The following is a 54,328-nucleotide window of genomic DNA, read 5'->3' as shown; positions in this document are numbered from 1 at the left end:
CCGACCGGCGGCGACGGCCGGACCCTCGTCGACCGGCACGCCTACACGGACGGCGGGATCACCCGGGACCGGACCGTGTCCGGGGTGCGCGCGCCCGACATCGACTACCTCGTCCAGATCGCCAAGGCGGCCGAACAGCTGGGCTTCGAGGCCGTGCTGACCCCGACCGGCACGTGGTGCGAGGACGCCTGGCTGACGACGGTCGCACTGTCCCAGCACACCGAGCGGCTGAAGTTCCTGGTGGCGTTCCGGCCGGGGGTGATCTCGCCGGTGCTCGCGGCGCAGATGGCGTCCACGTACCAGCGGATCACCCGGGGCCGGCTGCTGCTCAACGTCGTGACCGGCGGCGACTCGGCCGAGCAGCGCCGCTTCGGCGACCACCTCGACCACGACCGGCGGTACGCGCGGACGGCCGAGTTCCTGTCGGTGGTGCGGGGCGTGTGGGGCGGGCGGCCGTACGACTTCGACGGCGAGCACTTCCGGATCGAGGGCGGGCTCACGGCGCTGCCGCCGGACCCGCTGCCCGAGATCTTCTTCGGCGGCTCGTCGGCGGCGGCCGGCCCGGTCGCGGCCGAGCACGCGGACGTGTACCTGACGTGGGGCGAGCCGCCGTGGCAGGTGAAGGAGAAGATCGACTGGATCCGGCGGCTCGCGGAGGAGCGCGGCCGGACGGTCCGGTTCGGGATCAGGCTGCACACGATCTCGCGCGACTCGGCGCGGGAGGCCTGGGCGACGGCCGACCGGCTGCTCGCGGATCTCGACGCGGAGACCGTCGCCGCGGCGCAGGAGCTGCTCGGCCGGAGCGAGTCGGTGGGCCAGCAGCGGATGCTGGCGCTGCACGGCGGCGGCTCGCTGGACCGCGACCGCCTGGAGATCTCGCCGAACCTGTGGGCGGGCGTCGGTCTGGTACGGGGCGGAGCGGGGACCGCGCTCGTCGGCAGCCACGCGGATGTGGCGGACCGGATCGAGGAGTACCACGCCCTGGGCGTGGAGCACTTCGTCCTGTCCGGCTACCCGCACCTGGAGGAGGCGTACTGGTTCGGCGAGGGCGTGACGCCCGAGCTGGCGGCGCGCGGCCTGCTGCCGTCGGCCCCCGCCTCCCCGCTGCTCGGCGTCCCGGCGGCGAACGGCCGCCCGGCCTCCGCTCCGGGCGGTGCGCCGCTGCTCGTGCCCGGCGGGCGGTAGACGCCACCACGGGGCGGGGCCGGCGCGGGAAGAACCGCACCCCCGCCCCGGTTGGTGGAAGCGTGAACGATTTCGGGTTCGAAGAGGTCAGGGCGGTGGACGTCGTCGTCATCGGCGCCGGGCAGGCGGGGCTCTCGGCCGCCTTCCACCTGCGGCGCACCGGACTGGAGCCGGACCGGGACTTCGTCGTCCTGGACCACGCCCCCGAGCCGGGCGGCGCCTGGCAGTTCCGGTGGCCCTCGCTCACGTACGGCAAGGTCCACGGCATGCACGCGCTGCCCGGCATGGAGCTGACCGGGGCCGATCCCGCCCGTCCCTCCTCGGAGGTGATCGGCGCGTACTTCGACACGTACGAGCGGACCTTCGGCCTGCGGGTCCACCGGCCCGTCGACGTCACCGCCGTGCGGGAGGGCGAGGGCGGGCTGCTGCGGGTCGAGACCTCGGAGGGCGTCTACGCCACGCGGGCCCTGATCAACGCGACCGGCACCTGGGACCGGCCGTTCTGGCCGCGTTACCCGGGGCAGGAGACCTTCCGGGGCCGTCAGCTGCACACCGCCCAGTACCCGGGCCCCGAGGCGTTCGCCGGGAAGCGGGTGCTCGTCGTGGGCGGCGGGGCCTCCGGCACCCAGCACCTCATGGAGATCGCCGAGGTCGCCGCGGGGACGACCTGGGTGACCCGGCGCGAGCCCGTCTACCGCGAGGGCCCCTTCGGCGAGGTGGAGGGCCGCGCGGCCGTCGCCCTGGTCGAGGACCGGGTGCGGCGCGGGCTGCCGCCGCAGAGCGTCGTCTCGGTCACCGGGCTCCCCCTCAACGACGCGATCCGCGCGGCACGCGCGCGCGGGATCCTGGACCGGCTGCCGATGTTCGACCGGATCACCCCGACCGGGGTGGCCTGGGACGACGGCCGGACCGTCGACGTGGACGTCATCCTGTGGGCGACCGGTTTCCGTGCGGCGATCGACCATCTGGCACCGCTGCGGCTGCGGGAGCCGGGCGGCGGCATCCAGGTCGAGGGGACGCGAGCGGTACGGGACGAGCGCGTCCACCTCGTCGGCTACGGGCCCTCGGCCTCGACGATCGGCGCCAACCGGGCCGGGCGCGCGGCGGTCTCCGACATCCGCCGCCTGCTCGACGGCGACCGGGACCGCGAACGAGACGGCGACCGAGGCCACGGAAGCGAACACGACCAGGTCGCCGCACCCACTTCCTGACCTGCGCGTTCACTGCCGCGCGGCGCTCCGATTGGCGTTGAAGTCGGCCACGTTCGCCTGGTGGGTGGCGTAGTCGGCGGTGAAGCGGGTGTCCCCCGGGGCCACCGTGACGAAGTAGAGCCAGTCGCCGTCCGCGGGGTGGATCACCGCGTCCAGGGCCTGGTCCCCCGGGTTGCCGATGGGCGTCGGCGGGAGGCCCTTGCGGGCGTAGGTGTTGTACGGACTGCGGGACTTCGTGTCCTCTTCGCTGGTGTCGACGGTGCCGCGGCCGAGGGCGTAGTGGAGCGTCGAGTCCATCTGCAGCGCCATGCCCCGCGCGAGCCGGTTGTGGACGACGCGGGCCACCTTCGCCATGTCCTCCGGGTTGTCGGCCTCGGCCTGCACGATGCTGGCCGCGATCACCGCCTCGTAGACGCTGAGTCCGTGCGCCCGCGCGCCCTCGGCGATCCGCCGGGTGCCGTAGTGCTTGACCGCGGTGTCCACCATGAAGCGCAGCAGCGCCTCCGGGGTGGTGGCCGGGAGCACGGGATACGTCGCGGGGAACAGGTAGCCCTCGGGGTTGCCGCCGGCAGCGGCGGGCAGCGGGAGGACGCCGGGCGCGGTGGCGGCCTTCCGGGCGGTCCCTCCGGGGAGGTGGAGGGCCCGGTCGACGGCCGTGTAGACCTGGGCGGCCCGCCGACCCTCCGTGACGAGGAGGGTGCGGGGCGGTTCGACGGCCGGTTCGTCTCGGGCGAGCAGCAGCGGGACGGTGACGGCGGCCGCGAGGGCGAGGACGGCTCCGAGGAGCAGCGCGAGCCTGCCGCGCCGGGTGAGGCGGGCGCGGCCGTCCCGGCGGTCCCGGCGGTCTCGGCGGACTCGGCGGTCTCGGCGGTCTCGGCGGGGAGGCCGGGGCAGGGAAGGGCGGCGAGGACGGCGCGGGGGTGCGTACGGTGACGGCGTCCGGTACGTCATGGCCGCACGCTAACCCGGCCCGTACGCGAATCCGGGGACCCGCACACGCGGCGGCGCCGCCGGCCCCCTGGGACGGGGGGCCGACGGCGCCGGGCACTGCGATCGTCAGACGAGCCAGCCCAGGAAGTGGAGGACGCCGGCGAGCAGGTTGGTGATGACGTTCATGGTGGTGCTTCTCCTCGTACAGGTACATCAATGGGACGTGTGCGGTCGCGGTCTGCAGCCCGTCGCTCGCACTCCGTAATCTTCCGATGCCGCACGGGAGCCGGGCAACGAATCCAGGAACGATCACACGTTCTGGGGAACAACCGCTCCCACGTTCGCCTGTTCGGTCGGAGTGGGGTCCTCCTCGGTGCCGTTCACGGCCGTACGGGCGTCCCGGCGGACCAGCGCCGCGTACCGCCCGTCCCGGGCGAGCAGCTCCTCGTGCGTCCCGCGCTCCGCTATCCGGCCCGCCTCCAGGACGACGATCTGGTCGGCGTCGCGGACGGTGGAGAGCCGGTGGGCGATGGTGATCGTGGTGCGGCCGGCCGACAGGGCGTCGATGGCGCGCTGCACCGCATGCTCGGTGCGGGTGTCGAGGGCGCTGGTCGCCTCGTCGAGGATCAGCACGGGCGGATCGCGCAGGATGGTGCGCGCGATGGCGAGACGCTGCTTCTCGCCGCCGGAGAAGCGGTAGCCGCGCTCGCCGACGAGGGTGTCGTACCCCTCGGGGAGCGAGGCGATGTGCTCGTGGATCTGGGCGGCGCGGGCGGCGGCCTCTATCTCCTCGTCGGTGGCGTCCGGCTTCGCGAAGCGGAGGTTGTCGGCGACGGAGGCGTGGAAGAGGTACGTCTCCTGGGAGACGACGCCGACGGCGCGGGCGAGGGTGTCGAAGTCCAGGTCGCGCACGTCGACCCCGTCGAGGGTGACGCGGCCGCCGGTGACGTCGTACAGCCGGGGCACCAGGTAGCTGAGGGTGGACTTGCCGGAGCCGGTGGGGCCGACGACGGCCAGGCTGCCGCCGGCGGGGACGGTCAGGTCGATGCCGTCCAGGGTCGGGCGGCTCTGCCCGTCGCGGTCGTAATGGAACTCGACCTTGTCGAAGGCGACCTCGCCGCGGATCTCCGGCAGCCGGACCGGCTCCTCGGGCTCGGTGATCTCGACGGGCAGGTCGAGGTACTCGAAGATGCGCTGGAAGAGCGCGAGGGAGGTCTGCACCTGCACGCCGGTGGAGAGCAGGCTGACGGCGGGCCTGAAGAGACCCTGCTGGAGCGAGACGAAGGCGACGAGCGTGCCGAGCGAGATCTCCGAGACGCCCCGCCCGAGGGCGATGCCGGCGGCCCAGTAGATCAGGGCGGGCATGGCCGCCATGACGATGCCGATGGTGGACATCCGCCACCGTCCGGCCATGGAGGAGCGCACTTCGAGGTCGACGAGGCGCTCGGACTCCTCGGCGAAGGACTTGGTCAGGGAGTCGGCGCGGCCCATGGTGCGGCCGAGCAGGATGCCGCTGACCGAGAGGGACTCGGTGACGGTCGCGGCCATCGCGGCCATCTGCTTCTGGCGCTGGGTGGTGATCTTCTTGCGCTCGCGGCCGACGCGGCGGCTGATCCAGACGAAGACCGGCAGCAGGAGCAGCGAGACGAGGGTGAGGCGCCAGTCGAGGGCGAGCATGGCGACGACGGTCGCGACGACGGCGGTCAGGTTGGAGACCAGGGAGGTGGCCGTGGAGGTCACGGTCGCCTGCATGCCGCCGATGTCGTTGGCGATGCGGGACTGGACCTCGCCCGTACGCGTGCGCGTGAAGAAGGCGAGCGGCATCCGCTGGAGCTGCTCGTAGACCCCGGTGCGCAGGTCGTGCATGACGCGCTGGCCGACGGTGGTCGAGATGAGGGTCTGGAGCACGCCGAAGACGCTGGTCAGGACGGCGGTGGCGATCATGCCGAGGGCGAGCAGGCTGAGGAGCCCGGTGCGGCCCTGGGGGATCGCGACGTCCAGGATCTCGCGGAGGAGGAACGGCGAGGCGACCGACACGAGCGAGGCGGCGCCGACCAGGAGGCCGACGAGCGCGAGGCGCGCGCGGTAGGGGCGGAAGAGCCGCAGGATCCGCCGCACCTGCGCGGGCTCCTTGGGCTGGCCGGAGTCGCGGGGCGGGGGCGTCCAGTCGGACTGGTCGTGGGGGCGCATGGGCTCCTTCGGGAGATTCGACGGTCGATGAGACCATAGCTCATTGTTACCTACACTCACAATGAACATGGTCCTGATATTGTTCCCGTATGAACACCTCCGACCGTCCGGGCGGGACCGACACCGACGGGCTCCTCGCCGAGCAGCTGCTGCGGCTCACCCGGCGTCTGCACCGCATCCAGAAGCGCCATCTGGAGCCGGTCGGCATCACCCCCGCGCAGTCCCGGCTGCTGCGCACGGTCGCGCACTTCGGCGAGCCGCCCCGGATGGCGGACCTCGCGGCCCGCCTGGAGGTCGTCCCGAGGGCCGTGACCAGTCTCGTCGACGGCCTGGAGGCGGGCGACCGGGTGCGCCGGGTGCCCGACCCGAGCAACCGCCGGGTGGTGCGGATCGAGCTCACCGACGCGGGCCGCGCCACGCTGCGCGAGCTGCGCAGCGCGCGCCGGGCCGCCGCAGAGGACATCCTTGCTCCATTGACCGTCGAACAGCGCGAGGTGCTCGAAGGTCTGCTGTCCGCCCTGGTCGACCCCGGCCCGGAGCGCGGCTGCTGACCCGACGGGTGCGGGGACGCGCCGAAGGGGAGCCAGGACATGCCGCTGCTCGAACCGAACCCGCAGGCCCTGCGTCCCGGTACGAAGCGGACGCCCGCCCCGGACCGGGTGCCGGAGCTCCAGGCGCGCGGCACGCCGCGGCAGCTGCGCCAGGAGCTCACCGAGCTCCTCGGTCCCGGCAAGGTCCTGTCGAGCATCTCCGACCTGGTGCGCTACGCCTCGGACGCCAGCCCGTACCGCTTCGTCCCGCAGGTCGTCGTGGTCGCCGAGGACATCGACGACATCTCCACCGTCCTGTCGTACGCCCACGGCAAGGGCCGCGAGGTGGTCTTCCGGGCCGCCGGGACCAGCCTCAACGGCCAGGCGCAGGGGGAGGACATCCTCGTCGACGTGCGCCGTCACTGGGCGGGCGTCGAGGTCCTCGACGGCGGGGCCCGGGCCCGGATCCGGCCCGGCACCACCGTGGTGCGGGCCAATGCCGCGCTCGCCCCGCACGGGCGGGTCCTGGGGCCCGATCCGGCCAGCGCGATCGCCTGCACGATCGGCGGGGTCGTCGCCAACAACGCCTCGGGGATGACGGCCGGCACGACCCGGAACTCGTACCGGACGGTGTCCTCCCTGACCGTGGTGCTGCCGAGCGGCACCGTGGTCGACACGGCGGCCCCGGACGCCGACGAGGAGCTCGCGCGCGCCGAGCCGAGGCTGTGCGCGGAGCTGATGGCGCTGAAGGCGGAGATCGAGGCGGACGCCGTGCTGACCGCGCGGATCCGCGCCAAGTACGCCATCAAGAACACCAACGGCTACCGGCTCGACGCCTTCCTCGACGGCGACACCCCGGTGCGGGTCCTGCGCGGACTGATGGTCGGTTCCGAGGGCACCTTCGGCTTCATCTCCGAGGTCGTCTTCGACACCCTGCCGCTGGACCGGGAGGTGTCCACGGCCCTGCTGTTCTTCCCCTCGCTGCCGGCCGCCGCCGCGGCCGTGCCCCTCTTCAACGAGGCCGGGGCGCTCGCCGTCGAGCTGATGGACGGCAACACGCTGCGGGCCTCGGTGAGCGTGGCGGGCGTGCCCGCCGACTGGGCGGAGCTGCCGAAGGAGACGGCGGCGCTCCTGGTCGAGTTCCGGGCCCCGGACACGCAGGCCCTGGAGGCGTACGAGCGGGCGGCGGAGACCGTGCTCGGCGGCCTCGGCCTGATCGCCCCGGTGGCCTCCGTGGAGAACACCTTCACCCGGGACCCGAAGCGGATCTCCGGCTACTGGAAGGCCCGCAAGGCCTTCGTGACGGCCGTCGGCGGCTCCCGCCCCTCCGGTACGACCCTGATCACCGAGGACTTCGCGGTGCCGCCGGACCGGCTCGCGGAGGCCTGCGAGTCGCTGCTCGGCCTCCAGGCCCGGCACGGCTTCGACGCGGCCGTCGCCGGCCACGCGGCCCACGGCAACCTCCACTTCCTGCTCGCCTTCGACGCGGCCGACCCCGCCGACGTCCAGCGGTACGCGGCCTTCATGGACGAGTTCTGCAAGCTGACCGTGGAGCGCTTCGACGGCTCGCTGAAGGCGGAGCACGCCACCGGCCGCAACATCGCGCCGTTCCTGGAGCTGGAGTGGGGGACGCGGGCGACCGATCTGATGTGGCGGGTCAAGGAGGCCATCGACCCGGCCGGTGTGCTCGCCCCGCGGATCGTCCTGGACCGCGACCCGCAGGCCCATCTGCGCGGCCTGAAGACGATCCCCACCGTGGAGCGGATCGCCGACCCCTGCATCGAGTGCGGATTCTGCGAACCGACCTGCCCCAGCCACGACCTGACGACCACTCCGCGCCAGCGGATCGTGCTGCGCCGGGAGATGATGCGCCAGTCCGACGGCTCGCCGGTCGAGGCCCGGCTCCTGGAGGCGTACGGCTACGACGCCGTCGACACCTGCGCCGGCGACTCCACGTGCAGGCTGGCCTGCCCGGTCGGGATCGACACCGGGGCGCTGATGAAGGAGTTCCGGCACCAGCGGCACTCGCCTCGCGAGGAGCGGGTCGCGGCTCTGGCCGCGCAGAACTTCCGCGCGGTGGAGGCCTCCGCGCGGCTCGCGGTCGCCGCCGCGGACCGGATCGGCGACCGGGTCATGGAATCGGTGACGGGCCTCGCCCGCAGGGCCGTCCGCCCCGACCTCGTCCCGGAGTGGCTGCCGGAGATCCCGGGCGCGGCGGCCTGGCGGCTCCCCCGCACCCACCGTCCGGCGGCGGTCGCCGTCTACTACCCGGCCTGTGTGAACCGGATCTTCGGCAATCCGGAGGGCGTCCGCGGGCCCTCGCTGCCGGAGGCCGTCGTCGCGGTGTCCGCGCGGGCCGGGCGGCCGGTGTGGATCCCTGACGACGTGGCCGGCACGTGCTGCGCGACGATCTGGCACTCCAAGGGGTACGAGCGGGGCGACGAGGTGATGGCGAACCGGATCGTCGAGGCCGCCTGGGGGTGGACGGCCGGCGGGAGGCTGCCGCTCGTGGTGGACGCCTCCTCGTGCACCCTCGGCATCGCGCACGAGGTGGTGCCGTACCTGACGGAGGAGAACCGTGAGCTGCACGCCGAACTGACCGTGGTGGACTCGCTCGTGTGGGCGGCGGACGAGCTGCTCCCCCGGCTCGACGTGCGCCGCCGGGTCGCCTCGGCCGTGGTCCATCCGACCTGCTCGATGCGGCACCTGGGCGACGAGGAGAAGCTCACCGCGCTCGCCGGGGCCTGCGCGGAGGAGGTCGTCGTCCCCGCCGACGCGGGCTGCTGCGCCTTCGCCGGCGACCGGGGCATGCTGCACCCGGAGCTGACGGCATCGGCGACGGCCCGCGAGGCCGCCGAGGTCACGGCCCGGCCGTTCGACGCGCACGTCTCGGCGAACCGGATGTGCGAGATCGGGATGAACCGCGCGACAGGCCGGAGTTACGAATCGGTGCTGCTCGCGCTGGAACGCGCCACCCGCCCCTGATTATCCGTCAATCCTCCACGCACCAGGGCGGACAGGGCCCCTCACCCCGTACGGTGAGGGGCCCTTCGTATGTTCGGGTGATCATCCGCGGCCGGTGCGGCTCGGCGGAGGAACCTGAACAGTACAGTCCAACCACCCGTCAGCAGGGAGGTTCCATGGACGACCAGACACCGCGCCCCCCGAGCCGTCGCACGGTTCTGCGGACCACGGCCGGAGCGGGACTCGCCATCACCGCCGCGAGCGGGCAGACCGCGCAGGCCGCCACCGTTTCCGCTCCCGCCGTCGCGCCGCGGACCCCCTCCGTGCCGAAGCGCCGGGGCGCCACCATGGCCGGCGTCCCGTTCCAGGGCCGGTCCACCGTCCGGATCGGCATCATCGGGCTCGGCAACCGCGGCGGCGGCATGATCGGCAACTTCCTCGCCCTCCCCTGGGTCCAGGTCGTCGCCCTCTGCGACCCGGTGCGCGAGAAGGCCGAGAAGGCCGCCAAGGCCGTCACCGCCTCCGGCCGGCCCGCCCCCACCCTCTACACCCACGGCGAGGAGGACTACGCGAACCTCTGCGCCCGCACCGACCTCGACTTCGTGTACGCGGCGACCCCCTGGGACACCCACTTCGCGATCGCCAGGACGGCGATGCAGAACGGCAAGCACGTCGGCGTGGAGTGCCCGATCGCGCTCGAGCTCGACCAGCTGTGGGAGCTCGTCGACCTGTCGGAGCAGACCCGCCGCCACTGCATGCAGCTGGAGAACTGCTGCTACGGGCGCAACGAGATGCGGGTGCTGCGGATGGCGCACGCCGGGAGGTTCGGGGAGCTGCTGCACGGCGCGGGGGCGTACAACCACGACCTGCGCGGGCTGCTGTTCTCGCCGACGTACTACGAGGGGCCCTGGCGCCGGCTGTGGCACACCCGGCTGCGCGGGGACCTCTACCCGAACCACGGCTTCGGGCCGGTCGCCAACTACATGGACGTCAACCGGGGCGACCGGGCGGTGAGCATCAGCAGCTTCGGCACCCCGTCCCTCGGGCTCGCCGAGTACCGCGCGGCGCACATGCCGGCCGGCGACCCGAGCTGGAAGGAGACGTACATCGAGAGCGACCGGACGATCAGCATGGTGCAGACGGCCAAGGGCCGGCTGATCCGCCTGGAGCACGACGTGTCCACCCCGCACCCGTACAGCAGGATCAACAGCCTGGGCGGTACGCGGGGGGTCTTCGAGGACTACCCGGCCCGGATCTATCTGGAGCCGGACCACAAGGACGACGTCTGGGGGGACTTCTCGGCGTACGCGGCCGAGTTCGACCACTGGCTGTGGAAGGACCACGCCAACCCGCCGGGGGCCCACGGCGGCATGGACTACATCATGGTCTACCGCCTGATGCAGTGCCTCCAGAAGGGCCTGCCGCCGGACTTCGACGTGTACGACGCCGCCACCTGGACGGCTCCCGTGCCGCTGAGCCACGCCTCGATCAAGGCGAACGGCGCGCCGCAGGAGATCCCCGACTTCACGCGCGGCGAGTGGCGCAGGGCCCGCGCGGGCGTGGACTCGGCCAAGCCGGCCTGACCGGCGGCACTGCCCGGCCCCTCGGGAAGCGGGCCGGGCAGCGTCGTGTTCAGCAGCGCCGCAGGTCCTCGGTGACCGTGCCCTGGACGGAGGTCAGGCTGCGGTCGTAGCAGCCGGCGGAGCCGTACAGCCGGTAGCGCTCGGTGCTGGTGCCGACCGCGTGCCGCTGGTCGCGGGGGACGCCGAGCGTGAAGGAGGCGTCGCCGGTGTACGTGTCGTCCAGGCGCGACCAGGACAGCCGCTTGCCGTTCCGGACGACGTCGACGGCGGCGCGGTCGCCGACGGTGAGCTCGGTCCGCAGACGGTCGGCGCCGTCGACGGCGATCTCGCCGTCCATCGTGTACGTGCGCCGGGTGTGGGTCGCGGTCCGGTTGACGGTCACGGTCTCGTCGTCGGTCCAGCGGGCGGTGAGCGCGTCGGGGTTCTCGTCGGCGCCCCAGCGGTGCGTGGACCGGTGGTCGACGGTACGGGTGACGGTCGTCGCGACGCGGCCGTGCGAGGTGTTCAGGTGCCCGGCGACGGTGAGCGTGTCGCCGCCCGTGGCCTCCAGGACATCGGGCGAACCGGCCGTGTACACGGCGGAGTCGCGCGGGGTGCCGGGCTCGTGGCGGTCCAGGCCGCCGGTGACGACCTCGCTGCCCTCGTCCTGCCAGAGCAGCACGTTGGTGGGGATGCTCCAGCCGGACTGCCCGGCGGGGACGCCGGCGACGGAGACCTCGACGCGATGGGCCGCGCCGTCGTTGAGCAGGGCCGCGAAGGGCGTGAGGTCGTAGGTGATCGGCTGCACGTCGAAGGCGCGCGGCGCGGGCGTCACGTACCAGAGGAAGGGGTTGGACCAGCCGCCGGTCCACACGTGCGGGAAGGGTGCCGCGATGCCGGCGAGCTTCCCGTCGACGGAGATCCGCACCTCCCGGTAGGGCCCGTCGGTGGCCTTGCAGGAGTAGGGGGCTGCGTCGGGGACGGTGAGGTACCAGAACTCCTCGCAGCCGCCGCCGGATCCGGTGGCGTACACCTCGGCGAGGACGCGCTCGGTGTTGCGCGGGGTGGTGAGGGTGGCGCCGGTGAGCGGGACGACCCGGTCGGGGGTGCCGGCGGCGGGCTTCACGCGACCCTCGGCGGCGTGGAAGGTGAGGGTGACGCGGACGTCGATGACACCGGTGTACGTCTCGTTCACGACGTTGCCGATGAGCATCTCGACCGGCTGCGGGCGGCTGAGCGTGTCCCGGTAGCGGGTGACGTCCTTCTCGACGGACCAGCTGATGCCGTCGGGAGAGGGCTCGGGGGTGGAGGTGCGGAGGATCTCGACGCCGCCGAGGGTGAGGTAGCCCAGACGGTCGTACTGGCGGCCCTTGACCTGTCCGTCGAGGCGCAGCACCACCTTGTTCCAGCGGGCGCCGGTGCCGCACTCCTTCGGCGGGGCGTAGCTCCCCCGGTACGGGGTGAAGTCGCGGAACCGGGTGGCGGCGAGGGTCACCTCGCAGGTGCGGGTGCCGGGAGTGGCGACGGGCGGGGCGGCGGTGACCGGGTCGTGCCAGTCGGTGGAGAACTCGGCGGGGGGCGTCGGGCCGGTCGGACCGTCGGCGGCGGCCGGGTGGGCGGTGAACAGCGCGCCGGCGGCGAGCACCAGACCGCCGATCACGCTCGTGATCTTGAGTGATCTCATGGCCCGGAAGTGAAGCGCGGCCACGGCTCGCGGTCCAGAGGACGATGAGCGGACATGGCGCGATCTGTGCCGTTCGGCCCCCGCCGGCCTCTAGAAGAAACCGAGCGCCGAGGCTCCGCCGACGCCGCCGAGGACCATGAAGGCGGGCATCAGGACCTTGAGCTCGACCCAGCTGCCGGCCCGGAAGCGCATGCCCTTGGGCGGGCCGATCGGGTACCAGCGCTTGCGGCCGACGGGGATCGGCCACAGGATCGGGCAGCCGGAGACGGTCAGGGCGTCGCCGATGTCGTGCACGAGGGCGCCGAGGACGATGGGCAGGCCCAGCCACAGGTACTCCTGGCCGGGGCCGGTGAAGAACCAGTCCGCGCCGTTTCCGGGCTGGTCGAGGACGCCCGCGAGGATCCAGGCGCCGGTGGCGCCGAGCAGCCAGACCAGGACGTCGCTGGACATCCGGGCGGCCCGCCACAGCAGGCCTTCCACAGCGAGGACCAGGTGCACGAAGAGGATCGCGAGGACCGCCCAGCGGCCGCCGGTGACCGCCGCGACGGAGGCACCGGCGCCGATCAGGACCGCCCAGAGCCAGGTGTGGGTGAGGGTCCGGTGCCCGCCGGACCTGCGGGGGTCGGAGGTGGAGCGGGTCGCCTTGTAGACGGCGTACGACAGCTTGTCGACGATCTCGCAGAGGCCCCGGGAGACCGGTCCGAAGGCGCGGGAGATGGTCGCCGACTTGTGGTCGAGGTCGGGAGCGAGGGCCGCGCCCGCGCAGATGAGCGCGCCGACGACGAGAACCGGCCAGGGCATCGGGTGGTCGAAGGCGGCCGCGGCCGCTCCCACCCCCAGCCATGCCGCCGCTCCGGACAGCGAATGCGCCGGTCCCATCATGGTTGGCCGCCCCGTTTCTCCCCTGCCGGCGCTCAGTTGACGACCGGTCGACGGACGAGCCTATCGTCCGTGATCAAGACTGATGATGGCCGGTTCCCTCATCCGAGCGGAATGCGGGCAAGATGGGGGCGTGACCCTTATCGATCAGCTGCCGCCGACCGCCGACCCCGACGCCCTCTTCGAGGCCTTCTCCTCCTGGGCCGAGGACCGGGGCATCACGCTCTACCCGGCCCAGGAAGAGGCGCTGATCGAGGTCGTCTCCGGGGCCAACGTGATCTTGTCCACGCCCACCGGATCAGGAAAGTCGCTGGTCGCGGCGGGTGCGCACTTCACCGCGCTCGCCAATGACCAGGTGACCTTCTACACCGCGCCGATCAAGGCGCTGGTGTCGGAGAAGTTCTTCGACCTGTGCAAGCTCTTCGGCACCGAGAACGTCGGCATGCTCACCGGCGACGCCTCCGTGAACGCGGACGCCCCGGTGATCTGCTGCACCGCCGAGGTGCTCGCCTCGATCGCGCTGCGGGACGGCAAGTACGCCGACATCGGCCAGGTCGTCATGGACGAGTTCCACTTCTACGCCGAGCAGGACCGCGGCTGGGCCTGGCAGATCCCGCTCCTGGAACTCCCCCAGGCGCAGTTCATCCTGATGTCGGCGACGCTCGGCGACGTGTCGATGTTCGAGAAGGACCTGACCCGGCGGACCGGCCGCCCGACCTCGGTGGTCCGCTCGGCGACCCGGCCGGTGCCGCTGTCGTACGAGTACCGGCTCACGCCCATCACGGACACCCTGACCGAGCTCCTGGAGACCAAGCAGGCGCCCGTCTACATCGTGCACTTCACGCAGGCGCAGGCCGTCGAGCGCGCCCAGTCGCTGATGAGCATCAACATGTGCACGCGCGAGGAGAAGGACCAGATCGCCGAGCTCATCGGCAACTTCCGCTTCACCACCAAGTTCGGTCAGAACCTCTCGCGGTACGTGCGCCACGGCATCGGCGTGCACCACGCGGGCATGCTGCCGAAGTACCGGCGGCTCGTGGAGAAGCTCGCCCAGGCGGGCCTCCTGAAGGTGATCTGCGGGACGGACACCCTCGGCGTCGGCGTGAACGTGCCGATCCGCACGGTGCTCTTCACCGCCCTCACCAAGTACGACGGCAACCGGGTGCGCACGCTGCGCGCCCGTGAGTTCCACCAGATCGCGGGCCGGGCCGGCCGGGCCGGCTTCGACACCGCCGGTTTCGTGGTGGCGCAGGCCCCCGAGCACGTCATCGAGAACGAGAAGGCGCTCGCGAAGGCCGGCGACGACCCGAAGAAGCGCCGCAAGGTGGTCCGCAAGAAGGCGCCCGAGGGCTTCGTCGCCTGGAGCGACACCACCTTCGAGAAGCTGATCGACGCCGAGCCGGAGCCGCTGACCTCCCGCTTCAAGGTCACCAACATCATGCTGCTCTCGGTGATCGCCCGGCCGGGCAACGCCTTCGAGGCGATGCGCAAGCTCCTGGAGGACAACCACGAGCCGCGCAAGGCGCAGCTGCGGCACATCCGCCGGGCCATCGCGATCTACCGCTCGCTGCTCGACGGCGGCGTGGTGGAGCAGCTGGACCAGCCGGACGCCGAGGGCCGCACGATCCGGCTCACGGTCGACCTCCAGCAGGACTTCGCGCTGAACCAGCCGCTGTCGACGTTCGCGCTCGCCGCCTTCGACCTGCTCGACCCCGAGTCCCCCTCGTACGCCCTGGACATGGTGTCCGTCGTCGAGTCGACGCTCGACGACCCGCGCCAGATCCTCGCCGCCATGCAGAACAAGGCGCGCGGCGAGGCCGTCGGGCGGATGAAGGCGGACGGCGTCGAGTACGAGGAGCGGATGGAGCGACTCCAGGAGATCTCGTACCCGAAGCCGCTGGAGGAGCTGCTCTGGCACGCGTACAACGTCTACCGGAAGTCGCACCCGTGGGTCGGCGACCACCCGGTGTCGCCGAAGTCGGTCATCCGTGACATGTACGAACGGGCGCTGACCTTCACGGAGTTCACCTCCTGGTACGAGCTGGCGCGGACCGAGGGCATCGTCCTGCGCTACCTGGCGAGCGCGTACAAGGCGCTCGACCACACCATCCCGGACGACCTGAAGACCGAGGACCTGGAGGACCTGATCGCCTGGCTGGGCGAGATGGTGCGGCAGGTGGACTCCTCGCTGCTCGACGAGTGGGAGCAGCTGGCCAACCCGGAGGTCCAGACGGCCGAGGAGGCCCAGGAGAAGGCCGACCAGGTCAAGCCGGTCACGGCGAACGCCCGCGCGTTCCGGGTCCTGGTGCGCAACGCGATGTTCCGCCGGGTGGAGCTGGCCGCCCTCGACAACGTCGACGCGCTCGGCGAGCTGGACGCCGAGGCCGGCTGGGACGCGGACGCGTGGGGCGAGGCCATGGACGCCTACTGGGACGAGTACGACGATCTGGGTACGGGTCCCGACGCGCGCGGCCCGAAGCTGCTCGCGATCGAGGAGGACGCGGCACACGGCCTGTGGCGCGTCCGGCAGACCTTCGCCGACCCGAACGGCGACCATGACTGGGGCATCAGCGCGGAGGTGGATCTCGCGGCCTCCGACGAGGAGGGCCGGGCCGTGGTCCGCGTGACGTCCGTCGGACAGCTGTAGAGGAGACCTGTGGTGACCAACCCCGCCGAAAGGCTCGTCGATCTGCTCGACCTGGAGCGGATCGAGGTCGACATCTTCCGCGGGCGCAGCCCGCAGGAGTCGCTGCAACGGGTCTTCGGCGGGCAGGTCGCCGGACAGGCCCTGGTGGCGGCCGGCCGCACCACGGAGGGCGACCGGCCGGTGCACTCGCTGCACGCCTACTTCCTGCGGCCGGGCCGCCCCGGGGTGCCGATCGTCTACCAGGTGGAGCGGGTGCGCGACGGCCGCTCGTTCACGACCCGCCGGGTCACGGCGATCCAGGAAGGGCGGACGATCTTCAACCTCACGGCCTCCTTCCACAAGCCGGAGGAGGGCGCCTTCGACCACCAGCTGCCGCCGCGGCACCTCACCGACCCGGAGACCCTGCCGAACCTGGCGGACGAGATCCGCGAACACCTGGGCGCGCTGCCGGAGGCCCTGGAGCGGATGGCCCGCCGGCAGCCCTTCGACATCCGGTACGTGGACCGGCTGCGCTGGACCGCGGAGGAGGTCGAGGGCGCGGACCCGAGGAGCGCGGTGTGGATGCGGGCCGTCGGCCCGCTGGGCGACGATCCGCTCGTCCACACCTGCGCCCTGACGTACGCCTCGGACATGACGCTCCTGGACGCGGTCCGGATCCCCGTCGAGCCCCTCTGGGGCCCGCGCGGCTTCGACATGGCCTCGCTCGACCACGCGATGTGGTTCCACCGCCCGTTCCGGGCGGACGAGTGGTTCCTGTACGACCAGGAGTCCCCGATCGCCACGGGCGGCCGTGGCCTCGCCCGGGGCCGCATCTACGACCGCGAGGGGAGACTCCTGGTGTCGGTGGTCCAGGAGGGCCTGTTCAGGAAGCTGTGAGCCGCCCGGGTCACTCGTACTCGGTGCCGCCCTTGCGGGTCAGGTAGGCCGGGCTGACCGCCTTGGCGATGGCCCGGCCGCCGACGACCGGGCTGTACCGCTCGGTCGCGGGCCGGATGACGACGCCCTCCCGCAGGTGCGTCTCCCGGCCGGAGACGGTCTCCCGGCCGCTCGCGTGCGCGAGGACGGTGTCGAGGTCGTACGGCCCCGAGTACAGCCTCGGTACGAGCGGCACCTCACCGGCCTCGACGACGTCCTCCGGGTCGAGCCAGCGGACCTGGCCGTCGATCTCGGCGGACACGTCGAAGAGGGCGTAGCCGACGGTCTCGGAGCGGGCGTCGGCACCATAGGCGAGGTCCTGCACGCCGGAGCCGTACACCTCGCCGAAGAGCCCCACCCGGCGGGCGCCGAGCCGCTCCGCGAGCCGCTCGGCGACGCCGGCGAGGCCATGGCCGCGAACGGCACGCCAGTACAGGTTGCGCGGGTCCTCCCGAAGGGCGAGTCCCTTCCCGCCGAACCCCTTGGAGGAGACCTGCACGCGCCCGTCCTCGGCGCGGAAGGTCAGCAGGCAGGCGGTGCCGTGGAGCTTCTCCGTCAGGACGACGGGCTCGCCGGGCTCGAACACGTCCGGATGGCGCTGGAGGTTCTCGATGTCGACCCACGGCAGCAGGTCGGGCGCGGCCTCGACGTCCCCGCTCATGGTCGGCGGTATCGGTGGCACCCACTTGGTGATCCCGAGCACCTCCGCGAAGTCGGCTCCCTCGGCCGCGGCCCGTGCCAGGTCGATGCCGGCCAGCGCGGCGGGCCGGCACACGAGCCCCTGCGACAGCTCCCCGCGCAGCCGTACCGCCTTCACCCGGTCCGAGTTCCCTCCCGCGAGCCGCCCGGTCAGCCCGAGCTCCTCGACGAGCGCGAGGGGCAGGACGGCCTGCTCGGGGATGTAGACGGCGGCGTCACCCGTGTTGTAGATCCCCTTGGCGACGACGGCCCGGTAGAGCCCGACCTGGGCGAGCTCCAGGGCGTCGGCGTTCGGATGCGGATGGACGGTCAGGACTTCGGCGGTGACGCGCAGGGTGGACATGGTTCAGGACTCCGGATGCTCGGGTTTCGGTCTCATCGCGGCCCACCCTGACGGGCCGGGAAACGGGTGGCCCAGCGGTTTTGACGGCTGGTAGCGTCGCGATCTTCGCCCGGCGCTCCGCGTCGGCGGAGTCCCGTCAGGACACCTCATGGCCTCTCCCGCACTGACCTCCGCGCTCCACCGCATCGACGCCGTCTTCGGCGGCATGACCGCGCCCGCCGAGGGCTGTCTCCACTGTTACGGCGCTGAGGAGCTGGCGCTCCTCGCGGTGCCCTGGGCACCACTGGGCGACGATCTGGTGCGACAGTTCTTCCACAAGGAGCCCGGTCACTTCGACGACCATCCGGCGGTGCTGCGGCGGCTGCTGCCGGAGTTCCTCGCCTACGTCGTGGACGGCCGGTTCTCCGGCATGGGGTACGGCCCGGCCGGTCTCGGCCGAGTGAGGTGGCAGGAGTGGCCGGCCGAGCAGGCGGACGCGATCGCGAGCTTCCTCGACGTGTGGTGGCGGGAGACGCTCGCCGACCCGGCGCCCGTGTACGGAGTGGGGGCGGTGTGGGAGCTGTGCGTGGAGATCCACCGGTCGCTCGCACCCGTGCACGACGTCTGGGCCGCCGCTCCCCGCGGCGGCACGGAGGACCGGCACCTCGGCGACTGGGTGGCGTACCGGATCGACGACCTGCTCCAGGACGACAGCTGTGTCTTGCCCTGGTACGTGGACCTGGACGGCGTGCTCCTGCCCGAACTCCAGGCCTGGCTGGTCGAGCACGCCGTGCCCCGGCTCGCCGGCCACCCCGATCCGCTGCTCGCCCGGAAGGTCGCGCTGCTGGCGCTCGGGGAGGAGGAGCGCTGGGTGGCGTACTCCGAGCTGGTCGCCTCAGCCGGCTGACGGGTCCATCCCCGGCAGCGTGTCCTGCTCCACCTCGTGGCGGCGGGTGCGGATGTCCGGGGGCGCCGGGTGGAGTTTGGCGTCGCAGGTGGGGCCCAGGCCGGTGCGGCGGGAGTCGGCGCCGGTCAGGGGGCGGCCGCAGAGGCGGCAGTACACCCGACGGGGTCCCTGCTGCGGCGTGGAATCGATCGCGATTGCCAGTGGTTCGTCTCCCATGCTGAGATCAAACCCTATTTCGACGAGGAGCTGTCCATGAGTCTGTACGAGATTCCGCTGAAGACCCTGACCGGTGAGCCGGTCTCCCTGGCCGACTACCGCGACCGGGCCGTGCTGGTGGTGAACGTGGCCTCGAAGTGCGGCCTGACCCCGCAGTACGCGGGTCTGGAGCGGCTGCAGAAGGAGTACGGGGAGCGCGGCTTCACCGTGCTCGGCGTGCCCTGCAACCAGTTCGCGGGCCAGGAGCCGGGCAGCGCCGAGGAGATCTCCACCTTCTGTTCGGCAACCTACGGGGTGTCCTTCCCGCTCCTGGAGAAGACGGACGTGAACGGGGAGGGTCGCCACCCGCTCTATTCCGAGCTGGTGAAGGTCGCCGACGCCGAGGGCGAGGCCGGTGACGTGCAGTGGAACTTCGAGAAGTTCCTCATCGGCCGTGACGGCGCGGTCACCCGCTTCCGTCCGCGCACCGAGCCGGAGGCCCCCGAGGTCGTGGCGGCGATCGAGGCGCAGCTTGTCTGAGCTGGGGGTTGTCGAAAGACTGCGGGCCGCTGGCTGCGTCTTCGCCGAGGAGGAGGCGGAGATGCTCCTGGCGACCGCAACCGGGCCCGCCGAGCTCGACCTGATGGTCGAGCGGCGGGCCTCCGGCCTGCCGCTGGAGCACGTCGTGGGGTGGGCCGAGTTCGCCGGGCTGCGGATCGAGGTGGACGGCGGGGTCTTCGTGCCCCGGCGGCGTACGGAGTTCCTCGTCGGTCACGCGGTGGAGCTGGCCCGGCCCGGCGCCGTCTGCGTCGACCTGTGCTGCGGCTCCGGCGCGGCGGGCGCCGTGCTGCTCGACCGGGTCGAGGGCGCGCGGGTGCACGCCTCGGACATCGAGGCGGCGGCCGTGGCCTGCGCCCGGCGGAACGTCGAGCCGCGCGGCGGCCGGGTGTACGAGGGGGACCTCTTCGCGCCGCTGCCGCGGGAGCTGCGGGGCCTGGTCGAGGTGCTGGTCGCGAACGTGCCGTACGTGCCGACCGAGGAGATAGGGCTGCTGCCGCCCGAGGCCCGCGACCACGAGCCGCACGTCACGCTCGACGGCGGCGCGGACGGGCTCGACGTCATGCGGCGCGTCGCCGCCGAGGCGCCGGAGTGGCTGGCGCCGGGCGGGCACCTGCTGGTCGAGACGAGCGAGCGGCAGGCGGAGACGGCGCTCGCGGTGATGTCCGCGGCCGGTCTGGCACCGCGGGTCGTCACCTCCGAGGAGTGGTGGGCGACGGTCGTCGTCGCGACCCGGCCGTAGGACGGCGGAAGCGGCCCGCGCGGGCCGTTTCCGTTTCCGTTTCCGTTTCCGGGATGTCTACGCCGTCCTCGGCACGAGGCGGCAGCGTGCCGGGCCCTCCTGCGTGAGGGTGATCGCGGAGCCGACCGGCACCTCGGTGTCGACGGCCTCCAGGCCGTACTTCTGGAGGATCATCGCCAGCGCGATCACCGACTCCAGCATCGAGAAGTGCTGGCCGATGCAGGCGCGCGGGCCGCCGCCGAACGGGTACCAGGCGTACCGGGGGCGGGCCGCCTCCGCCTCGGGCGTGAAGCGGTCCGGGTCGAAGCGCTCCGGGTCCTCCCAGTAGGCGGGGTGCCGGTGGGTGACCCAGGAGGCGACGATGACGTCCGCGCCCGCCGGGATGGTGACGCCGTCGATCACGGTCTCCGCGACGGCGCGGCGGCCGGTGGCCGGGGCGGCGGGGAAGAGACGCATGGTCTCCTTGAGGACGCGGGTGATGTAGGGCAGCGCGTCGAGGTCGGCGGCGCCGGGGGTACGGCCGCCGAGGACCCGGTCGACCTCCTCGTGGGCCCGCTTCAGCACCTCCGGGTGCTTGGCGAGCAGGTGGAGGGCGAAGCCGAGGGACGTGGCGGTGGTCTCGTGCCCGGCGAGCAGGAAGACGAGGACCTGCTCGCGCAGCTCCGTGGCGTCGAAGCTGCCGTCCTCGGCGCTCTCGGCCTCGACGAGCAGGGTGAGGAGGTCGTCGCCCTCGCCGGAGGCCCGGCCGGAGCCGCGCCGCTCGGCGATGATCCGGTCGCAGACCTCGTACAGCGCCTGGTGGACGGCGGCGGCCTTGCGGTTGCCGGGGGTGGGCCAGTCGCGCGGGAACTTGACCGGGGAGTAACCGCGGCGCAGCACGTACGCGCCGAGTTCGGGGAAGCAGCGCTCGACGATCTCGACGGCCGCGTCCACGTCGGTGCCGAAGAGGATGCGGGCGACCGCGCGCAGGGCGAAGCGGGTCATCTCGTGGAGGACGTCGACGGTCTCGGCGGCGCCGTCCTGCCATTCGCCGATGAGGGTGGTGACCTCGGCGGCGACGGCCCCCGCGTAGCTGTCGACGCGGCGCTTGGTGAAGAGGGGCTGGACGAGCCGGCGCTGGCGGAGGTAGTCCTCGTCCTGGCTGGTCAGCAGGCCGTTGCCGAAGGACTCGCGGATCTCCTGGTAGAAGGCGTTGTCCTTGCGGAAGTTGGCGGACTCCCCGGCGAGGACCTGCTGGGCGCCCTCCGCGGAGAAGACGCCGTAGAAGGTGGCGCGGATCCCGGGCGGGCCCGCGGTCATCTTCACGACGTCCCCGTGCTCGCGGCGGGCGCGCAGGAAGGTGCCCAGCGAGTCCTTCTTGAGGTCGAGCATGGAGCCGAGGAGCGGATTTCCCCCGAGGTGGGGTGCTTCGGTACCGGTGGTGGCCATGATCGGTTCCCCCTTGATCGTCACTGGCCGGGTGATTGTCCCTCAGGAAGCAACTCACAGGTAGCCGGGGCCGAACAGCCGACCGGATCAGGCCTGTTGGCGTGAAACGCCCGACGGCCCGGGCCCGGTGTCAGTGGCGTCTGCGAGGCTCGTTCCCATGGACGATCGACCCGAGCTGACACTGCAACTGACCATCGACTGCGCCGACCCCCAGCGCCTGGTGCCCTTCTGGCTGGACGCCCTGCGGTACGTCCCCGACCCGCCGCCCGCCGGCCACGCCACCTGGCGGGCGTACTGGGAGGCGATCGGCGTGCCGGAGGACGAGCTGGGCGAGGGCGCCGGGGACCTTCCGGAGTCCATCGTCGACCCGAAGGGCGTGGGCCCCCGGGTCTGGTTCCAGCACGTCCCGGAGCCCAAGACCGTCAAGAACCGCGTCCACCTCGACCTGAAGGTCGGCGGCGGCCGCGAGGTCCCCCTCGCCCTCCGCCGCGCGCGCGTGGACGGCGAGGTGGCCCGGCTGACGGCGCTCGGCGCGACCGTGCTGTACACGATGGACGAGCCGAACGGCATGGACTACTACGCGGTGGTCCTCCAGGACCCGGAGGGCAACGAGTTCTGCGTCGTATGAGCGCCGGCTACTTCGCGATCGCGCGGCTGATCACCATGCGCTGGATCTCGCTGGTGCCCTCGAAGATCGTGTAGATCGCGGCGTCGCGGTGCATGCGCTCCACCGGGTACTCGCGGGTGTAGCCGTTGCCGCCGAGGATCTGGATGGCCTGGGCGGTGACCTTCTTGGCGACCTCGCTCGCGTACAGCTTGGACATGGAGCCCTCGGCCGCGGTGAAGGGCTTGCCGGCGGTGGCCATCCAGGAGGCGCGCCAGACGAGGAGGCGGGCGGCGTCGATCTGGGTGGCCATGTCGGCGAGCTGGAAGGCGACGCCCTGGTTCTCGATGATCGGGCGGCCGAACTGGACGCGGGTCTTGGCGTAGTCGAGGGCGACCTCGTACGCGGCGCGGGCGGTGCCGACGGCCATGGCGCCGACGGCCGGGCGGGAGGCCTCGAAGGTGGCCATGGCGGCGTTCTTGACGCGCTCGCCGCCCGCCTTGGCCTTCTCCCGGGCGCGGGCGAGGCGCTCGTCCAGCTTGTCCTTGCCGCCGAGCAGGCAGGAGCCGGGGACGCGGACGTCCTCCAGGACGACCTCGGCGGTGTGGGAGGCGCGGATGCCGTGCTTCTGGAACTTCTGGCCCTGGGAGAGGCCGGGGGTGTTCGGCGGCACGATGAAGGAGGCGTGGCCCTTGGAGCCGAGCTCGGCGTCGACGACGGCGACGACGACGTGGACGTTGGCGATGCCGCCGTTGGTCGCCCAGGTCTTGGTGCCGTTGAGGACCCACTCGTCCTTGGCCTCGTCGTACACGGCGCGGGTGCGCATGGAGGCGACGTCGGAGCCGGCGTCGGGCTCGGAGGAGCAGAAGGCGGCGACCTTGACGTCGTTCGCGTCGCCGTACATCTGCGGGACCCAGGTGCCGATCTGCTCCTCGGTGCCGTTGGCGAGGACGCCGACGGCGGCGAGGCCGGTGCCGACGATGGAGAGGGCGATGCCGGCGTCGCCCCAGAAGAGCTCCTCCATCGCCATCGGGATGCCGAGGCCGGTCGGGTCGAAGAACTGCTGGGCGTAGAAGTCGAGGGAGTAGATGCCGAGCTTGGCCGCTTCCTGGATGATCGGCCAGGGAGTCTCCTCACGCTCGTCCCACTCGGCGGCCGCGGGACGCATCACATCGGCGGCGAAGCCGTGGAGCCAGTCGCGGACCTGCTTCTGGTCCTCGTTGAGTTCGAGCGTGAACTCGCCCATGTTCCCTCCCAGCATGACGTTACTTGCGGTAACAGCAGTCTGTTACCGGTGGGTAGAGGCTGTCAACCTGCGATGGAGCGGTTCGGCCCGAGCGGCACCGGATCCCGGCCGGGTGTTACGTTGCGACAGCCTCACGAATCGCACGGGCGGGGAGACACGCACATGGACATCGCACACCGGACCACCGACCAGCAGACGCCCGCCGAGCAGCGGCGCCGCGAGCTGCTGGAGGCGGCGGACCGGGTGGTGCTCCGGGACGGCCCCAAGGCGTCCATGAACGCGATCGCGGCCGAGGCCGGCATCACCAAGCCGATCCTCTACCGCCACTTCGGCGACAAGGGCGGGCTCTACCGCGCCCTCGCCACCCGGCACACCGACGCGCTCCTCGCCTCGCTCCGGGCCTCGCTCGACGCCCCCGCGGACCGGCGCCGCCGCGTCGAGGCCACCCTCGACACCTACCTGGCGTCCATCGAGGCGATGCCCCAGGTCTACCGCTTCCTCATGCACCCGGCGGAGGAGTCGCACCAGACCGAACAGGGCTTCGACGTCGGCCGCCACTCGGCCCCGCTCCTTCGCCGCATGGGCGAGGAGCTCGGCCAGGTCATCGCCGAGCGCGTCGACCTGGGACCGGCCGCCGAGGCCCAGGCCCGGATCTGGGGCCACGGCATCGTCGGCATGATGCACGCGGCCGGCGACTGGTGGCTCGGCGAGCGCCCCTGCTCCCGGGCGGAGCTGGTGAAGAGCCTGGCCGACCTGCTGTGGGGCCGCCTCGCGGAGGCCGACGACCGCCCGGGCGGGCCGGGCTTCTAGGCGATCCGGTCGGCCCCGGTCCCCCACGGCTGCTTGCGGATCGTGCGCAGCAGACGTGACTTGCGCCACCCCGTGACGTGGTCCGCGTAGACCCCGCCCTCCAGGTGGTCCGTCTCGTGCTGGAGGCAGCGGGCGAAGAAACCCGTGCCCTCGATCCGTATCGGGGTGCCGTCGAGGCGTACGCCCTCGACCACCGCGCGGTCGAAGCGGGGGGTCGGCGCCTCCAGGCCCGGCAGGGAGAGACAGCCCTCGGGGCCGCGGATCTCGTCGCCGTCCGCCTCCACCAGGCGCGGGTTCACCACATGGCCCAGGTGGCGGTTCTCCTCGTCGTCGGGGCAGTCGTACACGAAGACCCGCAGGCCCACGCCGACCTGGTTCGCCGCCAGGCCCACGCCGTGCGCCGCGTACATCGTGGCGAACATGTCCTCGACGAGCCGGGCCAGTTCGGGTCCGAAGTCGGTGACGGGCGCGCAGGGGGTGTGCAGCACGGGGTCGCCGAGGAGCGTCATCGCTCGGACGAGGCCGGAACTGCCGGGGATGGGGCGGTTTCGCATGGCCGTAAGGGTACGGTCCGCCGTGACCTCGACGTTTCGTGCGGTCGCTTGCCGGTGCCGCTGTTCGGGCTGCTGGCCGGATCTCGATAGGCTGAGCCCGGACCGACGCAAGGAGGAACAAGAACGATGTCAGGACACCCCGGTAATCCAGAGCCGCTGTCGCCGCGCGCCAAGCTGGCCGTGACGGCGGGCAAGGCCGCGGCCGCGGTGTCGCGTGCGGCGGGGCGCGGCAGCGGATCGGTGATCGGCGGCCGGGTGGCGCTCAAGCTCGACCCCGACCTGCTCGGTCGGCTCGCGCAGCATCTGGACGTCGTCCTGGTGTCGGCGACCAACGGCAAGACGACGACGACCCGGCTCATCGCGGAGGCCCTGCGCGCCGCCGGGCCCGTGGTCTCCAACGCCCTCGGCGCCAACATGCCCGCCGGCATCACCTCGGCGCTGGCCGGCGGCACGGACTCCAAGTTCGGCGTGATCGAGGTCGACGAGAAGTACCTCGCCGGCGTCGCCCGGGACACCACGCCCAAGGCGATCGCGCTGCTGAACCTCTCCCGCGACCAGCTGGACCGCGCCGCCGAGACCCGGATGCTCGCCGAGAAGTGGCGCGAGGGCCTCAACGGCACCAAGGCCGTGGTCATCGCCAACGCCGACGACCCGCTGATCGTGTGGGCCGCCTCCTCCTCCCCGAACGTGGTGTGGGTCGCCGCCGGTCAGGAGTGGAAGGACGACGCCTGGTCGTGCCCCGCCTGCGGCGGTGTGATGCAGCGTCCGGGCGACGACTGGTTCTGCGGCGAGTGCGGCTTCCGCCGTCCCGCGCCGAGCTGGGCGCTCAGCGGCGACCACGTGCTCGACCCGCACGGTTCGGCCTGGCCGATCCGGCTCCAGCTGCCCGGCCGCGCCAACAAGGCGAACGCCGCCACCTCGGCCGCCGTCGCCGCCGTCTTCGGGGTGCCGCCGCAGGTGGCCCTGGAGCGCATGTACCAGGTACAGGCCGTCGCCGGACGCTACGACGTGGTCTCCTTCCAGAACCGCGACCTGCGTCTGCTTCTGGCGAAGAACCCGGCCGGCTGGCTCGAAACGTTTTCCCTCATCGACGGGCCGCCCGCCCCGGTGATCCTCTCGGTCAACGCGCGGGGCGCCGACGGCACGGACACCTCCTGGCTGTGGGACGTGGACTACGGCCGGCTCGCCGGCCACCCGATCATGGTGATCGGCGACCGGAAGCTGGACCTCGCGGTCCGGCTCGAGGTCGCGGGCGTGGACTTCCGCGTCTGCGAGACGCTCGACGAGGCCGTCTCGATGGCCCCGCCCGGGCAGATCGAGCTGATCGCCAACTACACCGCCTTCCAGGACGTCCGCCGCCGCGTCGGCAACTGACCCGTAGAGGACTTGCAGCATGAGTGACAGCAGCCTGCGCCTGGTCTGGGTCTACCCGGACCTGCTCAGCACCTACGGCGACCAGGGCAACGTCCTCGTCGTCCAGCGCCGTGCGGAACAGCGCGGCCTCAGCGTCGAGCGCGTCGACGTCCGCAGCGACCAGCCCGTCCCCACCTCGGGCGACATCTACCTGATCGGCGGCGGCGAGGACCGTCCGCAGCGGCTCGCGGCCGAGCGGCTGCGGCGGGACGGCGGCCTGAGCCGGGCCGCCTCGAACGGCGCGATCATCTTCTCGGTCTGCGCCGGGTACCAGATCCTGGGCCACGAGTTCATCAACGACCTCGGCGAGCGCGAGGCCGGCCTCGGGCTCATCGACGTGATCTCGACCCGCGGCGAGGGCGCCCGCTGCGTCGGCGACGTCCTCGCGGACATCGACCCGCGCCTGGGCCTCCCCCAGCTGACCGGGTTCGAGAACCACCAGGGCATCACCCACCTCGGCCCGACGGCCCGGCCCTTCGCACGGACCGTCTACGGCAACGGCAACGGGACCGGCGACGGCACCGAGGGCGCGTACAACGACACCGTCTTCGGTACGTACATGCACGGCCCCGTCATGGCCCGCAACCCGCAGATCGCGGACCTGCTCCTGAAGCTGGCCCTCGACGTGAACGCGCTGCCGCCGACCGACGACCGCTGGTACGAGGCGCTGCGCTCCGAGCGCATCGCGGCGGCTTCGCAGCCCGCCTGAGTCACCCTCGGGGCCGCTGTTCGCCCCTCGTACGAACGTACGTTGTCCACTGTGCGGACATCCGGTTCGGCCCCGCCACCCTGCGGCGATAGGGTGGCGGGGATCCAGCCGGACGACGTGGTCCGGGAGTCGGCCCACGTTGCAAAGGTTTTTGGGCTATGCGCATTGGCGTGCTCACCTCCGGCGGAGACTGCCCCGGTCTGAACGCTGTCATCCGTTCCGTCGTGCACCGCGCCGTCGTCGATCACGGCGACGAGGTCATCGGCTTCCACGACGGGTGGAAGGGCCTCCTGGAATGTGACTACCGGAAGCTCGACCTCGACGCGGTCGGAGGCATCCTCGCCCGGGGCGGCACCATCCTCGGCTCCTCGCGGGTCCAGCCCGCGCATCTCGTCGGCGGCGTCGAGCGCGCCAAGGGCCACGTCGCCGACCTCGGGCTCGACGCCATCATCCCGATCGGCGGCGAGGGCACCCTCAAGGCGGCGAACCTGCTCTCCGAGGCGGGGATCCCGATCGTCGGCGTCCCGAAGACGATCGACAACGACATCGCCTCCACCGACGTCACCTTCGGCTTCGACACGGCCGTCACCGTCGCCACCGAGGCCCTCGACCGGCTGAAGACCACCGCCGAGTCGCACCAGCGGGTCCTCGTCGTCGAGGTGATGGGCCGCCACACCGGCTGGATAGCGCTGCACTCCGGCATGGCAGCCGGCGCGCACGCCGTGGTCGTCCCCGAGCGCCCCTTCGACATGGACGAGCTGACCGCCCGGGTCGGCGAGCGCTTCGAGGCCGGCAAGCGGTTCGCGATCGTGGTCGTCGCCGAGGGCGCGAAGCCGCGCGAGGGCTCGATGGACTTCAAGACCGCCGGCACCGACATCTACGGCCACGAGCGCTTCACCGGCATCGCCAACCAGCTCTCCGTCGAGCTGGAGCGCCGGCTGAACAAGGAGGCCCGCCCGGTCATCCTCGGCCACGTCCAGCGCGGCGGCACCCCCACCGCGTACGACCGCGTCCTCGCGACCCGCTTCGGCTGGCACGCCGTCGAGGCGGCGCACCGCGGCGAGTTCGGCATGCTGACCGCGCTGCGCGGCACGGACATCACGATGGTCCCGCTGGCGCAGGCCGTGGAGACCCTCAAGACGGTCCCGGCCGACCGGTACGAAGAGGCGGAGTGCGTGCTCTGACGACTCCTGTACGTCACATCCGCCCCCGGTCGCAGTCGCGGCCGGGGGCGGTTCTAGTCTGGTGCGGACAACAAGCGCGAATCGGGCTCCAGGAGTGTACGAATGGATCACAGCGGGCACGGCATGACCACGGATCTGCCGCCGTTCACGCTGGGACGGGGCCTGGAGTTCTCTCCCGACCTCTTCTTCCTGATCGGATGCCTGGCGGCGCTCGGTCTGTACGGGTGGGGTGTGGCGCGGCTGCGGCGGCGCGGTGACGCGTGGCCCGTCAGCCGGACGGTGTTCTTCACGGTCGGCGTGCTGACCATCGCCCTGGTGATGTGCACCAAGCTCAACGACTACGGCATGGTCATGTTTAGCGTGCACATGGTGCAGCACATGGTGATCTCCATGCTCTCGCCGATCCTGCTGCTCCTCGGCGCGCCGGTCACGCTCGCGCTGCGGGCGCTGCCGGTGGCGGGCCGGGGCTCGACGGGGCCGCGCGAGCTGCTCCTGAAGCTGCTGCACAGCCGGTACATGAGGGTGATCACGCACCCGGCGTTCACCATCTCCATGTTCATCGCGAGCCTGTACGCGCTGTACTTCTCGCCGCTCTTCGACTTCCTGATGGGCTCGAAGGCCGGGCACATCGGGATGATGGTGCACTTCCTGATGGTGGGCCTGGTCTTCTTCTGGCCGATCATGGGCGTGGACCCGGGCCCGCACCGGCCGGGGTACGTGATGCGGATGCTGGAGCTGTTCGCGGGCATGCCGTTCCACGCGTTCTTCGGCATCGCGATGATGATGGCGTCGCAGCCGATGGTGGAGTCGTACAAGAACCCGCCGGCCTCGCTCGGCATCGACGCCCTCGCCGACCAGACCGCCGCGGGCGGCATCGCCTGGGCCTTCAGCGAGATCCCGTCCGTGCTCGTCCTGATCGCGCTGGTCTACCAGTGGTACCACTCCGAGCAGCGGCAGGCGGTCCGCAAGGACCGGGCCGCCGACCGCGACGGCGACAAGGAGCTGGAGGCGTACAACGCGTATCTGGCGTCGCTGCAGGGGCGGAGCAGCTGACGATCCTGGATCCGAGATTCTGGATCCAGGATCTTGGATCCAGAATCTCGGATCCGACTCCAGGATCTCGGATCCACGGTCCCTTCCGGGTCCGGTGCCGCTCGCGGCGCCGGACCCGGTTCGCGTTCCGGCGCACGCCGGAGCGTCCAGGGAGTAGCGCGCGCCCCTCTCGCGGGGTCACGATGGGCTGGACGGCTTCCGTGGCCTCGGTCGGGAGGAGGGCGGGCTGATGTCCGGTCCCACGAAGACGATGACGGTGCTGACGTGCGCCGCGCTGGTGATGACGACGGCCTACACGGTGGCGCTCGGCAGCAGCGGCTGGCTCTGGTTCGGCCTGGTGCTGCTTGTCGTGTCGACGATCGGGATGGCGGCGGCGGACAGCTCCGTACCACCCCCTCCCCCGCCCCGCCCGCCGGCCTCCACGTCCTGACCGCCGGGCTCTAGGAGCGCGGGGCCAGGACGATCCAGGTCTGGCCCGGGGCGAAGGGCAGGGGCGCTCCGGCCGGGGTGGTGAAGGTGGTGCCGGAGCCGGCCGAGGGCCGGGACCAACGGGCCTCGTGGGCCCGCCCGTCGCGCAGGACGAGGGCGGTGCCGCTGCCGACGGTCTCGCTGTACGGGGAGACCGAGCCGAACCGGTCGTGGAAGCGGGACGGCCGGATCGTGACGTGCTGGACGACGACCGTCTCCGGGGTGAGCGGGCCCGTGTCGGTGGCGCGGGCCTCGCGGCCGTCCATGGCCACGTGCCAGGCGTGGTCGGCGGGGGACCAGGTGAAGGTGTAGCGGGCCGCCGGGTAGCGGACGGTCGAGGTCGTGACCGGGGTGCCGCCGGGCGGCGCGGGCCCGAAGCGGAGGCCGATGTCCCGGGCGTCGCCGGCCCCGGGTGCGGCGGCGAGGGCGCGGCCGGGGCTCACGTAGAGGTTGTGCGGGGCGGGTCGCTGCGCGGAGCGCCGGAAGGCCTGGGGTGCCGAGCTCTCGGTGAGGAGGTCGAGGGGCGCGGCCCGGAGGAGCGGGGTCAGGGCGGTCTGGGCGCCGGAGTAGGCGAGGGCCGGGTGGTCGAAGTCGCCGAGCAGGGCGATGTCGGACTCGCGGGCGCTGCGGACGGGGCCGGTGAGGCCGGGGAGGTGGGAGGAGTAGACGGCGAGGAGCCGGGTGACCCCGCCCTCGACCTGTTCGACGTAGACGAGGTCGGCGGCGCCGAGTCCGGTGTGGGGGCGGGCGGCCGGCACGTTGTCGATCTTCACGGCGAGGACGGGGGCCGGCTTCGCGGGCAGCCCGGTGAAGGGTGAGATCCCGGTGGCGGGGGTGGCGGGGGTGGCGGGCGCGGTGGTCGGCCTGGGGCTTGGCTCCGACGGGCCCGAGCCGGAGCAGCCGTACAACCCGGCCGCCGTCAGCGCGCACAGCAGCGCGGTGAGGACGCGGCCGGGGCGCCTGACCCCGCGCTCGCCTGTCATGTGACGCTCCCCCACCAGTGGACCACGCGCGCGTGCGGGGATACAACGGGCGTGACGGAACGACGAACGGGGGCCGCGCGTGTTCTACCAGCTGATGAAACACGTCCTGCTCGGGCCGCTCCTCAAGCTGCTGTTCCGGCCGAGGATCGAGGGGCTCGAGCACATACCGGAGGAGGGGGCCGCGATCGTCGCGGGCAATCACCTCTCCTTCTCCGACCACTTCCTGATGCCGGTCGTGCTCGACCGGCGGATCACCTTCCTCGCGAAGCAGGAGTACTTCACGGGTCCGGGCCTGAAAGGCCGGCTCACGGCGGCGTTCTTCCGGGCCGCCGGGCAGATTCCGGTCGACCGGTCGGGGAAGGAGGCCGGGAAGGCGGCGATCCGGGAGGGGCTCGGCGTCCTCGGCCGGGGCGAGCTGCTGGGGATCTATCCCGAGGGGACGCGTTCGCACGACGGACGGCTCTACAAGGGCAAGGTCGGGGTGGCGGTGATGGCGCTGACCGCCGGGGTCCCCGTGGTGCCGTGCGCGATGGTGGGGACCTTCGAGATCCAGCCGCCGGGGAAGGTGGTGCCGAGGATCCGTCGGGTCACCATCCGGTTCGGGGAGCCGCTGGACTTCTCCCGGTTCGCCGGGTCGGCGGGTGAGAGGGCGGTGGTGCGCGCGGTGACGGACGAGATCATGTACGCGATCCTGCGGCTGTCGGGTCAGGAGTACGTGGACGAGTACGCGGCGGTGGTGAAGGCCGCGGAGTCCGGGCCCTCCGAATAGTTCCCGCGCGGGGGACGCTGAGGGCGGATCCGCGCACGGCGCAATCCCCTGGGCCGCCGCCCCGGGCACCCGTAGCGTCCCCTTCATGACCAAGGGAAACGTGTTCGTGCTGGGTGCGACGGGACAGGTGGGGCGGGCGGCCGTGCGGGCGCTCGTCGCGGACGGCTGGGAGGTGACGGCCGCCTCCCGGGGCGGCGCCGGGGACGACGGGTGGCCGGCGGAGGTCCGGTCGGTCGGGCTCGACCGGAACGAGGAGGGTGCGCTGGCGTCGGCGCTCGGCGAGGGCACCGACGTCCTGGTGGACGTGGTGGCGTACGACGCCGGGCACGCCGCCCAGTTGACCGGTCTCGCGGACCGGATCGGCTCGGCGGTGGTGATCTCCAGCGGGGCGGTGTACGAGGACGAGCAGGGCCGCAGCTTCGACACCCAGGACCGGCCGGACGGCTTTCCGCGCTACCCGGTGCCGATCCCCGAGTCGCTGGCGACGGTGGCACCGGGCGACAGCACGTACAGCACGCGGAAGGTCGCCCTGGAGCAGGCGCTGACGGCGGCCGGGGAGCTGCTGCCGACGACGCTGCTGCGGGCGGGCGCGATCCACGGCCCGCACTGCCGGTCGCCGCGCGAGCTGTTCTTCGTGAAGCGGGCGCTCGACCGACGGCCGGTGCGGGTGCTCGCGTACGGCGGCCTGTCGCGGTTCCATCCGTCGCACGTGGACAACCTGGCCGAGCTGATCCGGCTCGCGGCGGCGCGGCCGGGCACGCGCGTGCTGAACGCCGCCGATTCCGAGGCGCCGACGGTCGCGGAGATCTCCGCGGCGGTGGACGCGGTCGTGGGCGTGGAGAGCGAGCTGGTGCTCGTGGACGGGCCGCCGCCGGTGGGCGTCGTGGGTGAGACGCCGTGGGGCCTGGACGCGCCGATCGTGTACGACATGGCGACGGCGGAGCGGGAGTTGGGCTACCGGCCGGTGGTGGGGTACGCGGAGTCGCTGCCGGCGACGGTGGAGTGGCTGGCGGAGCGGCTCGCGGGCCGGGGGTGGCTCGAGGCGTTCCCGAACCTCGCCAAGTACGGGCAGGACTGGTTCGACTACGCGGCCGAGGACGCCTGGCTCGCGTCGCGCTGACCCAGGCGCGGACGCCGACGCGCAGGCACCGACGCGCGGAGGGGCGGCCGCCGTGTGGCGACCGCCCCCCCTTCACCGTGGTGCGGGTGTTACGGCTTGGGCGTGGCGTGCGGCTCGCACGTCACGTCCTGGCTGTCCACCTTGCCGGTGAGCAGGTACGTCTCGACCTTGGTGTTGATGCAGGGGTTCACCAGACCGGTGACGCCGTGCGAACCCGCGTTCTTCTCGGTGATGAGACGCGAGCCCTTGAAGCGCTTGTGCAGCTCGACCGCGCCGGCGTACGGCGTCGCCGCGTCACGCTCGGACTGGACGATGAGCACCGGCGGCAGGCCCTTGCCGGTCTTGACCTGGGTCGGCTTCTGCTGCGGCGCGGACCAGGTGGCGCACGGCAGGTTCATCCAGGCGTTCGCCCAGGTCATGAACGGGTACTGCTCGTGGAGCCGGGAGTTGTCCAGGTCCCACTTGTTCCAGTTCGTCGGCCAGGCGGAGTCGGCGCACTCGACGGCGGTGTAGACGGCGTTGCCGTTCTCCGACGCGATGTTGCCGGCCGTGTCCGTGAGGTCGGCGGCGGCGCCGTCGATCAGCGGCTGCGGGTCACCCGCGGCGTACGCGCTCCAGGCCTGCGCGACCGGGACCCACGAGGAGTCGTAGTACGGCGCGCTCTGGAAGAAGCCGATGAGCTCGGCCGGTCCGACCTTGCCGCCCAGGGGCTCCTTCTTGGCGGCGGCGCGCAGGGTCACCCACTGCTGCTGGACCTTCGCCAGGGTGTCGCCGAGGTGGAAGGTGGCGTCGTTCTGGGCGACCCAGGTCATCCAGTCCTTGAGGCGACCCTCGAAGGCGATGTCCTGCTCCAGGTTCGCCTGGTACCAGATGTTGCTCTTCTCCGGGTTGACCACGCTGTCGACCAGCATGCGGCGCACGTGGTTCGGGTACAGCGTGCCGTAGACGGCGCCCAGGTAGGTGCCGTAGGAGACACCGATGAAGTTGAGCTTCTTCTCGCCCAGCGCGGCCCGGATGACGTCGAGGTCACGGGCGGTGTTGCGCGTCGTCATGTAGGGCAGCATGTCGCCGCTCTTCTCGGCGCAGCCCTTGGCGTACTCGGCGGCCAGCTTGCGCTGGGCGAGCTTGTCCGCCTCGGTGTCCGGGACCGGGTCGAGCTTCGGGCCCTTGACGAAGTCGGTCGGGTCGACGCAGGAGATGGGCGCCGAGTGGCCGACACCGCGCGGGTCGAAGCCCACGAAGTCGTACGCCTTCGCGGTGTTCACCCAGAGCGGGCTCTTGGTGGTGACCCGGCGCGGGAAGCGCAGGCCGGAACCGCCGGGGCCGCCGGGGTTGTAGAGCAGCGCGCCCTGGCGCTCGGCCGGGGTGCCGGTGGACACGGCGCGGTCCACGGCGAGCTTGATCTTCTTGCCGTTCGGCTTGGCGTAGTCGACCGGGACGGTGACCCAGCCGCACTGGATGGGCGCGGCGAAGCCCCAGTCGGCAGGACAGTCCTGCCAGTCGATGCCGGCCTTCGCGGCGCGCTCGGCGGCGATGGCCGCGCCGCGCGCCTCGTCGTTACGGTCCTGGCCGGTGACGGCGCCGGCCGTCGGCGCAGCGAGCGCGGTCGCCATGAGCGTGCCCGCTATCAGAGTGCCGGCGGAGCCGAGCACTGCTGTGCGTCTCAATGGTCCTCCCCCTGAAGGAGTCTGTGTGTCCGGGGGATCCTTTCGTCCTTGGGGCTCCCGATGAAAGGGCGTACACCTGTTCCTTTGCCAAACCAATAACCGGTGAACGGTGTACCGCTGAGCGGTACAGGTTTGGGGAAGGGTCAGAACGGGGCGAGTTGGGACAAGGCCGCGTCGAGGAGCCGGCGCAGCGCGAGCGCGTCCGGGGCGACGGCGGTGACGAGTGCGGCGGGTCCGGCGAGCGGGCTGACCACGGCGTTCTCGCCGCACAGCCGCGCCTCCACCGGTTTGTCGGCGAACGCCGGGTCGACGACGAGGAGTTGGCCGGTGGCCCGGTGGCCGCCGAGGACCGCGCCGCCGTCCCAGCCGCCGGGCGCGCCGGGGCCGAAGGCCAGCTCCTGGTCGAACAGGGGGCGGCCGGCGCGGCGGACGGTGAGCCGGGTGGTGAGGGTGCCCGGTGCTTCGCCGTGCCGGCCGAGGACCTGTTCTTCTCGCAGGACGAGACGGGCCGTGGGCGCCAGGTCGACGGTGGTGCGCATCCTCAGGCGCGAGCCGGCGGCGGAGACGAGCTGCTCGGGCAGCCAGCGGAGGACCGCGCCCTCGCCGACGGAGATCCGCACGTCGTACGCGGCGGGGTCGGCGCTCGGGCCGGGCAGGGCCAGGGTGGCGGCGGCCGAGTCGACCAGGAGCCGGGCCCCGTCGCGCACCTCGGTCTCGATCGCCAGCCGGTCGCCGCCGAGCGGGGCGCTCATCGCGCCGACGACGGTGACCCTGGTGTACGGTCCCGCGGCCCGGGTGCGGCGCAGCGCGAGGGGGCCGTCGCTCACCAGGAGCGGCAGCCCGCCGTCGGCGTCGGCGGCGATCCGGGCGGTGGCGCGCAGGCTCACGCGGTCCATGCCGCGAGCTGCGCCCGGACCCAGTCGGCGACGGGCGCGACGCCGCTCTCGCCGCGCAGGGAGGTGAAGGCGACGGGCAGTTCGCCGCGCTGCTCCTTCGCGTCGCGGGCCATCCGCTCCAGGTCGGAGCCGACGTGCGGGGCGAGGTCGGTCTTGTTGATCACGAGGAGGTCGGCGGTGGTGACGCCGGGGCCGCCCTTGCGGGGGATGTCGTCGCCTCCGGCCACGTCGATGACGAAGATCTGGGCGTCGACGAGCCCCTTGGAGAAGGTGGCGGTGAGGTTGTCGCCGCCGGACTCGACGAGGATGAGGTCGAGCGGTCCGACGGTGTCCTCCAGGTCCTCGACGGCTTCGAGGTTGGCGGAGATGTCGTCGCGGATGGCGGTGTGGGGGCAGGCGCCGGTCTCCACGGCCTGGATGCGCTCGGGCGGCAGGACGGCGTTGCGGAGCAGGAACTCGGCGTCCTCGCGGGTGTAGATGTCGTTGGTGACGACGGCGAGGGAGAGGGTGTCGCGCAGGTCGCGGCAGAGTGCGGCGACGGTGGCGGTCTTGCCGGAGCCGACCGGTCCGCCGAGCCCGATGCGCAGGGCGCGGCGGGTGCCGTCGGGCCGGTGGGCGTCGGCGGAGACGGCGCCGTGGTGGGTGTGGGTGTGGTCGAGGTGCATGGGGGCTCCTGAGGGGTTCTGCGGGCTACGACGCGAAGAGGCGCACCGGCCAGGCCGCGTGCTGTTCGGCGGTGAGGTCGAGCAGCGGCGCGGAGGCGGCGGGCAGGGCGTCGACGCCCTGCCGGGCGGCCGCGGCGGCGCGCTCGGCGACCTGGTCCATCTCGGGTGCGAGGCGGGCGAGGACGGCGGTGGCCTGGTAGGGGTCGAGGCTGAGGAGGCGGACGGCCGCGGTCGCCGGGCCGCCGACCGTCTCGTACGCGACGCAGTGCGCCGCGTCCTCGGGCCCGAGTCCGGCGGCGCGTGCGGCGGTGCCGAGGACGACGGGCTGGTGGGCGCCGCGCGGGAACGCGGCGGCCAGCGCGTCGAGTTCGGGGCTCGGCCAGGTGGCGCGGGCGGCCCGCATCAGCTGGCGGCCGAGCCTGCGGGCGGCGGCGCGCAGGGCCGCCGAGGGCGTACGGGCGTCCGCCGCCGCGTCGAGTTCGTACGGGTCGAGTCCGTGCGCGGCCCCGGCGGCGAGCGCCGCCGAGGTGAGGCCGGTGGTGTGCAGCCGGCCGCGGCAGAAGGACTCCAGGTCGGCGGCGTCCTTGAGGCGGCCGGCCTTGACGGCGGCCTCGGCGCCGCCCGAGTGGGCGTGCCCGCCGGCGGGGAAACGCCCGTCGGCGAGCACGAGGAGAGCCGAGCGCATGGTCATCAGAAGAGGAAGTAGCGCTGGGCCATGGGGAGTTCGGCGGCGGGCGCCGGTTCGACCGCTTCGCCGTCGATGGTCACCGAGAAGGTGTCGGCGTCGACCTCGACCCGGGGCAGGGCGTCGTTCTCGCGCATGTCGGCCTTGGTGACCCGCCGGGTGGAGCCGATGGCGGCGAACTCCTTGTGCAGCCCGAGCTTCCGGGGCAGATCGTCCTCGATCGCCGCCTGGGCGACGAAGTTGACCGATCCGGCCGCGGCGGCCCGGCCGAGCGCGCCGAACATCGGGCGGGGCAGGACGGGCTGGGGCGTGGGGATGGAGGCGTTGGCGTCGCCCATCTGCGCGTACGCGATCTGGCCGCCCTTGACGACGACGAGCGGCTTCACGCCGAAGAAGGCGGGCTCCCAGAGGACCAGGTCGGCGAGCTTGCCGGGCTCGACGGAGCCCACGAGGTGGCCCATGCCCTGGGCGACGGCCGGGTTGATCGTGTACTTGGCGACGTAGCGGCGGGCCCGGTGGTTGTCGGCGCGGCCGTCGCCGGGCAGGGCGCCGCGGCGCTTCTTCATGACGTGGGCGGTCTGCCAGGTCCGCATGATCACCTCGCCGATCCGGCCCATGGCCTGGGAGTCGGAGGAGATGATCGAGATGGCCCCCAGGTCGTGGAGGACGTCCTCGGCGGCGATGGTGGAGGGCCGGATGCGGGACTCCGCGAAGGCCAGGTCCTCGGGGACGGCCGGGTTGAGGTGGTGGCAGACCATCAGCATGTCGAGGTGTTCCTCGATGGTGTTGACGGTGTGCGGCCGGGTCGGGTTGGTCGAGCTGGGCAGGACGTGCGGCTCGGAGACGACGGTGATGATGTCGGGGGCGTGCCCGCCGCCGGCGCCCTCCGTGTGGTACGCGTGGATGGTGCGGCCGGCGATGGCGGCGAGGGTGTCGCCGACGAAGCCCGCCTCGTTCAGGGTGTCGGTGTGGATGGCCAGTTGGGCGCCGGTCTCCTCGCACACGCCCAGGCAGGCGTCGATGACGGCGGGGGTGGCGCCCCAGTCCTCGTGGATCTTGAAGCCGAGGGCGCCGCCGCGCAGCTGGGAGTGCATGGCCTCCCGGGACGTGGTGTTGCCCTTGCCGAGCAGGCCGATGTTGACGGGGAAGGTGTCCAGGGCCTCGAACATCCGGGCCATGTGCCAGGGGCCGGGGGTGATCGTGGTCGCCTTGGTGCCCTCGGCGGGTCCTGTGCCGCCGCCGACGAGGGTGGTGACGCCGGTGGCGAGGGCCTGCTCGACGACGGTCGGCGAGATGAAGTGGACGTGGGTGTCGACGGCCCCGGCGGTGACGATACGGCCGTTGCCGACGATGATCTCGGTCTCGGGGCCGATGACGAGGTCGGGGTGGACGCCGTCCATGGTGTCGGGGTTGCCGGCCTTGCCGAGGGCGGTGATCCGGCCGTCCCGGATGCCGATGTCCGCCTTGACGACACCCCAGTGGTCGATGACGACGGCGCCGGTGATGACGGTGTCGGGGGCGCCCTCGGCACGGGTGGTGCGGGCCTGGCCCATGGACTCGCGGACGACCTTGCCGCCGCCGAAGACGGCCTCCTCGCCGGCGCGGCCGGGGCCGCCGCAGCGGTCCTCCTCGATCTCGACGAGCAGGTCGGTGTCGGCGAGCCGGATGCGGTCGCCGGTGGTGGGGCCGAACAGGTCGGCGTAGACGGCGCGGTGGAGGTCAGGCACGGACGCCGTCCTTGTGGTCTGCGGGGATGTCGAGGGGGCCCGCGGTCTCGCCGCGCAGGCCGGGCACGATCCGGCGGCCGGCGATCGGCACGAGCTCGACCTCGACGGGGATGCCGGGTTCGAAGCGGACGGCGGTCCCGGCGGCGATGTGCAGCCGCTGCCCGCGGGCGGCGGCGCGGTCGAAGTCCAGGCCGGGGTTGACCTCGGCGAAGTGGTAGTGGGAGCCGACCTGGACGGGCCGGTCGGCGGCGTTGAGGACGGTGAGGCGGGTGACGGGGCGCCCCTCGTTGAGGGTCACGGGCCCGTCCGCGTACAGGATCTCTCCGGGGATCATCGGCGGCCGCCCGTTCAGACGATGGGGTCGTGGACGGTGACGAGCTTGGTGCCGTCCGGGAAGGTGGCCTCGACCTGGACGTCGTGGATCATCTCCGGGATGCCGTCCATGACCTCGTCGCGGGTGAGCACCTTGCGCCCGGAGGCCATCAGCTCGGCGACCGTCCGCCCGTCCCGGGCGCCTTCCAGGATGTGGGAGGTGATGAGCGCGACGGCCTCGGGGTGGTTGAGCCGCACACCGCGGGCCCGGCGCTTCTCGGCCACGTCGGCCGCCACATGGATGAGCAGGCGTTCCTGCTCGTGCGGGCTCAGTTGCACTCTTCCACCTCACAGTCGTCGACCGGGACGGGACCCGGACAGCTGGGGACCCTACCGACCGTCAACACTCTGTTGAACTGCGGAGATGCGGCGGACGGCCAGAGATTGCACGTTAGGGCGGAAGTTTTTCCGGCTCGTTAACTCGGCCTTTGCGTTCTTATGATCATCCGATCAGCTCGGTCTCCCCCGGCGCGGACATCGACATCAGGCCACGCAGCCCGTCCTCCAGGACCTCGACCGCCACGTCGCCGAAGAGCGCCTGCTGGGCGATGAAACCCTGGGCGGTGGCGATGAGGGTGCGTGCCACGTGGTCGGCGGGGACGTCGGCGCGGAGGAGGCCGTTCTCCCGGTAGGCGGTCACGAGCCTCGTCCACGCGACCCTCATCCCGTCGTAGCCCTCGGAGAGGGTCGTGGCCAGCTCCTCGTTGCGCAGGGTCTCCGTCCAGACCTGGATGATCAGGCGCGCGAAGGCCTGCCGGTCGGCGCCCTCGATCCGCTCCTCCAGGAAGAGCCGGAGCACCGCGCCGAGGAGGACGTCGGGCGTGGGCGGCGGGGTGGCGCGGGACGCCTCCTCGAAGGCTCCCCGGATGCCGGCGAAGGCCTCGGCCGCGATGGCGGCGATCAGCTCCTCCTTGCCGCGGAAGTAGCGGTAGACCGCACCCGCGGACAGGCCCACCTCGGCGAGCACGTCCTGCATGGACGTGGCGTGGAAGCCGTTGCGGGCGAAGCAGCGAGCGGCGCCGTCGAGGATCTGGCGCCGGCGGGCGTCGAGGTGTTCCTGGGAGACACGTGCCATGGGGAGAACCTAAAACGAATGTTCATTCTTGACAACTTCCGGACGGCGGCGCACGTTGAGGCCGACGTAAAACGAACGATCCTTCTCTTTGGAGTCCCCATTCTCGGGGGATCTCCTCTCTTCGAATCGAGGCCGTCATGTCCGCCGCCACCGCCCCCTCGGCCGCCGCGGGGCGCAGAACCCTCGCGGTGCTCGTACTGATACCGGTCGTCGCCGCCCTCGCCCTCGCGGTCTTCGCCTGGCCGGCCGCGCGCATCGCCCCTCGCGACCTGCCGATCGGCGTGGCCGGGCCCGCCGTCGCGGCCGACGCGGTGGAGCGGCAGCTCGGCCGGCACGAGGGGGCCTTCGAGATCCACCGCTACGAGGACGCCGGGGCCGCCCGGGCCGCGATCGAGGACCGCGATGTATACGGAGCCGTGGTCGTGACCCCGCGCGGTACGGAGCTCCTCACCGCCTCCGCGGGGAGCCCCGTCGTGGCCGGGCTGCTGCGCGAGGCCGTGACCGCGCAGGCCCCGGCGGGGACACCGGTCCCGGTCACGGACGTGGTCGCCGCACCGGCCGGCGACCCCCGGGGCGCCGTGCTCGGCGCAAGCCTGCTGCCCCTCGCCCTCGTCGGGGCGGCCACCGGGGTCGCCACCGTGCTGCTCGGCCTGCGCGGGGCCGGGGCGGTCGCGACCCTGGTCGGCGCGGCGGCGCTCGCGGGACTCGTGGGCGCGGCGCTCGCCGACAGCTGGCTCGGCGCGCTGACCGGTGACTGGTGGGCCGAGGCCGGGGTCCTCGGCCTGACCGTCCTCGCGATCGGCTCGTCCTTCGCGGGGCTCGCGACGCTGCTCGGCAAGCCCGGCTTCGGACTCGGGGCCGCCCTGACGATCCTGCTCGGCAACGCGTTCTCGGGGATGTCGAGCGCGCCGGAGCTGCTGCCCACCGGGGTGGGCGCGCTCGGCCAGTGGCTGCCGCCGGGCGCCGGGGGCTCGGCCCTGCGGTCCGTCTCCGCCTTCGACGGCGCGGCGGCGGGCGGCCCGCTCCTCGTCCTCTCCCTCTGGGCGGTGGCAGGACTGACCGCGACCGCGTTCGGCGCGCGGCGCCGCGCGGAGGCGGCCCCTTCGACGGAGCCCGCGCCGGTGCCGGCGGGCTGAGGCCCCTCACCCGAAGACGGCCGCGCACCCCCGCTGCAGCGGACGGGGGGTGCGCGGCTTTTCGCTTGCCGCGGGGCTTTCGCCTCCGGGATCAGGAGGCGCCGGGCCCCTGGTGGTGGGCGGCGATGCCGAAGCGGCGCTGTTCGCCGGGAGCGGAGTCGACCGGGTGCAGCCCGGAGAGCGAGCTGACCACCTGCTCGTCGGCAGGCTTCTCCGCCGCCTCGAGTTCTTCCAGGTCAGCGGCGGAGACCAGGGCGACGAGCGGCTTCCCGTGCCGGGTGACGACGACGCGCTCGCCGCCGTAGACGACGCGGTTGATGAGGTCGGCGAGCTCAGCCCGCGCTTGCGTCACCGGGATCTCGTAGGTCATGCTCCTCATCTTACGGCCTGTACGTCCTGTACATTTTTTACAGACAGCTGGAGGTGCTCAGCCATGGATGCCCGCCACGTCCTGCCCGAGTTCACGGAGCGGACCAGTTTCGGAACGCGAACCCTCGACCCGTACTCGAAGCTCCTCGAGTCCCGGATCGTCTTCCTCGGCACCCCGATCGACGAGACCTCGGCCAACGACGTCATCGCCCAGTTCCTGCACCTCGACTACGCGGCCCCCGGTCAGGACATCGCGCTCTACATCAACTCCCCCGGCGGCTCTATCAGCGCCATGACCGCGATCCACGACACGATGCGGACGCTCTCCTGCGACGTGGAGACCACCTGCCTCGGGCAGGCCGCCTCCACCGCCGCCGTCCTGCTCGCCGCCGGCACCCCCGGCAAGCGGCTCGTCCTCCCCGGCGCCCGGGTCACCCTCCGCCAGCCGGCCATGGACGAACCCCTCCAGGGACAGCCGAGCGACCTCGACATCCACGCGCGCGAGCTGCTCCGGCTGCGCGCCCTGACGGCCGGGATGCTCACCGAGTACACCGGGCAGAGCCGGGACCGGATCGACGCCGACATCGACCGCCTCACCGTCCTGGACGCGCCGGCGGCCGTCGCGTACGGGCTGGTGGACCACGTGATCACGAACCGGCGCGACGCCGGTGCGGCGCGGTGAGCCGGCCGTGGTACCCGAGCTGCCGCCGCTGCCCGCGCTGACGCGGGCCGAGGGCGAGTTGATCGACGCCTACCTCGAAGTCGTCGACCTCCTTGGGAAGATCAACCCATCCAGAGGTACGCATACCTATGGGGCACTACGGGCGGCACAGGCCCTGGTGGGGCGCGCGGAGGCGCTGCGCGAGGCCCTGACGCTCATGCATATGCGGGGCGAGAGCGAGGTGCACGCGGACACACTGGCGCGCGCCCTGCGGGTGTTGGACGGAGAGCGCCGCACCGACCGCGTCACCGTCCCCCACGCACGGGCGAGTTGACATTCCGGCATGTCGTGTCGAGGTCCGTACGGCCGACACGCACCGCAGAATCGCTCCCCCGTTCGGCGTAGTCGACGAGTCGACATATGGGTCGGGTGAGTTGCGCAACAGGTGTACGCATCTGGCGGAATGGGGCGTTCCGCCCCTGGTACGGGGCTCGTAGGCCAAACCTCCGGTGATCGCGAAAGCACCCTGTCCACCCGAATGGATCAGTCGTGAGGAGCCTCACATATCGCCGTTTCAGCTCGGATTTCGCCCTGGGTGTGGGTCAAGATCCCTGTCGACGACAAGCCCCCGCCATCCGAGGCGGGGCGGTCCGGGCGGACGCCGAGTCCTGCCGCTGTCCCGGACGTCTGGTCGACAGGAGTGGATCGGCAGGAGTGGAGGACCCAGGCAGTACGGGACGTACGCGCTGTTTCCGCAGCGGGACCGTCCCTTGGGGTGAAGCCGCAGCCGCGGCCGGGCATCTTCGCCAGCCCGAACCCGACAGGTCATCCTTCGCAGGCGGCTGACGAAGGGTTGCGCATGACTGCGCAGATGCACGTCCCGTCCCTGCTGTCCCGGGCCGGAGCCGTCACGGCTCTCACCCTCGCCGCCGTCGGCGGCACGATGCTCGCACCGGGTGCGGCGTCCGAGGCCCAGGCGGCGACCACCTACGCGAACAAGGCACTGAGCGTCGCCGCGTCCAAGAAGGGAGCCCCGTACCGGTACGGGAGCGCGGGACCCACCCGGTTCGACTGCTCCGGTCTGACGCTCTACGCGTACAAGCAGGCGGGCAAGTGGCTGCCCCGCACCGCGCAGCAGCAGTACAACAACACCCGGCACATCTCCGCGTCCAGCAGACAGAAGGGGGACCTGGTCTTCTTCCACTCCGGCGGGAGCGTCTACCACGTGGGCATCTACGCCGGCAGCGGCAAGATCTGGCACTCGCCCAAGACGGGATCCTGGGTGAAGCTCGACCCGATCTGGACGTCGAGGGTCTACTACGGCCGCGTCCGATGACGCCCGCCGGGCACTGAGCCCGCCCCAGGGGTGCGGTGGCGCCGCCGCACCCCTGCGCCGGGTCTACGCGTACGAGGCCGCCGTGGAGGCCCACGGGAGGGAGATCCAGACCGTCTTCCCGCCCTCCTCCGTCGGGGTGACCGACAGACGGCCGCCCGCCTCCGCCGCCAGGGAGCGGATGATGACCATGCCCCGGCCGTTGTCCTGCTGGACCGCCGCCGGAAGACGGCGGGGCCAGCGCGGGTGGCTGTCGGTGACGCCGATGTGGAGGCGCTCCTCGCGCTCCAGGCGGACGTCGACCGTGAACGTGGGCGACTGCCCGAAGGTGTGCAGGACGGCGTTGGTGGCCAGCTCCGAGATCATCAGGCGGATCGCGTCCGCCAGGTCGTCGGCACCGTCGAGGCCCCACCCGTCGAGGACCTCCGCGACGAACCGCCGGGCGGTGGGGACCGACGCGGGATCGCTCGGCAGAGTGACGGATGCTTCCTGATGGTCTGCCATGGCGACGCTGTCCCTTTCCCGCCGGGGCTTCTGCCCCGGATCGCGCTTCGCGTCAGAGTCCCACCGATCGTGCCGCCCCGGCAGGCGTTCCACCAAGATATGTCCCCATCTGTCGCCCGAAGCGGTGAACTCTGCTGCCCGGGACCGCGCTTGGGACTCCCGACGGGACGTCAGACCGCCGGCGCGGTCCGCAGGATCGTCTCCACCGCGTGCGCGATCTCCGCGTCCGTCAGATCGGCCCGCGCCGTGAGCCGCAGCCGCGAGATGCCGTCGGGGACGGACGGGGGACGGAAGCAGCCGACCGCCAGGCCCTGTTCGCGGCAGTCCGCCGCCCAGCGCAGCGCCGCCTCCGGGGAGGGGGCGTGGACCGAGACGACGGCCGCGTCGGGACGGGCCGAGGTCAGCCCGGCGTCCGTGAGCAGCCGGTGCAGGGTGGTGGCGACGGTACGGGCCCGCTCGGCGAGGCCTGGTTCGGCCGCGATCAGCCGCAGGCTCGCGAGCGCGCCGCCCGCGGCGGCGGGGGCGAGCCCGGTGTCGAAGATGAAGGTGCGGGCGGCGTTCACCAGGTGCTCGATCACCCGCGCCGGGCCGAGGACGGCGCCGCCCTGGCTGCCGAGGGACTTCGAGAGGGTGAGGGTGGCGACGACGTCCTCGTCGCCCGCGAGCCCGGCCTCGTGCAGCGCGCCCCGGCCGCCGTCGCCGAGGACGCCGAAGCCGTGGGCGTCGTCGACGACGAGCCCGGCGCCGTGCGCGCGGCAGGCGTCGGCGAGCCCGGGGAGCGGGGCCTTGTCGCCGTCGACGGAGAAGACGGAGTCGCTGACGACGAGTGCCCGGCGCCCCGGATGGGCGTCCAGGGTCTTGGCGACGGCCTCGGCGTCGGTGTGCGGGACGACCGCGGTCTCAGCGCGCGCCAGGCGGCAGCCGTCGACGATCGAGGCGTGGTTGGAGGCGTCGGAGACGATCAGGGAGTCCCGGCCGGAGAGCGCGGTGAGCGCCGCGAGGTTCGCGGTGTAGCCGGAGGAGAAGACGAGGGCCGCCTCGAAACCGCAGAAGTCGGCGAGTTCGCGCTCCAGGCGGGTGTGCAGCCGGGTGGTGCCGGTGACGAGCCGCGAGCCGGTGGAGCCGGCGCCCCAGCGCCTGGCCGCCTCGGCCGCCGCCTCGGTGACCTCGGCGCGGCGGGTGAGGCCGAGGTAGTCGTTGCTCGCCAGGTCCAGGACGTCCGACTCGGCCGCCCGGGGCCGCAACGTCCGGACGAGACCGGCCTCGGCCCGGCGGCGCGCCTCCGCGTCGGTCCAGTCGAAGGCGGTACGGCGCGGGCCCGCGGCCCGTGCGTCGTCGGCGCCCGCGGCGCGTGCGTCCTCGGCCTGTGGCATGCGGCGATCCTTTTGTAGGCAGCGCACAGACCCTAACCGCAGGATGCCGAGGTCGGGATGTGGTCATCCACACACCTCGATCGGGGGCGTTTGTTCGGATCCTCCTTGGCCAGGGGGCGGGCGGTAGGCAAGGATCTGCGGTTATGGACCTCCTGAACACGCTGGTGGAGAAGGGGCTGCGGCGCGAGCTGCCGACCCGTGAAGAAGCGCTCGCCGTGCTGGCGACCTCCGACGACGAACTGCTCGAGGTGGTGGCGGCGGCCGGCAAGGTGCGCCGTCAGTGGTTCGGGCGCCGGGTGAAGCTGAACTACCTGGTCAACCTGAAGTCCGGTCTCTGTCCCGAGGACTGCTCGTACTGCTCGCAGCGGCTCGGCTCGAAGGCCGAGATCCTCAAGTACACCTGGCTGAAGCCGGACGAGGCCTCGCAGGCCGCGGCGGCGGGTGTCGCCGGCGGCGCCAAGCGGGTCTGCCTGGTGGCCAGCGGCCGCGGCCCGACGGACCGGGACGTGGAGCGCGTCGGCAAGACGATCGAGGCGATCAAGGAGCAGAACGAGGGCGTCGAGGTGTGCGCCTGCCTCGGTCTGCTCTCCGACGGCCAGGCGGAGCGGCTGCGGGAGGCCGGCGCCGACGCGTACAACCACAACCTGAACACGTCCGAGGCGACGTACGGGGACATCACCAAGACCCACACCTACGCGGACCGCGTGGACACCGTGCAGAAGGCGCACGCCGCCGGTCTGTCGGCCTGCTCCGGTCTGATCGCGGGCATGGGCGAGAGCGACGAGGACCTCGTCGACGTCGTCTACGCGCTGCGTGAGCTCGACTCGGACTCGGTGCCGGTCAACTTCCTGATCCCGTTCGAGGGCACCCCGCTCGCCAAGGAGTGGAACCTCACCCCGCAGCGCTGCCTGCGGATCCTCGCGATGGTCCGGTTCGTCTGCCCCGACGTCGAGGTGCGGATCGCCGGCGGCCGCGAGGTGCACCTGCGCTCGATGCAGCCGCTGGCGCTGAACATCGCGAACTCGATCTTCCTCGGCGACTACCTGACCAGCGAGGGCCAGGCCGGCCAGGCCGACCTGGACATGATCGCGGACGCGGGCTTCGAGGTGGAGGGCGCGGGCACGACCACGCTGCCGAAGCACCGCGCGGACGCGCTCGCGGCGGCGGGCGGCTGCGGCTCCAAGGCCTCGGCGGGCTGCGGTTCGGAGGCCTCCGCGGAGGGCACGGGCTGCGGTGGTCACGCGGAGGAGGCCGGCGGCTGCGGCCCCTGCGGCGGACACGCGGCGCCGGCGGCCGAGGAGGCCCGTGCGAACGAGGCCCGCACCGATCTGGTGGCCGTGCGCCGCCGGGGCGCCGGCACGGACCTCGCGCCGAATGCGTAACGACGAGCTCCTCGCCCTGGACCGGGCGCACGTCTGGCATCCGTACGGCCCCATGCCGGGCCGTGCGGAGCCGCTGGTCGTCGCGTCCGCGTCCGGGGTGCGCCTCCGGCTCGCCGAACCCGTCGAGGGCCAGAGCGAGTTGGTCGACGGCATGTCCTCGTGGTGGTCGGCGGTCCACGGCTACAACCACCCCGTGCTCAACGAGGCGGCGCGCGGCCAGCTGGAGAAGATGAGCCACGTCATGTTCGGCGGGCTCACCCACGAGCCCGCCGTCCGGCTCGCCACCCGGCTGGTCGAGATCACCCCCGAACCGCTCCGGCACGTCTTCCTCAGCGACTCGGGCTCGGTCTCCGTCGAGGTCGCGGCCAAGATGTGCCTGCAGTACTGGCGTTCCCTGGGCCGCCCCGAGAAGCAGCGGCTCCTCACCTGGCGCGGCGGCTACCACGGGGACACCTGGCAGCCGATGTCCGTGTGCGATCCCGAGGGCGGGATGCACGAGCTGTGGTCGGGGGTGCTCCAGCGGCAGGTGTTCGTGGACGCGCCGCCGGCCGCGTACGAGGAGTCGTACGCGGAGCTGCTGCGGGCCCGGATCGCCGAGCACGCGCACGCGCTGGCGGCGGTGATCGTGGAACCGGTCGTGCAGGGCGCGGGCGGCATGCGCTTCCACGACCCGGCGTACCTGCGGGTGCTGCGCGAGGCCTGCGACGCGCACGACGTGCTGCTGGTGTTCGACGAGATCGCGACCGGGTTCGGGCGTACGGGCACGCTGTTCGCCGCGGACCAGGCCGGGGTCTCCCCCGACGTGATGTGCGTGGGCAAGGCGCTGACCGGCGGCTACCTGTCGATGGCGGCGACGCTCTGCACGAGCCGCGTCGCCGACGGGATCTCGCGCGGCGAGGTCCCGGTCCTGGCACACGGGCCGACCTTCATGGGCAACCCGCTGGCGGCGGCGGTCGCCGTCGCCTCGATCGACCTGCTGCTCTCCCAGGAGTGGCAGGCCGAGGTCAAGCGCATCGAGTCGGGCCTCCGAGAGGGCCTCGCCCCGGCAGCCGACCTCCCGGGCGTCCGCGACGTACGGGTGCTCGGCGCGATCGGCGTCGTCCAGCTCGACCACGAGGTCGACATGACGGCGGCGACCCGCGCGGCAGTCCGCGAGGGCGTCTGGCTCCGCCCGTTCCGAGACCTGATCTACACGATGCCGCCGTACGTGACGGACGAGCAGGACCTCGCCCGGATCTGCGCGGCGGTACGGGCGGCGGCTGCAGCCGGCTGACGCCGTTGTGGGCAGTGGCGGGCACGCGGAACGGCGCCCCTGCCGGCGCCAGAGGCTCCCGCCACCCCAGCCCACCGGCCCCGCACCGAACAAGAAAGGACGCCCCATGGGCATCATCGTCGTCACCGGCACCGGCACGGAGATCGGCAAGACCATCGTCACGGCAGCCCTCGCCGCCGTGGCCACGGCCGCCGGCCGCTCCGTAGCCGTCCTGAAGCCGGCCCAGACCGGCCTCGCCCCGGACGAGCAGGGCGACGCGGACGAGGTCGTACGCCTCTCCGGCGCCACGGCCTCCGCCGAACTGGGCCGTTTCCCGGAGCCGCTGGCCCCGGGCACGGCCGCCCGGCGGGCCGGGCTCGCCCCGGTCGGGCCCGGGGAGGTCGCCGAAGCGGCCCGGAAGCTGGCCGAGGAGCACGACCTGGTGCTCGTGGAGGGCGCGGGCGGCCTGCTCGTCCGCTTCGACGAGGAAGGCGGCACGCTCGCGGACGCCGCCGCGCTGCTCGGCGCGCCGGTCCTGGTGGTGGTCCCGGCGGGTCTGGGGACGCTCAACTCGACGACCCTGACGGCCGAGGCGCTGCGGGCGCGCGGGATCGAGCAGCTCGGCGTGGTCGTCGGCAGCTGGCCGGACGCGCCGGACCTCGCGGCGCGCTGCAACCTCGCGGACCTGCCGGAGGCGGCGGGCGCTCCGCTGCTCGGAGCCGTACCGGAGGGTTCGGGGGCGCTGGACCCGGCGGAGTTCCGGGCGGCGGCGGGCGGCTGGCTGGGGCCGGAGCTCGGCGGCACGTGGGACGCGCAGGCGTTCACCGAGGCGCAGGCGGCACCGCTCTCCGCGAGCTGAGGGCACGCGCGGAGACCGCGCGGGCAGCACCGGTCTCCGTACGCGGAAAGCACGGTCTCCGTACACGGACGGCACGCGCGCAAGGCACGGCCCTCACCAAGGGCGCGCGGGGAAGCACGACCCGCATTCCTCTCCGTACGCTGACCGTATGCGCGCACACGTTCAGGAGATCGTCTTCGACTGCGCCGCCCCGGCGGCCCTCGTCCGCTTCTGGGCCGGGCTCCTCGGCGGCGAGCCCGTCGACCGGAGCGCCGACTGGTCGTACGTGGATCCGCCGGAGTTCGTACGGATCGCCTTCCAGCGGGTGCCGGAGGGCAAGGCCGCGAAGAACCGGCTGCATCTCGACCTGGAGGTGCCGGATCCGGCGCGGGCGGCCGAAGAGGTGCTGCCGCTCGGGGCCGTCACGGTCGGCGGGCTCGTCACCGACGAGCAGGGCTCCTTCCAGGTCATGCGGGACCCGGAGGGCAACGAGTTCTGCTTCGTGACGGGCTGAGGGGCGGCTGCGATGACCCCGAACCCTCCGGCGCCCCGAACTCCCCACGTCCACCATCCGCTCTTCGCCCGCTTCTACGCCCGGTTCAGCACCTCCGCCGACACCCGGGGCGGTCTCGGCGCGCTGCGGACGGAGCTGCTCGCCGGGCTGACCGGCCGGGTCGTCGAGATCGGGGCCGGGAACGGCCTGAACTTCGCGCACTACCCGGCCGGGGTCACCGAGGTCGTCGCGGTCGAGCCGGAGCCCCATCTGCGCCGACTCGCCGAGGAGGCCGGGCGCCGGGCCGCCGTCCCGGTGACGGTGCTGCCGGGCACGGCCGAGGCGCTGCCGGAGCCGGACGGCTCCTTCGACGCGGCGGTGGCCTCGCTGGTGCTGTGCACCGTACGGAACGTGCCGGAGGCCCTCGCCGAGCTGCGGCGGGTCCTGCGCCCCGGCGGCGAGCTGCGGTTCTTCGAGCACGGTGCGGCGGACACGCCCGGGCTCGCGCGGGTGCAGCGGGGGCTCGACCGCACGGTCTGGCCGCTGCTCTTCGGCGGCTGCCACACCTCCCGTACCCCGCTCGCGGCGATCGAGGCGGCCGGTTTCGACCTCGTCTCGTACCGCTCCTTCGACGTCCCGGAGCAGGGCCCACGCCTGCCGTCCTCCCCCTGCGTCCTGGGCACGGCCCGGCGGTAATTCCTGCAGCCCCGCCGCGCCACGTGATGGGATCCGGTCATGATCGACCTGCAGATACGTTCCGCCGTACCCGCCGACGCCGAGGCCGTCCTGGCCTTCTGGAAGGAGTCCGCCGAGGGCACGTCCATCTCGGACGACGTGAACGGGGTGACCCGGCTGGTCGAGCGCGACCCCGACGCCCTGATCCTCGCCCTCGCCGACGGCGTCATCGTCGGCTCCGTGATCGCCGGCTGGGACGGCTGGCGCGCCTCCCTCTATCGGCTCGCCGTCCTGCCCTCGTACCGCCGCCGCGGGATCTCCACCGCGCTGCTGCGCGCGGCCGAGGAGAGGTTCCTGGCGCTCGGCGGACGGCGGGCGGACGCCATGGTCCTGGAGGCGAACGGGACGGGACAGGCGCTGTGGACGGCCGCCGGGTACGAGCGCGAGGAGCGCTGGCGCCGCTGGGTGAAGCCGCTCGCGGACCGGGCCGCGAAGTGACCACCGGGATCGCCACGGGGTGATCACCGGGGGCCCACAACCCCGCTTTGCCGATCCTTTACCATGGTGTCCATTCCTCCCGACGACCGAAAGGTGTGAGCGTCCGCCCATGGGCGAGCCTCCCAGTAGCACTGGTTCCGACCGCCGACATCGAGCGATCCCTCTCCCTCTGACTGATCATGGGACGGAGGTGAACCGATGACCGAAGTGCTTCTGCTCGTGGTGGCGCTCCTGCTCGCGCTCGCGTGCGGCGCGTTCGTCGCGGCCGAGTTCTCGCTGACCACGGTCGAGCGCGGCGAGCTCGAAGCCGCCGCGGAGCGCGGCGAGCGCGGCGCGTCGGGCGCGCTCAAGGCCGTCCGCTCGCTCACCTTCCAGCTCTCCGGCGCGCAGCTGGGCATCACCGTGACCAACCTGGTCGTCGGCATGCTCTCCGAGCCGTCGATCGCCGCGCTGATCAGCGGCCCCCTGGAGTCGATCGGACTCTCGTCCTCGACGGCCTCCTCCGTCGCCCTCGTCCTGGGCACCGCCCTGTCGACGGTCGTCCTGATGGTCGTCGGCGAGCTCGTCCCCAAGAACTGGGCGATCTCCTCGCCGCTCGCCGTCGCGAAGGTGGTGGGCACCCCGCAGCGCGTGTTCACGGCCGCCTTCAAGCCGTTCATCAGCCACCTCAACAACACCGCGAACCGGATCCTGCGCCGCCTCGGCCTGGAGCCGACCGAGGAGCTCGCCTCCGCGCGTTCCCCGCAGGAGCTGGTGGCGCTCGCCCGGCACTCCGCGAAGGAGGGCTCCCTGGAGGCGGACACGGCCGAGCTGTTCGTCCGCACCCTCAACCTGGCGGAGCTCAACGCGGAGAACGTGATGACGCCCCGCGTGCAGGTCACCGCCCTCGAGGTGCAGGCCACCGCCGAGGACGTCGCCAACGCGACCCGCGCGACCGGCCTGTCCCGCTTCCCCGTCTACCGGGGCAGCCTCGACGCGGTCGTCGGCATCGCCCACATCAAGGACGTGCTCGCGATACCGGCCGAGGAGCGGCCCCGCCGCCGGATCGGCGAGATGCTGCGCGAGCCGCTGCTCGTCCCCGAGACCCTCACCGTGGACCGGCTCCTCGACCGCCTCTCGGGCAAGCAGACGATGGCCGTCGTCATCGACGAGTACGGCGGCACGGCCGGAGTCGTCACCCTCGAGGACATCGTCGAGGAGGTCGTCGGGGAGGTACGCGACGAGCACGATCCGCACGAGACGCCCGACCTGGCGCGGGCCGGCGAGGACGCGGACGGGCGCGAGCTGTGGTCCGCCGACGGCGCCGCCCGTACGGACCAGCTGGCCGCGATCGGCCTGCGGGTGCCGGACGGCCCGTACGAGACGCTCGCGGGCGTCCTCGCGACGGAACTCGGCCGCATCCCCGCCGCCGGCGACACCGTGGAGCTGGCCGGCTGGCGCCTCGACGTCGTCGACGCCTCGGGCCGCCGCGCCGCACGCGTCCTGCTGCACGCCCCCGCGCACGACACCCACGACGAGTCCGGGGAGGCCGGCCGATGATCGCGGTCCAGCTGTTGATCGGCCTGCTGACCCTGGTCGTCAACGCCTTCTTCGTCGGCGCCGAGTTCGCCCTGATCTCGGTCCGCCGCAGCCAGATCGAGCCCCTGGCCGACTCCGGGAACCGGCGGGCGCGCAGTGTCATCTGGGGCCTGGAGCACGTCTCCGCGATGCTCGCGGCGGCGCAGCTCGGCATCACGCTCTGCACCCTGGTCCTCGGCATCGTCGCCGAACCGGCCATCGAGCACCTGCTCGAACCGGTCTTCGACGCGATGGGCGTGCCGCACGGCGTGGCCGCCACGATCTCGTTCGCGATCGCGCTGGCCCTGGCGACGTATCTGCACATGCTGCTCGGCGAGATGGTGCCGAAGAACATCGCGCTCGCCGACCCGGCGCGCTCCGCGCTGCTCCTCGGGCCGCCGCTCGTGACGCTCGCGCGGGCGCTGCGGCCGGTGATCTTCGCGATCAACGCCTTCGCCAACGCGCTGCTCAGGCTGTTGCGGGTGGACACCAAGGACGAGGTCGCGGCGACCTTCTCGGACGACGAGCTGGCCCGGATGGTCACCGACGCGGGCGATGCGGGTCTCCTGGACGACCGGGCCGCCGAGCGGCTGCACGACGCCCTGGAGCTGGGCCGGCGCCCCGTGCGGGACGTCGTGATGCCGGCGGAGAAGGTGGTGTACGCGGAGGCGGGCACCACTCCGGAGGAGCTGGAGGCACTGGCGACGCGGACCGGGTTCTCCCGCTTCCCCGTGGTCGACGCCGAGCGCCGCATCCTGGGTTATCTGCACGTCAAGGACGCCCTGGACGTCACGCCGCGCGACCTGCCGTTCCCGGTGTCGGCCCTGCGGCCGATCGCCCGGGTCCGGGCGGCGACGCCGCTGGACGACGTCCTCACGGCGATGCGCCGCAGCCGGACGCACCTGGCGGCGGTGCTCGACGAGGCGGACAAGCCGGCGGGCCTGGTGACGATGGAGGACGTCCTGAGAGAACTGGTGGGCCGCCCGACAGCACCGTAGCCCGCGTCGCGGGCGGGGGCCCGGCACACCGCCGGGCCCCCGGGGCCGCCGTACCTCGGGTCCCGGGGTCCGCCATACCGCGCGGTATGATCGCTCCGCCATGGAGATCAATGCCACGTACAACAGTCTCGTCGCCGTCGGAGACAGCTTCACCGAAGGCATGTCGGACCTCATCCCCGACGGCTCCTACCGGGGCTGGGCCGACGTCCTCGCCGCCCGTCTCGCCACCCGCTCCCCCGGGTTCCGCTACGCCAACCTCGCCGTCCGCGGCAAGCTCATCGGGCAGATCGTTGACGAGCAGGTCGGCCTGGCCGCGGGCATGAAGGCCGATGTGGTGACCCTGGTCGGCGGGCTCAACGACACCCTGCGGCCCAAGGTCGACATGGTCCGGGTGCGGGACCTGCTGACCGAGGCGGTGGAACGCCTCACCCCCTCCTGCGGGCAGCTGGTCCTGATGCGCAGCCCCGGCCGCAACGGCCCGGTCATGGAGCGCTTCCGCCCCCGGATGGAGGAGCTGTTCGAGCACATCGACACGCTCGCCGACCGGCACGGCGCGCTGGTCGTCGACCTGTACGGGGCCCCGTCGCTCGGCGACCCCCGGCTGTGGGACGTGGACCGGCTCCACCTGACGGCCGACGGGCACCGGCGGGTCGCCGAGGCCGTGTGGCAGACCCTGGGCCTGGCGCCCGAGGCGGACTGGCGCGAACCGCTTCCCCCGGCCGTGCGGCCCGGCTGGGCGAGCCGCCGGGTCGCGGACGCCCGTTTCGCCAAGGAGCACCTCGGCCCGTGGATCGGACGGCGCCTGACCGGCCGCTCCTCGGGGGACGGCCGCGCGCCCAAGCGCCCCGAGCTCCTGCCGTACGAGCCCGAGTGAGCTGCGTCTCGTAGCAAGCTCCACACGGGACCGTGGCGCTGGCCTGCAGAAACCACCAGTAAACTCTGTGCACGTGACTGCTGTGACTCCGAAGCCCCGCATCCCCAACGTTCTGGCCGGCCGCTACGCCTCCGCGGAGCTCGCCGTCCTCTGGTCCCCCGAGCAGAAGGTGAAGCTGGAGCGTCAGCTGTGGCTCGCCGTGCTGCGTGCGCAGAAGGACCTCGGGATCGAGGTTCCGGACGCCGCCCTCGCCGACTACGAGCGCGTTCTCGACCAGGTCGACCTCGGCTCCATCGCCGAGCGCGAGAAGGTCACCCGGCACGACGTGAAGGCCCGGATCGAGGAGTTCAACGCCCTCGCCGGCCACGAGCACGTCCACAAGGGCATGACCTCGCGCGACCTCACCGAGAACGTCGAGCAGCTGCAGATCCGGCTCTCCCTGGAGCTGATGCGGGACCGTACGGTCGCCGTCCTCGCCCGGCTCGGCAAGCTCTCCGCCGAGTACGCGGAGCTGGTCATGGCCGGCCGCTCGCACAACGTCGCAGCCCAGGCGACCACCCTCGGCAAGCGTTTCGCGACGGCGGCGGACGAGCTGCTCGTGGCGTACGCCCGCCTGGAGGAGCTGCTCGGCCGCTACCCGCTGCGCGGCATCAAGGGCCCGGTCGGCACCGCGCAGGACATGCTGGACCTGCTCGGCGGCGACGCCGGCAAGCTCGCCGAGCTGGAGCAGCGGATCGCCGGTCACCTCGGCTTCGCGCACGCCTTCACCTCGGTCGGCCAGGTCTACCCGCGCTCGCTCGACTACGACGTGGTCACCTCGCTGGTGCAGCTGGCCGC

Annotated in this window: 54 protein-coding genes and 1 riboswitch (2 of these 55 only partly in view); of the genes, 33 read left to right on the top strand and 21 right to left on the bottom strand. The window is 72.6% G+C overall.

Annotated elements, in window-relative coordinates:
* Nucleotides 1-1,185 carry the 3' portion of an LLM class flavin-dependent oxidoreductase gene (locus ACFYX3_RS31290; RefSeq protein ID WP_116162314.1) on the top strand. Its footprint begins 27 nt before the window's first position, so only the last 1,185 of its 1,212 coding nucleotides appear in the window; the start codon falls outside the window, past its left edge; its stop codon occupies nucleotides 1,183-1,185.
* Nucleotides 1,186-1,247: 62 nt separating this feature from the next.
* Complete coding sequence (locus tag ACFYX3_RS31285) at nucleotides 1,248-2,396, top strand: NAD(P)-binding domain-containing protein (RefSeq protein WP_389020475.1); 1,149 nt, start codon at nucleotides 1,248-1,250, stop codon at nucleotides 2,394-2,396.
* Between the two features lie 9 nt (nucleotides 2,397-2,405).
* Here the strand turns inward: ACFYX3_RS31285 and mltG are convergent, their stop codons facing one another.
* Both mltG and ACFYX3_RS31275 read right to left on the bottom strand, forming a co-directional pair.
* Nucleotides 2,406-3,347, bottom strand: coding sequence for an endolytic transglycosylase MltG (mltG, locus tag ACFYX3_RS31280; RefSeq protein ID WP_389020472.1), 942 nt, complete (start codon nucleotides 3,345-3,347; stop codon nucleotides 2,406-2,408).
* Between the two features lie 288 nt (nucleotides 3,348-3,635).
* Nucleotides 3,636-5,516 (bottom strand): ABC transporter ATP-binding protein, encoded by a 1,881-nt coding sequence (locus ACFYX3_RS31275; protein ID WP_389020469.1) that lies wholly within the window; start codon nucleotides 5,514-5,516, stop codon nucleotides 3,636-3,638.
* An 89-nt stretch (nucleotides 5,517-5,605) separates the two neighbouring features.
* Here ACFYX3_RS31275 and ACFYX3_RS31270 point away from each other — a divergent pair, with 89 nt between their 5' ends.
* The 3 genes from ACFYX3_RS31270 to ACFYX3_RS31260 all read left to right on the top strand — a co-directional run bounded on the left by ACFYX3_RS31270 (nucleotide 5,606) and on the right by ACFYX3_RS31260 (nucleotide 10,593).
* Nucleotides 5,606-6,067: a MarR family winged helix-turn-helix transcriptional regulator gene (locus tag ACFYX3_RS31270; protein WP_116162307.1), complete on the top strand. Its 462-nt coding sequence runs from the start codon at nucleotides 5,606-5,608 to the stop codon at nucleotides 6,065-6,067.
* 39 nt (nucleotides 6,068-6,106) lie between these two features.
* Nucleotides 6,107-9,031 carry an FAD-binding and (Fe-S)-binding domain-containing protein gene (locus tag ACFYX3_RS31265; RefSeq protein WP_389020465.1) on the top strand — a complete coding sequence of 975 codons (2,925 nt, stop codon included), beginning with the start codon at nucleotides 6,107-6,109 and terminating at the stop codon, nucleotides 9,029-9,031.
* A gap of 155 nt (nucleotides 9,032-9,186) precedes the next feature.
* Nucleotides 9,187-10,593: a Gfo/Idh/MocA family protein gene (locus ACFYX3_RS31260; protein WP_389020462.1), complete on the top strand. Its 1,407-nt coding sequence runs from the start codon at nucleotides 9,187-9,189 to the stop codon at nucleotides 10,591-10,593.
* Nucleotides 10,594-10,642: 49 nt separating this feature from the next.
* On the opposite strand, the gene ACFYX3_RS31255 is transcribed toward ACFYX3_RS31260, so the two are convergent.
* Both ACFYX3_RS31255 and ACFYX3_RS31250 read right to left on the bottom strand, forming a co-directional pair.
* A complete protein-coding gene (locus ACFYX3_RS31255) occupies nucleotides 10,643-12,256 on the bottom strand; it encodes a peptide-N4-asparagine amidase (RefSeq protein WP_389020458.1) in 1,614 nt (537 codons plus the stop codon).
* Between the two features lie 90 nt (nucleotides 12,257-12,346).
* Nucleotides 12,347-13,138 carry a metal-dependent hydrolase gene (locus ACFYX3_RS31250; protein WP_352027547.1) on the bottom strand — a complete coding sequence of 264 codons (792 nt, stop codon included), beginning with the start codon at nucleotides 13,136-13,138 and terminating at the stop codon, nucleotides 12,347-12,349.
* Between the two features lie 82 nt (nucleotides 13,139-13,220).
* Here ACFYX3_RS31250 and ACFYX3_RS31245 point away from each other — a divergent pair, with 82 nt between their 5' ends.
* On the top strand, nucleotides 13,221-15,782 hold the full coding sequence (locus ACFYX3_RS31245; RefSeq protein WP_389020455.1) for a DEAD/DEAH box helicase: 2,562 nt from the start codon (nucleotides 13,221-13,223) through the stop codon (nucleotides 15,780-15,782).
* Nucleotides 15,783-15,794: 12 nt separating this feature from the next.
* Nucleotides 15,795-16,658, top strand: coding sequence for an acyl-CoA thioesterase II (locus tag ACFYX3_RS31240; RefSeq protein WP_181924700.1), 864 nt, complete (start codon nucleotides 15,795-15,797; stop codon nucleotides 16,656-16,658).
* 10 nt (nucleotides 16,659-16,668) lie between these two features.
* On the opposite strand, the gene ACFYX3_RS31235 is transcribed toward ACFYX3_RS31240, so the two are convergent.
* Nucleotides 16,669-17,739 carry an RNA ligase (ATP) gene (locus ACFYX3_RS31235; RefSeq protein WP_389020450.1) on the bottom strand — a complete coding sequence of 357 codons (1,071 nt, stop codon included), beginning with the start codon at nucleotides 17,737-17,739 and terminating at the stop codon, nucleotides 16,669-16,671.
* A gap of 148 nt (nucleotides 17,740-17,887) precedes the next feature.
* Here ACFYX3_RS31235 and ACFYX3_RS31230 point away from each other — a divergent pair, with 148 nt between their 5' ends.
* Nucleotides 17,888-18,625, top strand: coding sequence for a hypothetical protein (locus tag ACFYX3_RS31230; protein WP_389020447.1), 738 nt, complete (start codon nucleotides 17,888-17,890; stop codon nucleotides 18,623-18,625).
* On the opposite strand, the gene ACFYX3_RS31225 is transcribed toward ACFYX3_RS31230, so the two are convergent.
* Nucleotides 18,614-18,841, bottom strand: coding sequence for a DUF6011 domain-containing protein (locus tag ACFYX3_RS31225; protein WP_389020444.1), 228 nt, complete (start codon nucleotides 18,839-18,841; stop codon nucleotides 18,614-18,616). The genes ACFYX3_RS31230 and ACFYX3_RS31225 overlap by 12 nt on opposite strands.
* Before the next feature lie 36 nt (nucleotides 18,842-18,877).
* Between ACFYX3_RS31225 and ACFYX3_RS31220 the strand changes: the two genes are divergently transcribed.
* Nucleotides 18,878-19,360: a glutathione peroxidase gene (locus tag ACFYX3_RS31220; RefSeq protein WP_382658137.1), complete on the top strand. Its 483-nt coding sequence runs from the start codon at nucleotides 18,878-18,880 to the stop codon at nucleotides 19,358-19,360.
* Nucleotides 19,353-20,120 carry a putative protein N(5)-glutamine methyltransferase gene (locus ACFYX3_RS31215; RefSeq protein ID WP_389020439.1) on the top strand — a complete coding sequence of 256 codons (768 nt, stop codon included), beginning with the start codon at nucleotides 19,353-19,355 and terminating at the stop codon, nucleotides 20,118-20,120. Before ACFYX3_RS31220 ends, ACFYX3_RS31215 begins: the two co-directional genes overlap by 8 nt.
* Before the next feature lie 57 nt (nucleotides 20,121-20,177).
* Here ACFYX3_RS31215 and ACFYX3_RS31210 read toward each other — a convergent pair whose 3' ends face one another.
* Nucleotides 20,178-21,548, bottom strand: a complete 1,371-nt coding sequence (locus tag ACFYX3_RS31210) for a cytochrome P450 (protein WP_389020436.1) — start codon at nucleotides 21,546-21,548, stop codon at nucleotides 20,178-20,180.
* A 157-nt stretch (nucleotides 21,549-21,705) separates the two neighbouring features.
* Here ACFYX3_RS31210 and ACFYX3_RS31205 point away from each other — a divergent pair, with 157 nt between their 5' ends.
* On the top strand, nucleotides 21,706-22,176 hold the full coding sequence (locus ACFYX3_RS31205; RefSeq protein WP_389020432.1) for a VOC family protein: 471 nt from the start codon (nucleotides 21,706-21,708) through the stop codon (nucleotides 22,174-22,176).
* A 7-nt stretch (nucleotides 22,177-22,183) separates the two neighbouring features.
* Here ACFYX3_RS31205 and ACFYX3_RS31200 read toward each other — a convergent pair whose 3' ends face one another.
* Nucleotides 22,184-23,398, bottom strand: coding sequence for an acyl-CoA dehydrogenase family protein (locus ACFYX3_RS31200; RefSeq protein ID WP_359512880.1), 1,215 nt, complete (start codon nucleotides 23,396-23,398; stop codon nucleotides 22,184-22,186).
* A 162-nt stretch (nucleotides 23,399-23,560) separates the two neighbouring features.
* Here ACFYX3_RS31200 and ACFYX3_RS31195 point away from each other — a divergent pair, with 162 nt between their 5' ends.
* Nucleotides 23,561-24,208, top strand: coding sequence for a TetR family transcriptional regulator (locus tag ACFYX3_RS31195; protein ID WP_116162283.1), 648 nt, complete (start codon nucleotides 23,561-23,563; stop codon nucleotides 24,206-24,208).
* On the opposite strand, the gene def is transcribed toward ACFYX3_RS31195, so the two are convergent.
* On the bottom strand, nucleotides 24,205-24,762 hold the full coding sequence (gene def / locus ACFYX3_RS31190) for a peptide deformylase (protein ID WP_359512877.1): 558 nt from the start codon (nucleotides 24,760-24,762) through the stop codon (nucleotides 24,205-24,207). The genes ACFYX3_RS31195 and def overlap by 4 nt on opposite strands.
* Nucleotides 24,763-24,888: 126 nt before the next feature.
* Between def and ACFYX3_RS31185 the strand changes: the two genes are divergently transcribed.
* The 5 genes from ACFYX3_RS31185 (at nucleotide 24,889) to ACFYX3_RS31165 (ending at nucleotide 29,551) form a co-directional block, all read left to right on the top strand.
* Complete coding sequence (locus tag ACFYX3_RS31185; protein ID WP_116162279.1) at nucleotides 24,889-26,136, top strand: MurT ligase domain-containing protein; 1,248 nt, start codon at nucleotides 24,889-24,891, stop codon at nucleotides 26,134-26,136.
* A 19-nt stretch (nucleotides 26,137-26,155) separates the two neighbouring features.
* Nucleotides 26,156-26,884 (top strand): type 1 glutamine amidotransferase, encoded by a 729-nt coding sequence (locus ACFYX3_RS31180; RefSeq protein WP_382658148.1) that lies wholly within the window; start codon nucleotides 26,156-26,158, stop codon nucleotides 26,882-26,884.
* A 158-nt stretch (nucleotides 26,885-27,042) separates the two neighbouring features.
* Nucleotides 27,043-28,068 (top strand): 6-phosphofructokinase, encoded by a 1,026-nt coding sequence (locus ACFYX3_RS31175; RefSeq protein WP_116162275.1) that lies wholly within the window; start codon nucleotides 27,043-27,045, stop codon nucleotides 28,066-28,068.
* Between the two features lie 102 nt (nucleotides 28,069-28,170).
* Nucleotides 28,171-29,121, top strand: coding sequence for a cytochrome c oxidase assembly protein (locus ACFYX3_RS31170; protein WP_116162273.1), 951 nt, complete (start codon nucleotides 28,171-28,173; stop codon nucleotides 29,119-29,121).
* A 229-nt stretch (nucleotides 29,122-29,350) separates the two neighbouring features.
* Nucleotides 29,351-29,551: a hypothetical protein gene (locus tag ACFYX3_RS31165; protein ID WP_376584210.1), complete on the top strand. Its 201-nt coding sequence runs from the start codon at nucleotides 29,351-29,353 to the stop codon at nucleotides 29,549-29,551.
* 10 nt (nucleotides 29,552-29,561) lie between these two features.
* On the opposite strand, the gene ACFYX3_RS31160 is transcribed toward ACFYX3_RS31165, so the two are convergent.
* On the bottom strand, nucleotides 29,562-30,572 hold the full coding sequence (locus tag ACFYX3_RS31160) for a DUF3048 domain-containing protein (RefSeq protein WP_389020423.1): 1,011 nt from the start codon (nucleotides 30,570-30,572) through the stop codon (nucleotides 29,562-29,564).
* A 79-nt stretch (nucleotides 30,573-30,651) separates the two neighbouring features.
* On the opposite strand from ACFYX3_RS31160, the gene ACFYX3_RS31155 reads away from it, so the two are divergent.
* Entirely contained in the window at nucleotides 30,652-31,341 is a 690-nt protein-coding gene (locus ACFYX3_RS31155) for a lysophospholipid acyltransferase family protein (RefSeq protein ID WP_376584206.1), read from the top strand.
* Between the two features lie 85 nt (nucleotides 31,342-31,426).
* On the top strand, nucleotides 31,427-32,461 hold the full coding sequence (locus ACFYX3_RS31150) for an NAD-dependent epimerase/dehydratase family protein (RefSeq protein WP_389020419.1): 1,035 nt from the start codon (nucleotides 31,427-31,429) through the stop codon (nucleotides 32,459-32,461).
* An 89-nt stretch (nucleotides 32,462-32,550) separates the two neighbouring features.
* Here ACFYX3_RS31150 and ACFYX3_RS31145 read toward each other — a convergent pair whose 3' ends face one another.
* The 8 genes from ACFYX3_RS31145 to ACFYX3_RS31110 form a co-directional block, all read right to left on the bottom strand.
* The gene (locus ACFYX3_RS31145; RefSeq protein ID WP_389020416.1) at nucleotides 32,551-34,128 is read right to left on the bottom strand and encodes an alpha/beta hydrolase; all 1,578 of its coding nucleotides are present in this window, start codon (nucleotides 34,126-34,128) and stop codon (nucleotides 32,551-32,553) included.
* Between the two features lie 143 nt (nucleotides 34,129-34,271).
* A complete protein-coding gene (locus ACFYX3_RS31140) occupies nucleotides 34,272-35,015 on the bottom strand; it encodes an urease accessory protein UreD (protein ID WP_389020647.1) in 744 nt (247 codons plus the stop codon).
* Nucleotides 35,012-35,689, bottom strand: a complete 678-nt coding sequence (ureG, locus tag ACFYX3_RS31135) for an urease accessory protein UreG (protein ID WP_376584201.1) — start codon at nucleotides 35,687-35,689, stop codon at nucleotides 35,012-35,014. Before ureG ends, ACFYX3_RS31140 begins: the two co-directional genes overlap by 4 nt.
* 25 nt (nucleotides 35,690-35,714) lie before the next feature.
* Nucleotides 35,715-36,380 (bottom strand): urease accessory protein UreF, encoded by a 666-nt coding sequence (locus tag ACFYX3_RS31130; protein WP_385661149.1) that lies wholly within the window; start codon nucleotides 36,378-36,380, stop codon nucleotides 35,715-35,717.
* On the bottom strand, nucleotides 36,380-38,101 hold the full coding sequence (locus ACFYX3_RS31125; protein ID WP_389020411.1) for an urease subunit alpha: 1,722 nt from the start codon (nucleotides 38,099-38,101) through the stop codon (nucleotides 36,380-36,382). Before ACFYX3_RS31125 ends, ACFYX3_RS31130 begins: the two co-directional genes overlap by 1 nt.
* Entirely contained in the window at nucleotides 38,094-38,435 is a 342-nt protein-coding gene (locus ACFYX3_RS31120; RefSeq protein WP_376584196.1) for an urease subunit beta, read from the bottom strand. The genes ACFYX3_RS31125 and ACFYX3_RS31120 overlap by 8 nt, the downstream gene beginning before the upstream one ends.
* A gap of 14 nt (nucleotides 38,436-38,449) precedes the next feature.
* The gene (locus ACFYX3_RS31115; protein WP_030686168.1) at nucleotides 38,450-38,752 is read right to left on the bottom strand and encodes an urease subunit gamma; all 303 of its coding nucleotides are present in this window, start codon (nucleotides 38,750-38,752) and stop codon (nucleotides 38,450-38,452) included.
* A gap of 163 nt (nucleotides 38,753-38,915) precedes the next feature.
* Nucleotides 38,916-39,548 carry a TetR/AcrR family transcriptional regulator gene (locus ACFYX3_RS31110; protein ID WP_389020406.1) on the bottom strand — a complete coding sequence of 211 codons (633 nt, stop codon included), beginning with the start codon at nucleotides 39,546-39,548 and terminating at the stop codon, nucleotides 38,916-38,918.
* A gap of 137 nt (nucleotides 39,549-39,685) precedes the next feature.
* Here ACFYX3_RS31110 and ACFYX3_RS31105 point away from each other — a divergent pair, with 137 nt between their 5' ends.
* A complete protein-coding gene (locus ACFYX3_RS31105; RefSeq protein ID WP_389020403.1) occupies nucleotides 39,686-40,684 on the top strand; it encodes an ABC transporter permease in 999 nt (332 codons plus the stop codon).
* 91 nt (nucleotides 40,685-40,775) lie between these two features.
* Here the strand turns inward: ACFYX3_RS31105 and ACFYX3_RS31100 are convergent, their stop codons facing one another.
* Nucleotides 40,776-41,054 carry a type II toxin-antitoxin system Phd/YefM family antitoxin gene (locus tag ACFYX3_RS31100; protein ID WP_376584189.1) on the bottom strand — a complete coding sequence of 93 codons (279 nt, stop codon included), beginning with the start codon at nucleotides 41,052-41,054 and terminating at the stop codon, nucleotides 40,776-40,778.
* A gap of 63 nt (nucleotides 41,055-41,117) precedes the next feature.
* Here ACFYX3_RS31100 and ACFYX3_RS31095 point away from each other — a divergent pair, with 63 nt between their 5' ends.
* The 3 genes from ACFYX3_RS31095 to ACFYX3_RS31085 all read left to right on the top strand — a co-directional run bounded on the left by ACFYX3_RS31095 (nucleotide 41,118) and on the right by ACFYX3_RS31085 (nucleotide 43,050).
* The gene (locus tag ACFYX3_RS31095; RefSeq protein WP_382658174.1) at nucleotides 41,118-41,735 is read left to right on the top strand and encodes an ATP-dependent Clp protease proteolytic subunit; all 618 of its coding nucleotides are present in this window, start codon (nucleotides 41,118-41,120) and stop codon (nucleotides 41,733-41,735) included.
* 7 nt (nucleotides 41,736-41,742) lie between these two features.
* On the top strand, nucleotides 41,743-42,048 hold the full coding sequence (locus ACFYX3_RS31090) for a hypothetical protein (RefSeq protein WP_376584185.1): 306 nt from the start codon (nucleotides 41,743-41,745) through the stop codon (nucleotides 42,046-42,048).
* Between the two features lie 400 nt (nucleotides 42,049-42,448).
* A riboswitch (cyclic di-AMP (ydaO/yuaA leader) is annotated at nucleotides 42,449-42,571 on the top strand.
* Nucleotides 42,572-42,573: 2 nt separating this feature from the next.
* Nucleotides 42,574-43,050 carry a C40 family peptidase gene (locus ACFYX3_RS31085; protein ID WP_382658177.1) on the top strand — a complete coding sequence of 159 codons (477 nt, stop codon included), beginning with the start codon at nucleotides 42,574-42,576 and terminating at the stop codon, nucleotides 43,048-43,050.
* A gap of 63 nt (nucleotides 43,051-43,113) precedes the next feature.
* On the opposite strand, the gene ACFYX3_RS31080 is transcribed toward ACFYX3_RS31085, so the two are convergent.
* Both ACFYX3_RS31080 and ACFYX3_RS31075 read right to left on the bottom strand, forming a co-directional pair.
* Nucleotides 43,114-43,551, bottom strand: a complete 438-nt coding sequence (locus ACFYX3_RS31080) for an ATP-binding protein (RefSeq protein ID WP_389020396.1) — start codon at nucleotides 43,549-43,551, stop codon at nucleotides 43,114-43,116.
* Nucleotides 43,552-43,721: 170 nt separating this feature from the next.
* Nucleotides 43,722-44,924, bottom strand: a complete 1,203-nt coding sequence (locus tag ACFYX3_RS31075) for an 8-amino-7-oxononanoate synthase (protein ID WP_385661163.1) — start codon at nucleotides 44,922-44,924, stop codon at nucleotides 43,722-43,724.
* A 143-nt stretch (nucleotides 44,925-45,067) separates the two neighbouring features.
* On the opposite strand from ACFYX3_RS31075, the gene bioB reads away from it, so the two are divergent.
* The 10 genes from bioB to purB form a co-directional block, all read left to right on the top strand.
* On the top strand, nucleotides 45,068-46,306 hold the full coding sequence (gene bioB / locus ACFYX3_RS31070) for a biotin synthase BioB (RefSeq protein WP_389020392.1): 1,239 nt from the start codon (nucleotides 45,068-45,070) through the stop codon (nucleotides 46,304-46,306).
* Nucleotides 46,299-47,579 carry an adenosylmethionine--8-amino-7-oxononanoate transaminase gene (locus ACFYX3_RS31065; protein ID WP_389020389.1) on the top strand — a complete coding sequence of 427 codons (1,281 nt, stop codon included), beginning with the start codon at nucleotides 46,299-46,301 and terminating at the stop codon, nucleotides 47,577-47,579. The genes bioB and ACFYX3_RS31065 overlap by 8 nt, the downstream gene beginning before the upstream one ends.
* A gap of 106 nt (nucleotides 47,580-47,685) precedes the next feature.
* Nucleotides 47,686-48,417 (top strand): dethiobiotin synthase, encoded by a 732-nt coding sequence (gene bioD / locus ACFYX3_RS31060; protein WP_389020386.1) that lies wholly within the window; start codon nucleotides 47,686-47,688, stop codon nucleotides 48,415-48,417.
* A 148-nt stretch (nucleotides 48,418-48,565) separates the two neighbouring features.
* Nucleotides 48,566-48,910 carry a VOC family protein gene (locus ACFYX3_RS31055; protein WP_376584171.1) on the top strand — a complete coding sequence of 115 codons (345 nt, stop codon included), beginning with the start codon at nucleotides 48,566-48,568 and terminating at the stop codon, nucleotides 48,908-48,910.
* Between the two features lie 12 nt (nucleotides 48,911-48,922).
* Nucleotides 48,923-49,585 (top strand): class I SAM-dependent methyltransferase, encoded by a 663-nt coding sequence (locus ACFYX3_RS31050; protein WP_389020382.1) that lies wholly within the window; start codon nucleotides 48,923-48,925, stop codon nucleotides 49,583-49,585.
* Nucleotides 49,586-49,624: 39 nt separating this feature from the next.
* Nucleotides 49,625-50,062, top strand: a complete 438-nt coding sequence (locus ACFYX3_RS31045) for a GNAT family N-acetyltransferase (protein WP_116162237.1) — start codon at nucleotides 49,625-49,627, stop codon at nucleotides 50,060-50,062.
* Nucleotides 50,063-50,260: 198 nt separating this feature from the next.
* Nucleotides 50,261-51,601 carry a hemolysin family protein gene (locus ACFYX3_RS31040; RefSeq protein ID WP_389020377.1) on the top strand — a complete coding sequence of 447 codons (1,341 nt, stop codon included), beginning with the start codon at nucleotides 50,261-50,263 and terminating at the stop codon, nucleotides 51,599-51,601.
* On the top strand, nucleotides 51,598-52,617 hold the full coding sequence (locus tag ACFYX3_RS31035) for a hemolysin family protein (protein WP_389020374.1): 1,020 nt from the start codon (nucleotides 51,598-51,600) through the stop codon (nucleotides 52,615-52,617). The genes ACFYX3_RS31040 and ACFYX3_RS31035 overlap by 4 nt, the downstream gene beginning before the upstream one ends.
* Before the next feature lie 100 nt (nucleotides 52,618-52,717).
* Complete coding sequence (locus tag ACFYX3_RS31030) at nucleotides 52,718-53,491, top strand: SGNH/GDSL hydrolase family protein (protein WP_389020371.1); 774 nt, start codon at nucleotides 52,718-52,720, stop codon at nucleotides 53,489-53,491.
* A gap of 82 nt (nucleotides 53,492-53,573) precedes the next feature.
* A protein-coding gene (gene purB, locus ACFYX3_RS31025; RefSeq protein ID WP_376584335.1) for an adenylosuccinate lyase crosses the window boundary here: on the top strand, nucleotides 53,574-54,328 show its 5' portion. The gene runs 679 nt beyond the window's last position; the window shows 755 of its 1,434 coding nt (coding positions 1-755); the start codon lies at nucleotides 53,574-53,576; the stop codon falls past the right edge of the window.

Source organism: Streptomyces sp. NPDC002463 (genome assembly GCF_042889835.1).
Taxonomy (GTDB): domain Bacteria; phylum Actinomycetota; class Actinomycetes; order Streptomycetales; family Streptomycetaceae; genus Streptomyces; species Streptomyces nymphaeiformis.
This window is presented reverse-complemented; position numbering and strand designations above follow the sequence as displayed.

Coding starts and splice junctions, on each gene's coding strand:
- mltG (WP_389020472.1), bottom strand. CDS start 3,347: ATGACGTACCGGACGCCGTCACCGTACGCACCCCCGCGCCGTCCTCGC.
- ACFYX3_RS31275 (WP_389020469.1), bottom strand. CDS start 5,516: ATGCGCCCCCACGACCAGTCCGACTGGACGCCCCCGCCCCGCGACTCC.
- ACFYX3_RS31270 (WP_116162307.1), top strand. CDS start 5,606: ATGAACACCTCCGACCGTCCGGGCGGGACCGACACCGACGGGCTCCTC.
- ACFYX3_RS31265 (WP_389020465.1), top strand. CDS start 6,107: ATGCCGCTGCTCGAACCGAACCCGCAGGCCCTGCGTCCCGGTACGAAG.
- ACFYX3_RS31260 (WP_389020462.1), top strand. CDS start 9,187: ATGGACGACCAGACACCGCGCCCCCCGAGCCGTCGCACGGTTCTGCGG.
- ACFYX3_RS31255 (WP_389020458.1), bottom strand. CDS start 12,256: ATGAGATCACTCAAGATCACGAGCGTGATCGGCGGTCTGGTGCTCGCC.
- ACFYX3_RS31250 (WP_352027547.1), bottom strand. CDS start 13,138: ATGATGGGACCGGCGCATTCGCTGTCCGGAGCGGCGGCATGGCTGGGG.
- ACFYX3_RS31245 (WP_389020455.1), top strand. CDS start 13,221: ATGATGGCCGGTTCCCTCATCCGAGCGGAATGCGGGCAAGATGGGGGC.
- ACFYX3_RS31235 (WP_389020450.1), bottom strand. CDS start 17,739: ATGTCCACCCTGCGCGTCACCGCCGAAGTCCTGACCGTCCATCCGCAT.
- ACFYX3_RS31230 (WP_389020447.1), top strand. CDS start 17,888: ATGGCCTCTCCCGCACTGACCTCCGCGCTCCACCGCATCGACGCCGTC.
- ACFYX3_RS31225 (WP_389020444.1), bottom strand. CDS start 18,841: ATGGGAGACGAACCACTGGCAATCGCGATCGATTCCACGCCGCAGCAG.
- ACFYX3_RS31220 (WP_382658137.1), top strand. CDS start 18,878: ATGAGTCTGTACGAGATTCCGCTGAAGACCCTGACCGGTGAGCCGGTC.
- ACFYX3_RS31210 (WP_389020436.1), bottom strand. CDS start 21,548: ATGGCCACCACCGGTACCGAAGCACCCCACCTCGGGGGAAATCCGCTC.
- ACFYX3_RS31205 (WP_389020432.1), top strand. CDS start 21,706: ATGGACGATCGACCCGAGCTGACACTGCAACTGACCATCGACTGCGCC.
- ACFYX3_RS31200 (WP_359512880.1), bottom strand. CDS start 23,398: ATGGGCGAGTTCACGCTCGAACTCAACGAGGACCAGAAGCAGGTCCGC.
- ACFYX3_RS31195 (WP_116162283.1), top strand. CDS start 23,561: ATGGACATCGCACACCGGACCACCGACCAGCAGACGCCCGCCGAGCAG.
- def (WP_359512877.1), bottom strand. CDS start 24,762: ATGCGAAACCGCCCCATCCCCGGCAGTTCCGGCCTCGTCCGAGCGATG.
- ACFYX3_RS31185 (WP_116162279.1), top strand. CDS start 24,889: ATGTCAGGACACCCCGGTAATCCAGAGCCGCTGTCGCCGCGCGCCAAG.
- ACFYX3_RS31180 (WP_382658148.1), top strand. CDS start 26,156: ATGAGTGACAGCAGCCTGCGCCTGGTCTGGGTCTACCCGGACCTGCTC.
- ACFYX3_RS31175 (WP_116162275.1), top strand. CDS start 27,043: ATGCGCATTGGCGTGCTCACCTCCGGCGGAGACTGCCCCGGTCTGAAC.
- ACFYX3_RS31170 (WP_116162273.1), top strand. CDS start 28,171: ATGGATCACAGCGGGCACGGCATGACCACGGATCTGCCGCCGTTCACG.
- ACFYX3_RS31165 (WP_376584210.1), top strand. CDS start 29,351: ATGTCCGGTCCCACGAAGACGATGACGGTGCTGACGTGCGCCGCGCTG.
- ACFYX3_RS31160 (WP_389020423.1), bottom strand. CDS start 30,572: ATGACAGGCGAGCGCGGGGTCAGGCGCCCCGGCCGCGTCCTCACCGCG.
- ACFYX3_RS31150 (WP_389020419.1), top strand. CDS start 31,427: ATGACCAAGGGAAACGTGTTCGTGCTGGGTGCGACGGGACAGGTGGGG.
- ureG (WP_376584201.1), bottom strand. CDS start 35,689: ATGCACCTCGACCACACCCACACCCACCACGGCGCCGTCTCCGCCGAC.
- ACFYX3_RS31130 (WP_385661149.1), bottom strand. CDS start 36,380: ATGACCATGCGCTCGGCTCTCCTCGTGCTCGCCGACGGGCGTTTCCCC.
- ACFYX3_RS31120 (WP_376584196.1), bottom strand. CDS start 38,435: ATGATCCCCGGAGAGATCCTGTACGCGGACGGGCCCGTGACCCTCAAC.
- ACFYX3_RS31110 (WP_389020406.1), bottom strand. CDS start 39,548: ATGGCACGTGTCTCCCAGGAACACCTCGACGCCCGCCGGCGCCAGATC.
- ACFYX3_RS31105 (WP_389020403.1), top strand. CDS start 39,686: ATGTCCGCCGCCACCGCCCCCTCGGCCGCCGCGGGGCGCAGAACCCTC.
- ACFYX3_RS31100 (WP_376584189.1), bottom strand. CDS start 41,054: ATGACCTACGAGATCCCGGTGACGCAAGCGCGGGCTGAGCTCGCCGAC.
- ACFYX3_RS31095 (WP_382658174.1), top strand. CDS start 41,118: ATGGATGCCCGCCACGTCCTGCCCGAGTTCACGGAGCGGACCAGTTTC.
- ACFYX3_RS31085 (WP_382658177.1), top strand. CDS start 42,574: ATGACTGCGCAGATGCACGTCCCGTCCCTGCTGTCCCGGGCCGGAGCC.
- ACFYX3_RS31080 (WP_389020396.1), bottom strand. CDS start 43,551: ATGGCAGACCATCAGGAAGCATCCGTCACTCTGCCGAGCGATCCCGCG.
- ACFYX3_RS31075 (WP_385661163.1), bottom strand. CDS start 44,924: ATGCCACAGGCCGAGGACGCACGCGCCGCGGGCGCCGACGACGCACGG.
- bioB (WP_389020392.1), top strand. CDS start 45,068: ATGGACCTCCTGAACACGCTGGTGGAGAAGGGGCTGCGGCGCGAGCTG.
- ACFYX3_RS31065 (WP_389020389.1), top strand. CDS start 46,299: ATGCGTAACGACGAGCTCCTCGCCCTGGACCGGGCGCACGTCTGGCAT.
- bioD (WP_389020386.1), top strand. CDS start 47,686: ATGGGCATCATCGTCGTCACCGGCACCGGCACGGAGATCGGCAAGACC.
- ACFYX3_RS31055 (WP_376584171.1), top strand. CDS start 48,566: ATGCGCGCACACGTTCAGGAGATCGTCTTCGACTGCGCCGCCCCGGCG.
- ACFYX3_RS31050 (WP_389020382.1), top strand. CDS start 48,923: ATGACCCCGAACCCTCCGGCGCCCCGAACTCCCCACGTCCACCATCCG.
- ACFYX3_RS31045 (WP_116162237.1), top strand. CDS start 49,625: ATGATCGACCTGCAGATACGTTCCGCCGTACCCGCCGACGCCGAGGCC.
- ACFYX3_RS31040 (WP_389020377.1), top strand. CDS start 50,261: ATGACCGAAGTGCTTCTGCTCGTGGTGGCGCTCCTGCTCGCGCTCGCG.
- ACFYX3_RS31035 (WP_389020374.1), top strand. CDS start 51,598: ATGATCGCGGTCCAGCTGTTGATCGGCCTGCTGACCCTGGTCGTCAAC.
- ACFYX3_RS31030 (WP_389020371.1), top strand. CDS start 52,718: ATGGAGATCAATGCCACGTACAACAGTCTCGTCGCCGTCGGAGACAGC.